The sequence below is a fragment of the Pseudomonas sp. 2,4-D genome (assembly GCF_030418155.1).
GTDB lineage: Bacteria > Pseudomonadota > Gammaproteobacteria > Pseudomonadales > Pseudomonadaceae > Aquipseudomonas > Aquipseudomonas alloputida.
On the sequence record NZ_JAUHUI010000035.1, the window covers coordinates 1 to 54801 of the forward strand.

At 65.3% G+C, this 54801-nt stretch carries 57 protein-coding genes and 2 pseudogenes (1 of these 59 only partly in view); 26 read left to right on the plus strand and 33 right to left on the minus strand.

The genetic code is table 11. The annotated features are described in order from the left end of the window. The 9 genes and pseudogenes from QYE47_RS20790 to merT all read right to left on the minus strand — a co-directional run. Nucleotides 1-2498, minus strand: a 2498-nt coding sequence (locus QYE47_RS20790) for a Tn3-like element IS1071 family transposase (protein WP_301159114.1), incomplete at its 3' end; no start/stop codon positions are given. Between the two features lie 145 nt (nucleotides 2499-2643). Beyond that, nucleotides 2644-5376, minus strand: a pseudogene (locus QYE47_RS20795) (Tn3 family transposase); the annotation flags it as partial. 2 nt (nucleotides 5377-5378) lie between these two features. Then, the gene (locus QYE47_RS20800) at nucleotides 5379-5939 is read right to left on the minus strand and encodes a recombinase family protein (RefSeq protein ID WP_003124096.1); all 561 of its coding nucleotides are present in this window, start codon (nucleotides 5937-5939) and stop codon (nucleotides 5379-5381) included. Nucleotides 5940-6069: 130 nt separating this feature from the next. Continuing rightward, on the minus strand, nucleotides 6070-7059 hold the full coding sequence (locus QYE47_RS20805) for a DUF3330 domain-containing protein (RefSeq protein ID WP_003132006.1): 990 nt from the start codon (nucleotides 7057-7059) through the stop codon (nucleotides 6070-6072). Then, nucleotides 7056-7292 carry a broad-spectrum mercury transporter MerE gene (merE, locus tag QYE47_RS20810; RefSeq protein ID WP_003132004.1) on the minus strand — a complete coding sequence of 79 codons (237 nt, stop codon included), beginning with the start codon at nucleotides 7290-7292 and terminating at the stop codon, nucleotides 7056-7058. The genes QYE47_RS20805 and merE overlap by 4 nt, the downstream gene beginning before the upstream one ends. Beyond that, the gene (gene merD / locus QYE47_RS20815) at nucleotides 7289-7654 is read right to left on the minus strand and encodes a mercury resistance co-regulator MerD (RefSeq protein WP_000995360.1); all 366 of its coding nucleotides are present in this window, start codon (nucleotides 7652-7654) and stop codon (nucleotides 7289-7291) included. Before merD ends, merE begins: the two co-directional genes overlap by 4 nt. Before the next feature lie 17 nt (nucleotides 7655-7671). Further along, entirely contained in the window at nucleotides 7672-9357 is a 1686-nt protein-coding gene (gene merA / locus QYE47_RS20820) for a mercury(II) reductase (RefSeq protein WP_003158917.1), read from the minus strand. Between the two features lie 71 nt (nucleotides 9358-9428). Continuing rightward, a complete protein-coding gene (merP, locus tag QYE47_RS20825) occupies nucleotides 9429-9704 on the minus strand; it encodes a mercury resistance system periplasmic binding protein MerP (RefSeq protein WP_003131987.1) in 276 nt (91 codons plus the stop codon). Nucleotides 9705-9716: 12 nt separating this feature from the next. Further along, nucleotides 9717-10067, minus strand: a complete 351-nt coding sequence (gene merT / locus QYE47_RS20830; RefSeq protein WP_003131974.1) for a mercuric ion transporter MerT — start codon at nucleotides 10065-10067, stop codon at nucleotides 9717-9719. Between the two features lie 71 nt (nucleotides 10068-10138). On the opposite strand from merT, the gene QYE47_RS20835 reads away from it, so the two are divergent. Continuing rightward, nucleotides 10139-10573: a mercury resistance transcriptional regulator MerR gene (locus QYE47_RS20835; protein WP_003131969.1), complete on the plus strand. Its 435-nt coding sequence runs from the start codon at nucleotides 10139-10141 to the stop codon at nucleotides 10571-10573. 112 nt (nucleotides 10574-10685) lie between these two features. On the opposite strand, the gene trfA is transcribed toward QYE47_RS20835, so the two are convergent. After that, nucleotides 10686-11906 (minus strand): plasmid replication initiator TrfA, encoded by a 1221-nt coding sequence (gene trfA / locus QYE47_RS20840; protein ID WP_011114072.1) that lies wholly within the window; start codon nucleotides 11904-11906, stop codon nucleotides 10686-10688. Nucleotides 11907-11952: 46 nt separating this feature from the next. Then, a complete protein-coding gene (locus tag QYE47_RS20845) occupies nucleotides 11953-12294 on the minus strand; it encodes a single-stranded DNA-binding protein (protein WP_000019167.1) in 342 nt (113 codons plus the stop codon). A 113-nt stretch (nucleotides 12295-12407) separates the two neighbouring features. Between QYE47_RS20845 and QYE47_RS20850 the strand changes: the two genes are divergently transcribed. The 18 genes from QYE47_RS20850 (at nucleotide 12408) to QYE47_RS20935 (ending at nucleotide 27280) form a co-directional block, all read left to right on the plus strand. Then, nucleotides 12408-12770 carry a transcriptional regulator gene (locus QYE47_RS20850; RefSeq protein WP_011114045.1) on the plus strand — a complete coding sequence of 121 codons (363 nt, stop codon included), beginning with the start codon at nucleotides 12408-12410 and terminating at the stop codon, nucleotides 12768-12770. A gap of 309 nt (nucleotides 12771-13079) precedes the next feature. Next, on the plus strand, nucleotides 13080-14042 hold the full coding sequence (gene trbB / locus QYE47_RS20855; RefSeq protein ID WP_000132020.1) for a P-type conjugative transfer ATPase TrbB: 963 nt from the start codon (nucleotides 13080-13082) through the stop codon (nucleotides 14040-14042). A gap of 16 nt (nucleotides 14043-14058) precedes the next feature. Next, nucleotides 14059-14523: a conjugal transfer system pilin TrbC gene (gene trbC / locus QYE47_RS20860; RefSeq protein ID WP_011114046.1), complete on the plus strand. Its 465-nt coding sequence runs from the start codon at nucleotides 14059-14061 to the stop codon at nucleotides 14521-14523. Between the two features lie 3 nt (nucleotides 14524-14526). Further along, a complete protein-coding gene (locus QYE47_RS20865; RefSeq protein ID WP_001207961.1) occupies nucleotides 14527-14838 on the plus strand; it encodes a conjugal transfer protein TrbD in 312 nt (103 codons plus the stop codon). Beyond that, nucleotides 14835-17393 (plus strand): VirB4 family type IV secretion/conjugal transfer ATPase, encoded by a 2559-nt coding sequence (locus QYE47_RS20870; protein ID WP_011114047.1) that lies wholly within the window; start codon nucleotides 14835-14837, stop codon nucleotides 17391-17393. The genes QYE47_RS20865 and QYE47_RS20870 overlap by 4 nt, the downstream gene beginning before the upstream one ends. Next, a complete protein-coding gene (locus tag QYE47_RS20875; RefSeq protein WP_011114048.1) occupies nucleotides 17390-18172 on the plus strand; it encodes a conjugal transfer protein TrbF in 783 nt (260 codons plus the stop codon). Before QYE47_RS20870 ends, QYE47_RS20875 begins: the two co-directional genes overlap by 4 nt. 17 nt (nucleotides 18173-18189) lie before the next feature. Then, the gene (gene trbG / locus QYE47_RS20880) at nucleotides 18190-19089 is read left to right on the plus strand and encodes a P-type conjugative transfer protein TrbG (protein WP_006122480.1); all 900 of its coding nucleotides are present in this window, start codon (nucleotides 18190-18192) and stop codon (nucleotides 19087-19089) included. 2 nt (nucleotides 19090-19091) lie between these two features. Next, entirely contained in the window at nucleotides 19092-19580 is a 489-nt protein-coding gene (locus QYE47_RS20885; protein WP_006122479.1) for a conjugal transfer protein TrbH, read from the plus strand. 4 nt (nucleotides 19581-19584) lie between these two features. Continuing rightward, complete coding sequence (locus QYE47_RS20890; protein ID WP_011114050.1) at nucleotides 19585-21006, plus strand: TrbI/VirB10 family protein; 1422 nt, start codon at nucleotides 19585-19587, stop codon at nucleotides 21004-21006. 20 nt (nucleotides 21007-21026) lie between these two features. Then, entirely contained in the window at nucleotides 21027-21791 is a 765-nt protein-coding gene (gene trbJ / locus QYE47_RS20895) for a P-type conjugative transfer protein TrbJ (RefSeq protein WP_010890135.1), read from the plus strand. 9 nt (nucleotides 21792-21800) lie between these two features. Beyond that, complete coding sequence (trbK, locus tag QYE47_RS20900) at nucleotides 21801-22028, plus strand: entry exclusion lipoprotein TrbK (RefSeq protein WP_000644148.1); 228 nt, start codon at nucleotides 21801-21803, stop codon at nucleotides 22026-22028. Between the two features lie 10 nt (nucleotides 22029-22038). Next, complete coding sequence (gene trbL / locus QYE47_RS20905) at nucleotides 22039-23757, plus strand: P-type conjugative transfer protein TrbL (RefSeq protein ID WP_011114051.1); 1719 nt, start codon at nucleotides 22039-22041, stop codon at nucleotides 23755-23757. A 17-nt stretch (nucleotides 23758-23774) separates the two neighbouring features. Next, entirely contained in the window at nucleotides 23775-24362 is a 588-nt protein-coding gene (locus QYE47_RS20910; RefSeq protein WP_010890138.1) for a TrbM/KikA/MpfK family conjugal transfer protein, read from the plus strand. 13 nt (nucleotides 24363-24375) lie between these two features. Then, complete coding sequence (locus tag QYE47_RS20915; protein ID WP_011114052.1) at nucleotides 24376-25011, plus strand: transglycosylase SLT domain-containing protein; 636 nt, start codon at nucleotides 24376-24378, stop codon at nucleotides 25009-25011. 28 nt (nucleotides 25012-25039) lie between these two features. Beyond that, the gene (locus QYE47_RS20920) at nucleotides 25040-25306 is read left to right on the plus strand and encodes a hypothetical protein (RefSeq protein WP_010890140.1); all 267 of its coding nucleotides are present in this window, start codon (nucleotides 25040-25042) and stop codon (nucleotides 25304-25306) included. Then, nucleotides 25306-26004 carry a TraX family protein gene (locus tag QYE47_RS20925; protein ID WP_011114053.1) on the plus strand — a complete coding sequence of 233 codons (699 nt, stop codon included), beginning with the start codon at nucleotides 25306-25308 and terminating at the stop codon, nucleotides 26002-26004. The genes QYE47_RS20920 and QYE47_RS20925 overlap by 1 nt, the downstream gene beginning before the upstream one ends. 15 nt (nucleotides 26005-26019) lie before the next feature. Beyond that, nucleotides 26020-26451 carry an OmpA family protein gene (locus tag QYE47_RS20930; RefSeq protein WP_001665065.1) on the plus strand — a complete coding sequence of 144 codons (432 nt, stop codon included), beginning with the start codon at nucleotides 26020-26022 and terminating at the stop codon, nucleotides 26449-26451. Between the two features lie 154 nt (nucleotides 26452-26605). After that, complete coding sequence (locus tag QYE47_RS20935; RefSeq protein WP_011178411.1) at nucleotides 26606-27280, plus strand: DNA methylase; 675 nt, start codon at nucleotides 26606-26608, stop codon at nucleotides 27278-27280. A gap of 1 nt (nucleotide 27281) precedes the next feature. Here QYE47_RS20935 and QYE47_RS20940 read toward each other — a convergent pair whose 3' ends face one another. The 8 genes from QYE47_RS20940 to traJ form a co-directional block, all read right to left on the minus strand. Continuing rightward, the gene (locus QYE47_RS20940) at nucleotides 27282-28133 is read right to left on the minus strand and encodes a recombinase family protein (protein WP_011296189.1); all 852 of its coding nucleotides are present in this window, start codon (nucleotides 28131-28133) and stop codon (nucleotides 27282-27284) included. A 488-nt stretch (nucleotides 28134-28621) separates the two neighbouring features. Further along, a complete protein-coding gene (locus QYE47_RS20945; protein WP_011114055.1) occupies nucleotides 28622-32968 on the minus strand; it encodes a zincin-like metallopeptidase domain-containing protein in 4347 nt (1448 codons plus the stop codon). A 3-nt stretch (nucleotides 32969-32971) separates the two neighbouring features. Then, nucleotides 32972-33361, minus strand: a complete 390-nt coding sequence (locus QYE47_RS20950) for a protein TraD (RefSeq protein WP_006122510.1) — start codon at nucleotides 33359-33361, stop codon at nucleotides 32972-32974. Between the two features lie 21 nt (nucleotides 33362-33382). Beyond that, complete coding sequence (locus QYE47_RS20955; RefSeq protein WP_011114056.1) at nucleotides 33383-35446, minus strand: DNA topoisomerase III; 2064 nt, start codon at nucleotides 35444-35446, stop codon at nucleotides 33383-33385. A gap of 11 nt (nucleotides 35447-35457) precedes the next feature. Beyond that, nucleotides 35458-35994 (minus strand): conjugative transfer signal peptidase TraF, encoded by a 537-nt coding sequence (gene traF, locus QYE47_RS20960; protein WP_006122512.1) that lies wholly within the window; start codon nucleotides 35992-35994, stop codon nucleotides 35458-35460. Further along, nucleotides 35991-37904 carry a type IV secretory system conjugative DNA transfer family protein gene (locus QYE47_RS20965; protein WP_000694765.1) on the minus strand — a complete coding sequence of 638 codons (1914 nt, stop codon included), beginning with the start codon at nucleotides 37902-37904 and terminating at the stop codon, nucleotides 35991-35993. The genes traF and QYE47_RS20965 overlap by 4 nt, the downstream gene beginning before the upstream one ends. After that, nucleotides 37901-40141: a TraI/MobA(P) family conjugative relaxase gene (gene traI, locus QYE47_RS20970; RefSeq protein ID WP_011114057.1), complete on the minus strand. Its 2241-nt coding sequence runs from the start codon at nucleotides 40139-40141 to the stop codon at nucleotides 37901-37903. The genes QYE47_RS20965 and traI overlap by 4 nt, the downstream gene beginning before the upstream one ends. 34 nt (nucleotides 40142-40175) lie before the next feature. Beyond that, on the minus strand, nucleotides 40176-40550 hold the full coding sequence (traJ, locus tag QYE47_RS20975) for a conjugal transfer transcriptional regulator TraJ (RefSeq protein ID WP_000426567.1): 375 nt from the start codon (nucleotides 40548-40550) through the stop codon (nucleotides 40176-40178). Nucleotides 40551-40923: 373 nt separating this feature from the next. Between traJ and QYE47_RS20980 the strand changes: the two genes are divergently transcribed. From QYE47_RS20980 to QYE47_RS20990, 3 genes are read left to right on the plus strand one after another with little or no spacing between them, the layout of a single operon-like run. After that, nucleotides 40924-41322 (plus strand): TraK family protein, encoded by a 399-nt coding sequence (locus QYE47_RS20980; protein ID WP_001127128.1) that lies wholly within the window; start codon nucleotides 40924-40926, stop codon nucleotides 41320-41322. Then, complete coding sequence (locus QYE47_RS20985) at nucleotides 41322-42047, plus strand: ArsA-related P-loop ATPase (protein WP_011114058.1); 726 nt, start codon at nucleotides 41322-41324, stop codon at nucleotides 42045-42047. Before QYE47_RS20980 ends, QYE47_RS20985 begins: the two co-directional genes overlap by 1 nt. After that, complete coding sequence (locus QYE47_RS20990; RefSeq protein ID WP_000718516.1) at nucleotides 42047-42487, plus strand: conjugal transfer protein TraM; 441 nt, start codon at nucleotides 42047-42049, stop codon at nucleotides 42485-42487. Before QYE47_RS20985 ends, QYE47_RS20990 begins: the two co-directional genes overlap by 1 nt. A gap of 202 nt (nucleotides 42488-42689) precedes the next feature. Here QYE47_RS20990 and kfrC read toward each other — a convergent pair whose 3' ends face one another. The 13 genes from kfrC to QYE47_RS21055 all read right to left on the minus strand — a co-directional run bounded on the left by kfrC (nucleotide 42690) and on the right by QYE47_RS21055 (nucleotide 50767). After that, nucleotides 42690-43343, minus strand: coding sequence for an IncP plasmid survival protein KfrC (kfrC, locus tag QYE47_RS20995; protein ID WP_000826922.1), 654 nt, complete (start codon nucleotides 43341-43343; stop codon nucleotides 42690-42692). A gap of 28 nt (nucleotides 43344-43371) precedes the next feature. After that, nucleotides 43372-43719, minus strand: a complete 348-nt coding sequence (kfrB, locus tag QYE47_RS21000) for an IncP plasmid survival protein KfrB (protein ID WP_000664557.1) — start codon at nucleotides 43717-43719, stop codon at nucleotides 43372-43374. Between the two features lie 170 nt (nucleotides 43720-43889). Next, on the minus strand, nucleotides 43890-44921 hold the full coding sequence (locus tag QYE47_RS21005) for a DNA-binding protein (protein WP_011114059.1): 1032 nt from the start codon (nucleotides 44919-44921) through the stop codon (nucleotides 43890-43892). Between the two features lie 178 nt (nucleotides 44922-45099). Continuing rightward, entirely contained in the window at nucleotides 45100-46149 is a 1050-nt protein-coding gene (locus QYE47_RS21010; protein WP_011114060.1) for a ParB/RepB/Spo0J family partition protein, read from the minus strand. Further along, complete coding sequence (locus QYE47_RS21015) at nucleotides 46146-46910, minus strand: ParA family protein (protein WP_011114061.1); 765 nt, start codon at nucleotides 46908-46910, stop codon at nucleotides 46146-46148. The genes QYE47_RS21010 and QYE47_RS21015 overlap by 4 nt, the downstream gene beginning before the upstream one ends. After that, nucleotides 46907-47215 (minus strand): transcriptional regulator KorA, encoded by a 309-nt coding sequence (locus tag QYE47_RS21020; protein WP_011114062.1) that lies wholly within the window; start codon nucleotides 47213-47215, stop codon nucleotides 46907-46909. The genes QYE47_RS21015 and QYE47_RS21020 overlap by 4 nt, the downstream gene beginning before the upstream one ends. A gap of 106 nt (nucleotides 47216-47321) precedes the next feature. Next, a complete protein-coding gene (locus QYE47_RS21025; RefSeq protein ID WP_301159115.1) occupies nucleotides 47322-47651 on the minus strand; it encodes a DUF2761 domain-containing protein in 330 nt (109 codons plus the stop codon). Between the two features lies 1 nt (nucleotide 47652). Next, nucleotides 47653-47979, minus strand: a complete 327-nt coding sequence (gene kleE / locus QYE47_RS21030) for a KleE stable inheritance protein (protein WP_011114065.1) — start codon at nucleotides 47977-47979, stop codon at nucleotides 47653-47655. 208 nt (nucleotides 47980-48187) lie between these two features. Then, complete coding sequence (gene kleA, locus QYE47_RS21035) at nucleotides 48188-48424, minus strand: stable inheritance protein KleA (protein WP_011114066.1); 237 nt, start codon at nucleotides 48422-48424, stop codon at nucleotides 48188-48190. Nucleotides 48425-48581: 157 nt separating this feature from the next. Further along, nucleotides 48582-48839 carry a transcriptional repressor KorC gene (gene korC, locus QYE47_RS21040; protein ID WP_011114067.1) on the minus strand — a complete coding sequence of 86 codons (258 nt, stop codon included), beginning with the start codon at nucleotides 48837-48839 and terminating at the stop codon, nucleotides 48582-48584. Nucleotides 48840-48855: 16 nt separating this feature from the next. Next, a complete protein-coding gene (locus QYE47_RS21045) occupies nucleotides 48856-50064 on the minus strand; it encodes a hypothetical protein (protein WP_011114068.1) in 1209 nt (402 codons plus the stop codon). A gap of 11 nt (nucleotides 50065-50075) precedes the next feature. Then, nucleotides 50076-50294 carry a hypothetical protein gene (locus QYE47_RS21050; protein WP_012478187.1) on the minus strand — a complete coding sequence of 73 codons (219 nt, stop codon included), beginning with the start codon at nucleotides 50292-50294 and terminating at the stop codon, nucleotides 50076-50078. Between the two features lie 44 nt (nucleotides 50295-50338). Then, a complete protein-coding gene (locus QYE47_RS21055) occupies nucleotides 50339-50767 on the minus strand; it encodes an antirestriction protein (protein WP_011114069.1) in 429 nt (142 codons plus the stop codon). A gap of 172 nt (nucleotides 50768-50939) precedes the next feature. On the opposite strand from QYE47_RS21055, the gene QYE47_RS21060 reads away from it, so the two are divergent. Both QYE47_RS21060 and QYE47_RS21065 read left to right on the plus strand, forming a co-directional pair. Next, nucleotides 50940-51203: a type II toxin-antitoxin system RelB/DinJ family antitoxin gene (locus QYE47_RS21060; protein ID WP_011114070.1), complete on the plus strand. Its 264-nt coding sequence runs from the start codon at nucleotides 50940-50942 to the stop codon at nucleotides 51201-51203. Continuing rightward, on the plus strand, nucleotides 51190-51471 hold the full coding sequence (locus QYE47_RS21065; protein WP_011114071.1) for a type II toxin-antitoxin system YafQ family toxin: 282 nt from the start codon (nucleotides 51190-51192) through the stop codon (nucleotides 51469-51471). The genes QYE47_RS21060 and QYE47_RS21065 overlap by 14 nt, the downstream gene beginning before the upstream one ends. 1049 nt (nucleotides 51472-52520) lie before the next feature. Here QYE47_RS21065 and QYE47_RS21070 read toward each other — a convergent pair. Then, nucleotides 52521-53102, minus strand: a pseudogene (locus QYE47_RS21070) (Tn3 family transposase); the annotation flags it as partial. Nucleotides 53103-53130: 28 nt separating this feature from the next. Between QYE47_RS21070 and istA the strand changes: the two are divergent. Both istA and istB read left to right on the plus strand, forming a co-directional pair. After that, the gene (istA, locus tag QYE47_RS21075; RefSeq protein WP_301159116.1) at nucleotides 53131-54675 is read left to right on the plus strand and encodes an IS21 family transposase; all 1545 of its coding nucleotides are present in this window, start codon (nucleotides 53131-53133) and stop codon (nucleotides 54673-54675) included. After that, nucleotides 54665-54801, plus strand: partial view of an IS21-like element helper ATPase IstB gene (istB, locus tag QYE47_RS21080; RefSeq protein ID WP_301159117.1) — the beginning only. It continues 706 nt past the right edge of the window; 137 of the gene's 843 nt are visible here — the first part of the coding sequence; the start codon lies at nucleotides 54665-54667; its stop codon lies beyond the right edge, outside the window. The genes istA and istB overlap by 11 nt, the downstream gene beginning before the upstream one ends.

Here is a 54801-nt window from a genome sequence, read left to right on the forward strand (position 1 = left end):
AATTGCACGCCAGCCTCATAGATTGGATCGCCCTGGGCGGCAGAACCGAACCGCGCAAGAGCTGCCACCGCACTGGCATGTCCGCTCATGACCGAGGCTGCCAGGTGCACCAGACTATCCCAATGCTTTTCGATCAAAGCGACGTCGACATTGGCTTCGCACACCGCAGCGATTTCTGCGGGCACTTTGGTGCCGCGTGGCACAAAGAGGTGGCGCTGTTTGAGTTCCTTCAACCGCGGGCAAAGATCAAAACCAAGCAAACGGGCATGTGACATGGCAAAGTCGGTGTAGCCATGGGTATCCACAGCAAGCTGGCTGGTCTCCAGCTTTTCTTGGCGGATGACACCTTCAATGGCCACGCCCGCCTGGCGCTCATTGAGCACAAAGGGCTGCGCATGGAAGATGCCCCACCGGTCTTTTACATGGGAGTAGATTCCAATGGAAGGTGTGTTGCGCCGAGGATCAAGCCGGGCTTGCCACACCCGTTTGGTGGTCTCCATGCTCATCATGTCAGAAGATGCCAAATCGGACCGCCCCCAGGTGGCGGCAATCGGGTGTCGCTGCATGAATTCCAGCACAGCCTGGCAGGCCTGGCTCAGACGCCGTTCGTCCCGCGCCCAGCGCATGGCCTGGCGAATGCTGGTGGCAGACAATTGCGGAATCATGCGCGCGCATTCGACCGCAGTCAGACTGGTGCCGTGGGCCATGATGCCGGCATAGACCATCAGCAGCTCGTCGGTAGAGCGCGGCTCACGTCCGAGCATGATCCAGCTAAAGCGCACCTGGGCGTCAACGGCCAGAATCACTTCCGGCAATTGAACCTCACCGATGCGGTGATCCAAAGCCGCGCGCAGCTTGGTCACTTCTGGGTCTTCGTCCTCTGCGGGCAATGGCGACAAATGGAGTTCATCATCCACGCGCAGTACGCCACTGCGGGCTGCAGCGGCCACCGCATCGACACCGGCAGTTACTCTGGCCAGCAAAGGCTTCAAGAAAGTGGCAGCCTTGCTGGGTAACGATAGACGGGCATAGTGTTTCTTGGACTCTGCCTGCCAACGCTCGTCCGTGAAGAACAAGCGCGCACGACCCCGAAAGCTCAGGCTGTGCTCAATCCAGACCGAGCCATTGCGCACCGCGCGGCGCAGGGCAAACAGGGTGGCCACCTCCAACGCCTGAAACGCCCGTTCCCGGTCTGGGCTGGAGATCGAAACCTGCCAGATCATTCCCAGACTTGGTGCCACCACTTCAACTGGCAGCTTTCTGGATCCTTTGAGATATAAAGCTTGCAGCTTGGCAAGGTACTCGATGGCAGGATGCTCGCCGGTGGCCTGCCAGGGCAGCTTTGCAATGGCGACGAGCAACGACCGCACGGGGCGAATTCCATCAATCAATCCCTCGCGGACCAGGGAGGCCCTGCTCGGTGGTTTGCGTTTCTGGGTTTCGGTGATCAAGGCTTCAAGACGGGCACGCAACTCAGCATCTGGCACCGCACCTTGCGCGCTCAAGGCAACAAGTTCGCCGAGCAGCGTTTTGTACATTGCGGCCCAATTGACGGTAGCGGGGACATCGGCGGCAGCCTGACGCCACAGATCGGCGATCCGGCGCTGCACCATAAGGATCAACTGGTCTGTGGTGGTGAACAGGCAATACCGAAGAAAGCATGCGACCTCCACGGTGCGCGCTGGCTCTTTGATCTTGGCTCCGGCTGAGGGCGGCCTGGAGACAAGTCGGCGCGCGTAGCGGCGCAAGATGAGATCGGGGATGTCTGCCAGGTGCTTATGAACGTCCAGCGTGTAAAGCAGGTCGATGCGCTCCAGTACCTCGCTGATTTGGCGGGTTGAGTGTTTCGCCGGTGCAGCCCATAGCCAACTCTGCTGGGTTTGTCCATCTGGGCGCAGCTCTGAAACTGAGGCTCGCCAGCGATCAAGTGTTGCTGGATCAACGCTGGCGGCGATGGCGGTGCCTGTTTCAACTTCAAGCTGGGCAAGTGCCGCCGCAATCAGTGTCCGAATTGCCCGCTCGTGCACGATCACCAGCTTGTTCTTGTACAGCCATTGACGCGCCCGCACGAGTAGCTGATCGCGGTCGGCGCAGCGCGCCACTTCGTCGCGCAGTTCACGTACCAGTGAGCGGCGCTGGTGCTCGCTCATCCACTGGAATCCAAGGACCGTGCAGGCTACTTGTTGGTGATCGAATAGCGTGCGCCCGCGTTCATACATGGCTCTCAGCGAGGCGACTTCTGGTGCTGCAATGCCAAGCTCGTTGCCAAGGTGGCGCCACAAGGCTACTGGAATTACCCGAAAGGCACCGAGCAAACGCCCACTCATGCGCAGGAAACCAATATGGAGCGCCAGACCAAGCTTGTGGGAATCACCTCGGCGTGCATTGATTGCGTCGCGCTCGGCACCATCGAAGGTGAAAAATGCCTTCATCTCGAAGTCGCTGATATCGCGGGGGAGCCCACGCATCCCCAAAAACGTTGTGTGCCAACCCTGCATCGTGAACCTCAAAAGTGGGAGGCCACCATACCCGTTTACAAAGCGAACAGGAAAGTCAATGAAATCAACGGTCTACCCAGACCACCCCCGCGCCAGTGCTAGCTTTGCGTACCGTCACTTATTGCACTGAAAACGAGGAGACCCCCCGGTAGCGCTGCTGCTCGAAACTGCGGTCGCGGATTTCACCCAGGCGGTTGAAAAACACTGCCCTGGCCAGCGCATTGCGCGCCTCGCCCTTGTTCAGGCCGGCATGCACGCGGCGGCGCAGTTCCACGCTTTGCAGCCAGTCCAGGATGAACAGCGTGCGCTCGATGCGGCCCAGCTCGCGGAGCGCCACGGCCAGGCCGTTCTGGCGTGGGTAGCTGCCGAGCTTTCGGAGCATCAGGGAGGCCGTCACCGTGCCCTGCTTGATCGAGGTGGCCAGCCGCAGGATTTCGTCCCAATGGGCGCGGACGTGCTTGATGTTGAGCGTGCCGCCGATCATGGGTTTCAGCGCGTCATAGGCGGCGTCGCCCTTCGGGATGTAGAGCTTGGTGTCGCCCAGGTCGCGGATGCGCGGCGCGAAGCGGAAGCCCAGGAGGTGCATCAGGGCGAAGACGTGATCGGTGAAGCCCGCCGTGTCGGTGTAATGCTCCTCGATCCGCAAGTCGGACTCGTGGTACAGCAGGCCGTCGAGCACGTAGGTCGAATCGCGCACGCCGACGTTCACGACCTTGGTGTGAAATGGCGCGTACTGGTCAGAAATGTGGGTGTAGAACGTCCGCCCTGGGCTGCTCCCGTATTTCGGGTTGATGTGGCCGGTGCTCTCGGCCTTGCTGCCGGTGCGGAAGTTCTGGCCGTCCGACGATGAGGTGGTGCCGTCGCCCCAGTGCTCGGCGAAGGGATGGCGGAACTGTGCGTTGACCAGATCGGCCAGCGCCGCCCCGTAGGTTTCGTCGCGGATGTGCCAGGCTTGCAGCCAAGCCAGCTTGGCGTAGGTCGTGCCGGGGCAAGACTCCGCCATCTTGGTCAGGCCCAGGTTGATCGCGTCGGCGAGGATCGTGGTCAGCAACAGGTTCTTGTCTTTGGCCGGGTCGCCCGATTTCAGATGCGCGAAATGCCGAGTGAAGCCCGTCCATTCGTCCACCTCCAGCAGCAGTTCGGTGATCTTGACGTGCGGCAGGATCATTGCCGTCTGGTCGATCAGCGCTTGGGCGGTGTCGGGTACCGCCGCGTCGAGCGGCGTGATCTTCAAGCCTGACTCGGTGATGATGGCGTCCGGCAGCTCGTTGGCCGTCGCCATACGGTTGACGGTGGCAAGCTGTGTTTCCAGCAGCGTCAGCCGGTCGTTCAGGTACCGGTTGCAGTCGGTGGCCACGGCCAGCGGCAATTCGCTGGCCTGCTTGAGGCTGGCGAATTTCGCGGGCGGCACCAGGTAGTCCTCGAAGTCCTTGAACTGGCGCGACCCCTGCACCCAGATGTCGCCGGAACGCAACGCGTTCTTCATCTCCGACAGCGCGCACAGTTCGTAGTAGCGCCGGTCGATGCCGGTGTCGGTCATGACCAGCTTCTGCCAGCGCGGCTTGATGAACTCGGTCGGCGCGTCGGCGGGCACCTTGCGGGCGTTGTCGCTGTTCATGCCGCGCAGCACCTCGATGGCGTCGAGCACGTCCTTCGCGGCGGGAGCGGCCCGCAGCTTGAGCACGGCAAGGAATTCCGGCGCGTAGCGGCGCAGCGTGGCGTAGCTTTCGCCGATGCGGTGCAGGAAATCGAAGTCCTCGGGCTGCGCAAGCTTCTGCGCTTCGGTGACGCTCTCGGCGAAGGCATCCCAGGACATGACGGCCTCGATGGCGGCGAACGGATCGCGGCCCGCCTGCTTGGCCTCGATCAGCGCCTGGCCGATGCGGCCGAACAACCGCACCTTGGCGTTGATCGCCTTGCCGGACGCCTGGAATTGCTGCTGATGCTTGTTCTTGGCGGCGTTGAACAGCTTGCCCAGGATGCGGTCGTGCAGGTCGATGATTTCGTCGGTGACGGTGGCCATGCCCTCGATGGCAAGCGCCACCAGGGTGGCATAGCGTCGCTGCGCCTCGAACTTGGCCAGGTCGGCGGGCGTCATCTGGCCACCCTCACGGGCGATCTTGAGCAGGCGGTTCTGGTGCACCGACCGCTCGATGCCAGAAGGCAGGTCGAGCGCCTGCCACGCTTTGAGGCGTTCGATGTGTTCCAGCATGTGCCGCGAATTCGGTTTGACGGGCGATTGGCGCAGCCAGGCCAGCCAGGTCGTTTTGCCGTTGTCCCGACGCTTGAGCAGATCGTCGAGGCGGCGGCGATGCGCGTCCGACAGCGGTTCGGCCAAGGCATCGTAGATGCGCCGGTTGGCGCGGGTGATTGCTTCGGCGCTCGCCCGCTCGACGGCGTTGAGGGCAGGCAGAATGACCGACTGCTGCCGCAGGTGCTCGATCAAGGTGCTGGCCAGCACGATGCCCTTGTCGGTCTGCAAGGCCATCTCGGTCAGCAACTGGACGGCCTGCCGGTAGTGGCCCATGGTAAAGGGCTGGAAGCCGAACACCGTTTGCAGTTCGACCAGGTGCTCGCGCCGGGTCTGCTCCCGCTGCCCGTATTCGTCCCAGCTTTCGACGCTGACCTTGAGCTGGTCGGCGACCAGTTTCAACAAGGGCGGAAACGGCGGCTCATCGACGCCCAGGATGACACCAGGAAAGCGCAGGTAACAGAGCTGCACGGCGAAGCCCAGCCGGTTGGCCGGGCCGCGCCGCTGCCGGATGATGGAGAGGTCGGTTTCGCTGAACGTGTAGTGACGGATCAACTCATCCTTGGTGTCCGGCAACGCCAGCAGGCTTTCGCGCTCGGCGGCGGACAGGATTGAACGACGTGGCATATTTACTGATCCGTTCTCAAGTATTGATACAGGGTTTCGCGACTGATTCCGAATTCACGAGCCAGCTTGGTCTTTTGCTCGCCAGCCTCGACACGTTGGCGCAGTTCGGCAATACGCTCAGACGACAGGGATTTCTTCCTGCCACGGTAGGCCCCGCGCTGCTTGGCGAGCGCGATGCCCTCGCGCTGCCGCTCGCGGATCAAGGCGCGTTCGAACTCGGCGAACGCGCCCATTACCGACAGCATCAGGTTCGCCATCGGCGAGTCCTCGCCGGTGAAGGTCAAATGCTCCTTAAGGAACTCGATGCGTACGCCGCGCTGGGTGAGGCCCTGCACCAGGCGGCGCAGGTCGTCGAGGTTGCGCGCCAGACGATCCATGCTGTGCACCACGACCGTGTCGCCTTCGCGCACGAAGGCGAGCAGCCGTTCCAGTTCGGGCCGCCGTGTGTCCTTGCCCGACGCCTTGTCGGTGAACACTTTATCCACCTGGATCTGTTCGAGCTGCCGTTCTGGGTTCTGGTCGAAGCTGCTGACGCGGACGTAACCGATGCGCTGACCGTGCAAGGTATCCTCCTGAGGGAAATGTGTCAGGAAGAAATCTATGACCCTTGACGGCGCATGTCAATCAATTCGGAAGGCAACTCTATTCTGACGATTTAGCGCCGGATGGTCTGACGCCAAGTTAGGGTATGCCTCAATCTGACGGTAGCGAGTCGCAGGCGTTCGGATCGGCATCGGTTTCGTTCCCTGTCTTGGCACGCGCTTCGAAGCGTTGATAACACTCCAACCCGCAGAAGTGCTCGACGTATTCCGCGCCTTCCGGGGTGAAGGCGGCATCGAGCGGGATTTCCTTGCAGCACACGCAGCAACTGGTGGTGGTCGAGTCACTTGCATTCATGGTGGCACCCCTCCATTGACTGACGAAGACGGCGAATGCCGCCGCCGGCATTGGCTTCGCGAACAGGAAGCCTTGTCCTGTGTCGCAGTCCGCTTGTCGCAATAGATCAAGACTCGCCGATGTTTCCACGCCTTCAGCCACCACATCCATGCCCAGCCCGTGCGCAAGCTGAATCACGGTGTGCACGATGGTTTGGTCGCGGCGGTCGTTGGCGAGCCCGGCGACAAACGATTGGTCGATCTTGAGCGTGCTGATTGGGCAGCACTTCAGATGTTGCAGACAGGAATACCCCGTCCCGAAGTCATCGGCGGCGAAGCGCACACCGATCTGCCGCAAGGCGTCCAGGGCGGGGAAGATCGCCGGATCACCAAACGCGACCGATTCGGTCAGCTCGATTTCGAGATACTCGGCGGGCAACTCGGCATCAGCCAGCACGCCCTTTACCCACCCGTCGAAGTCCGGTCCCACTTGGCTCGCCGAAACATTGACGGCCAGCCGGAACGGTCGCCATGCCAGCATTCGCCAGTCACGCATCTGGCGGCAGGCTTCGCCCAGCACCCAAGCGCCGATTTCAGGCATCAGGCCGGACGATTCGACCACGGGCAGGAACTGGCCCGGTGGCAATAGTCCAAGCGTCGGATGACGCCAGCGCAACAGGGCTTCCGCGCCGACAATCCCACCACTGCGCAGATCGACGACGGGCTGGTAGTGCAGTTCAAGCTGCCCGCGCTCGACCGCTTGGGCCAGTTCCGGCGTCGTCCATCCATCCGGCCGGAAAGCGCTCATTCTCTTTCCCTGAATGCCCGCAACGCCCGCGACAGGGACAGAAGGAACAGGCCGGTCAAACCGAGCGCCGCGATGACCCAATGCTCGCCGAGGAAAGCACCGGCGGTTGTGCCGGCCAGCACGACAGCGAGGATGGGCAGGTGGCAGGGGCAAGTCAGCACAGCCAGTCCGCCCCACAGGTAGCCGGTGATCGGTTTGTGCGTCTCGGACGGCAAGCGCTCGGGGTTGTTCATGGCAGACTCTCCGCGTGCTGTGCCGGCTCGGTCGGCAGGGTGGCCAACTGCACTTCCAGATCGGCCAACGCTTCGCGCCGACGCTCGACGAACTGACGCAGCAGGGCAAGCTGCGCGGCCGCTTCGTCGCCGTCCGCCGCATCCAGCGCCCGGCACAGCCGCGCCAGCGCGTCGAGGCCGATGCCCGCCTCGAAGGCCGCCCGCACGAAGCACAGCCGTTGCAAGGCGGCGTCATCGAACAAGCCGTAGCCGCCTGGTGTGCACGCCACCGGGCGCAGCAATCCGCGCAGCAGGTAGTCGCGCACGATATGCACGCTCACCCCGGCATCAAGAGCCAGCCGGGACACCGTGTAGGCGTTCATTGAACACCTCCTTTTTCTCACCCGGCGCAGCAGGAAAGCTGCTTCACATCCTTGTTGAAGGTCTGCGCCGCGAGCTTCAACCCCTCGACCATCGTCAGGTAGGGGAACAACTGGTCGGCCAGTTCCTGCACCGTCATGCGGTTGCGAATGGCCAGAGCCGCCGTCTGGATCAGTTCACCCGCTTCCGGCGCGACCGCCTGTACGCCGATCAGCCGATGGCTGCCTTCCTCGATAACCAACTTGATGAAGCCGCGTGTGTCGAAGTTGGCGAGCGCACGCGGCACGTTGTCCAAGGTCAAGGTGCGGCTGTCGGTCTCGATCCCGTCGTGGTGGGCTTCCGCCTCGCTGTAGCCCACGGTCGCCACTTGCGGATCGGTGAACACCACGGCCGGCATTGCGGTCAGGTCGAGCGCCGCATCGCCGCCGGTCATGTTGATCGCGGCACGGGTGCCGGCCGCTGCCGCCACATAGACGAACTGCGGCTGGTCGGTGCAGTCGCCGGCCGCGTAGATGTTCGGGTTGCTCGTGCGCATGCCTTGGTCGATGGCGATGGCACCTTGCGCATTGACAGTGACCCCCGCTGCGTCCAGCGCGAGGCTGCGCGTGTTCGGTGTCCGACCGGTGGCAACCAGCAGTTTGTCGGCGCGCAATTCACCGTGCGTGGTGGTCAGCACGAATTCACCGTCCATATGGGCGACCTGGCTGGCTTGCGTGTGCTCCAGCACCTCGATGCCCTCGGCACGGAAAGCGGCTGTCACCGCCTCGCCGATGGCCGGGTCTTCACGGAAGAACAAGGTATTGCGCGCCAGGACCGTGACCTTGCTGCCCAGCCGGGCAAAGGCTTGCGCCAGCTCCAGCGCCACCACCGACGAGCCGATTACGGCAAGGCGTTCGGGAATGGTGTCGCTCGCCAGGGCCTCGGTGGAAGTCCAGTAGGGTGACTCTTTCAAGCCCGGAATCGGCGGGACCGCCGGGCTGGCACCCGTGGCGACCAGGCAGCGGTCGAACATCACGACGCGCTCGCCACCCTCGTTCAAACGGACGGTAAGGCTCTGGTCGTCCTTGAAGCGCGCCTCACCGTGCACAACGGTGATGGCCGGATTACCGCCCAGGATGCCTTCGTACTTGGCGTGCCGCAGTTCGTCGACGCGGGCCTGCTGCTGGGCCAGCAGCTTACTGCGGTCAATCGTAGGCACAGTTGCCGCAATACCGCCATCGAACGGGCTTTCCCGGCGCAGATGGGCGATGTGGGCGGCGCGGATCATGATCTTGGACGGCACACAGCCGACATTGACGCAGGTGCCGCCGATGGTGCCGCGCTCGATCAGCGTGACCTGCGCGCCTTGCTCGACGGCTTTCAGCGCCGCCGCCATCGCGGCTCCACCGCTGCCAATGACCGCTACCTGCACCGGGGGCTCGTTGCCACTGTGCTTTTCGGCGGCGGCCATCCATCCCCGCACCTTGTCGAGCAGTCCGACGCGGTTGTCCGCCAGTGGCGCATCGGCTAGCGTTGCCTTGTAGCCCAGTCCGGCCACGGCGGCAGTCAGCGCGTCCGGCGATGTGCCCGGCACGATGGCGAGTTGCGCTGTGCCCTTCGGATAGGACACCAGCGCCGACTGCACGCCTGGCACTTTTTCCAGCGCTTCCTTGACGTGCGCCGCGCACGAGTCGCAAGTCATGCCGGTGATTTTTAGATGGGTCATGCAACAGATCCTTTATCGTTTGTGGCGCCAGACAATGACGTCCGTTGTGCTGCGGTGCCGTTTTCAGTGACTCACTGCTTGACGCTGGACGGATAGCCCGCGTCTGCGGTTGCCTTGGTCAGCTTCTGCACGCTGGTCTTGGCATCGTCGAAGGTGACGACCGCTTGGCGTGTCTCGAAAGTCACGTCAACTTTGCTGACGCCTTCGACCTTGGAAATCGCCTTCTTGACAGTGATCGGGCAGGCGGAGCAGGTCATGCCCGGTACGGACAGCGTGACGGTCTGGGTGGCGGCCCAGACGGGGGCAACAACGGCGGCGAGGGCGAGGGAGGCAAACAGTTTCTTCATGGTGAACTCCGATCAGTAGAAAAATGGCATGACGTAGGGAAATCCGAGCGCGACCAGAACCAGCGCGGCCACGATCCAGAAAATGAGCTTGTAAGTAGCTCGCACTTGGGGAATCGCGCAGACCTCACCCGGTTTGCAGGCCGCTGCCTGCCGGTAGATGCGCCGCCAGGCGAAGAACAACGCCACCAGCGCCACGCCGATAAAGATGGGGCGATAGGGTTCCAACACCGCCAAGTTGCCGATCCAAGCGCCGCTGAACCCCAAGGCGATCAGAACCAACGGCCCGAGGCAGCAAGCCGAGGCGAGGATGGCGGCAAGCCCTCCAGTGAAGAGCGCGCCGCGCCCGGTTTTTGGTTCAGACATGCGCTTGTCCTTTCGAATTGAAATTGGATAGCGTAACCTTACTTCCGTACTCATGTACGGAGTCAAGCGATATGGAAAACAATTTGGAGAACCTGACCATTGGCGTTTTCGCCAAGGCGGCCGGGGTCAATGTGGAGACCATCCGTTTCTATCAGCGCAAGGGCTTGTTGCTGGAGCCTGACAAGCCCTATGGCAGCATCCGCCGCTATGGCGAGGCGGATGTAACGCGGGTGCGCTTCGTGAAATCAGCCCAGCGGCTGGGCTTCAGCCTGGATGAGATCGCCGAGCTGCTGCGGCTGGAGGATGGCACCCATTGCGAGGAAGCCAGCAGTCTGGCCGAGCACAAGCTCAAGGACGTGCGCGAGAAAATGGCTGACCTGGCGCGCATGGAGGCCGTGCTGTCTGAGTTGGTGTGCGCCTGCCATGCGCGAAGGGGGAACGTTTCCTGCCCGCTGATCGCGTCACTACAGGGTGGAGCAAGCTTGGCAGGTTCGGCTATGCCTTAGCGTGCTTTATTTTCCGTTTTCTGAGACGACCCCTGCCTCGCCGGAAGTGGCGATGCTCGAGAAAAAAAGCCGCCTCGATCTCGGGCGGCTCCAGGGGAGGGCAGGGGGGCGATCACCGCTTGCAATGCACCAGGTCGTCGTTCACCCACGCACTTTCGACCAGGCCGTTTTCGCGCAGCTCGTCGCACGCTTCGCCTACCTGCTCGCGCCACTTCTTCGGCCGGGTGGAATCCGAGCCGCACATCAGCCGGAACGTCTCCAGCTTGAGCGGGTACGGCTCCTTGTGGGTGGCGAAGTAGTCGAACATGCGCCGCGCGGTGGGCGACAGCTTGCGGTACTTCTCCCACACGAATTTCGTGTAGTGGTCGCCGGCGAACAGCACCACGATTTCGGCGTCGATCTCGACCTGGCAGCGCGACGTGCGCTTGCCGCGATCCAGGACGCGGAAGCGCCGGATCAGCGACACCGATTCGAGCCGGCCGATGCGTTGGGATGAGAACTGCATGGCCGACGCCTGGAGCCGCGTCAGGCATTCCTCGGCCCTTGTGTAGTACCGACCGTTGATTGACCAGTCCAAGTCCTGGCAAAGCTCGTAGAACGTGAAGGAAACCGGCTCTCCGAGCGCGGTGCGCTTCGCGTACTCCAGCACCTGGGCGAATACCAGCTCGTCGTCGTCGGCGCGCAGCTCGATCCCGGTGTAGGTGATCTCCACGTCTTTGTTGACGTGGTAGATCGACTGGCCTTGCAGCGCGGCGCGCGGCACCTTCTTGTTGCGGACGGTGAAGATCGCCGACCGCCCGAAGTCGTTGGGCAGTGCCCGCATGTGATCCGGCCAGGGAGCCAGGTCGAACAGCGAGAGCTGCATGTCCTTGATCTGCTGCTTCGTGTGCTTGAGCAAGGCCGTCTGCTTGGCCTCGCTGACCTTCTCGGCCAGCTCACCGCCGGCCGTTCGCTTCTTGGTCGCCATCGCACTACTCCGTTTGTCCTGGGCCAGCGCGCCGATCTGCTCGGCCATCTTGTTCACGGCGGTGCGCGGTTCGGGCGGCAGGCCCATCGTGCGCGCAAGCTCGGCCGATTCCTGCGCCATGCGCTCGGATCGCTCGACGGCGGCACTTGCCGGCGTCGGTAGCTTCGGCGGCAAAGCCGCCTCGTTGTCGCCGGCCGTGGCCGGCAGCTCGAAGAGGGAACCGGCGGGGCGGAAGGCCCCGCCGGCGCTGCCCGAGTCCCTGCGAGCGGCGGCGGTACGGGCGGCAAGGTCGGTGGCGTCGGCTTCGCTAAGCCCGCCCTCGATGAGCTTGCGCCTGTATTCCTGCTCGTTGAACTCGTTCTGCATCTAATCTCCCTCCTAGCATACTGCCCGGCCGTGGCCGGGCCTGGCCTTACTGGCCGCCGCCTGGCGCTTTGGTGTCCAGGTATTCGATTTCCTCGGCGATGAAATCGAAGCCGTATTCGGTCTTGCCGTCCTTCTCGTACTTCGTCGGCTCGATGCGGCCCTGGACGAACACCTTGGAGCCTTTGCCCAGGTACTTGCCCGCGTTCTCGGCCAGGCCGCCGAACGACTTGATGCGGAAGAAGTCCGTCTGCTCCTGCTTCGCACCGGCTGCGTTGCGCCACACGCGATTGACAGCCAGGTCGAAAACGGCGCGGGCGCTGTTTTCGCTATGGCGAACGTCGGTATCGCGGGTAAGATTACCGATAAACTGGAACAGGTTGTGGCTCATTCGTCATGCTCCTTTCGCTAATGGAGTCGTCAGTTTAGCTAAACCTGCGTCCGTGGTCAAGAACTTTAGCGGCTAAAATTTTCTGCCGCCCGCACCGAGAAGGCATACGGGCCTTGTACAACTACATCTTCTTCACGAACGTGCTCCGGCTGCTCGATGAGCGGCACATGACGAAAAAGGAGCTATCGGACAGGTCGGGGGTTTCGATCTCCTTCCTGTCCGATCTCACTACTGGCAAAGCCAACCCCTCCCTAAAGGTGATGGAGGACATTGCGCAGGCCCTTGAAACTCCCCTGCCGCTCCTGCTTGAATCGACCGACCTGGACAAAGAAGCCCTTGACACCCTGGCCGGCGGCAAGGCACCCCGAAGCCTGCCGCCAGGCTTCGAGCGCGTGGCGGCCGTGCTGCCAGAACACCAGGCGTTCATCGTCAAGAAGTGGGGCGAAGCGACAAGGAAGAAACTTAGAGGGAGTTGACGCCAGGATGTGAGAAGGGAAGGGAAGCGGCGCGGAACTGAGCCACAAGAGCCAGCCAAGTTTTAGCCGCTAAAGCCCGCCGGGGTGGCTCAACCCCCGGACAACCCATAACGCAAACGCCACGGGTTCGGCGCGAGGGCGCACGGAGCATGCGCCGCGTTGTCGCCTCTTTCGCCCCTGCAATCCGCGATGCAACGTCGCGGCCGAAGTCACCCTTGTGCGCTTCGGTGTTGCGGTCGAAATTAGTTCGGTATATCGTATGAACCTGTGTAGAATGCGCGAAACGCAACGGCATACAGGGCATACGGAATGACCGACCAGAAACCAGAACACAACAGCATCAAGGAACGGGCGAAGAAGAAGCTCGAACGCGACATGGGGCCGGAGCTGCTGGCCGCCCTCAACGATCCCAAGACCGTTGAAATCATGCTCAACGCGGACGGCAAGCTCTGGCTCGAACGCCTGGGCGAGCCGATGAAGTGCATCGGCACGCTGCGCGTCGCGCAGGCGCAAGCCATCATCGAAACCATCGCGGGCTACCACGGCAAGGAAGTCACGCGCTCCAAGCCGATCCTGGAAGGCGAGCTGCCCCTTGATGGCAGTCGCTTCGCCGGCCAGCTCCCGCCGGTTGTGCCCGCACCCACCTTCGCCATTCGGAAGAAGGCCGTCGCCATCTTCACGCTCGATCAGTACGTCGAACGCGGAATCATGACCGCGCCGCAGCGCGAGGCATTGATTGCAGCGGTGCGCGCGCACCGGAACATCCTTGTGATCGGCGGCACCGGCTCGGGCAAGACCACGCTGGTGAACGCGATCATCAACGAGATGGTGATTCAAGACCCGACCGAGCGGGTTTTCATCATCGAGGACACCGGCGAAATCCAGTGCGCCGCCGAGAACTACGTCCAGTACCACACCAGCATCGACGTGAACATGACGGCGCTGCTGAAAACCACCCTCCGCATGCGCCCCGACCGAATCCTGGTCGGCGAGGTGCGCGGCCCCGAAGCCCTTGATCTGTTGATGGCCTGGAACACCGGGCACGAAGGAGGTGCTGCAACCCTGCACGCAAACAACGCCAAAGCTGGATTGGATCGGCTCGCCATGCTCATCAGCATGCACCCCGATTCCCCGAAACCCATTGAACCGCTTATCGGCGAGGCGGTTCACGTGGTTGTTCATATCGCCCGCGTCGAAGGCTCGCGGCGCATCCAGGAAATCTTGGAGGTTTCCGGGTTCGCCAACGGCCAGTACATCACCAAAACCCTCTGACTAGGAGTTACGACCAATGCAAGCAACCTTCCCGGCATTCCGCCTCAACCGCAACGCCCTGTTCTACATGGGCCTCTTCGCCCTCCTGGCGTTCTTCCTGCTGGCCCCCCAGCACGCATTCGCCTCCGAGGGCACCGGCGGCTCTCTGCCGTATGAGAGCTGGCTGACCAACCTCCGCAACTCCGTCACCGGCCCGGTGGCCTTCGCGCTGTCGATCATCGGCATCGTGGTCGCCGGCGGCATCCTGATCTTCGGCGGCGAACTCAACGGCTTCTTCCGCACGTTGATCTTCATCGTCCTGGTCATGGCCCTGCTGGTCGGCGCGCAGAACATGATGAGCACGTTCTTCGGCCGTGGCGCGGAAATCGCCGCCCTGACCGATGGCGCGCTGCACCAGGTCAAGGTCGCCGCGCTGGACGTGGCCGGCTTCCCCGGCGAAGCCGTCATGCGCTGGGCCGAGCGCGGCCACATCGCGGGGTAAGTCATGGCTCTGCGCGCGATCCCCATCCGTAGGGCCGGCAACCGAGAAAACCTGTTCATGGGCGGGGATCGTGAGCTGGTGATGTTCTCGGGCCTGCTGGCCGGCGCGCTGATTTTCAGCGCCCAAGAAGTGAGGGCAACGGTGTTCGGCATCGCCTTGTGGTTCGGCGCGCTCTTCGCGCTGCGCCTCATGGCGAAGGCCGATCCGAAGCTGCGACACGTGTACCTGCGGCACCGCCGGTACAAGCCGTACTACCCGGCTCGCAGCACGCCCTTCCGTGACAACACGCCGAGTCAAGGGAAGCAATACAAATGATCGAAGCAATCGCAATTGCCATTGCTGTGCTCGGTGCGGTTCTGTTGCTCATCCTCTTTGCCCGCATCCGGGCTGTCGATGCCGAGCTGAAGCTCAAGAAGCATCGCGCCAAGGATGCCGGCCTGGCCGATCTGCTCAATTACGCCGCCGTGGTCGATGACGGCGTGATCGTGGGCAAGAACGGCTCCTTTATGGCCGCCTGGCTGTACAAGGGTGATGACAACGCCAGCAGCACCGAGGAACAGCGGGAAATGGTGTCGTTCCGCATCAACCAGGCCCTGGCGGGCCTGGGGAACGGCTGGATGGTGCATGTCGATGCTGTGCGTCGGCCTGCGCCGAACTACTCGGAGCGGGGCGTGTCATCGTTCCCCGACTCCGTTTCCTTCGCCATTGACGAGGAACGCCGGCGCTTGTTCGAGGGCCTGGGCGCGATGTTCGAGGGCTACTTTGTCCTGACCGTCACGTGGTTCCCGCCAGTGCTGGCCCAGCGCAAGTTTGTCGAACTCATGTTCGATGACGATGCGGTGGCTCCCGACCATACGGCGCGCACTACGGGCCTGATTGCGCAGTTCAAGCGCGAGATCACCAGCCTGGAATCGCGCCTGTCCTCGGCGGTCAAGATGACGCGCCTGCGCGGCCAAAAAGTCGTGTCGGAAGAGGGCAGGGAAGTCACGCACGATGACTTCCTGAGCTGGTTGCAGTTCTGCGTGACGGGCCTCCATCACCCGGTCATGCTGCCCAGCAATCCGATGTACCTCGATGCGGTAATCGGCGGGCAAGAGCTGTGGGGCGGCGTCGTGCCCAAGATCGGGCGCAAGTTCATCCAGGTGGTCGCCATCGAAGGCTTCCCCTTGGAGTCAACGCCTGGGGTGCTCTCGGCCCTGGCCGAGCTGCCCAGCGAATACCGCTGGTCGAGCCGCTTCATCTTCATGGATCAGCACGAGTCCTTGAAGCACCTGGACAAGTTCCGCAAGAAGTGGAAGCAGAAGATTCGCGGCTTCTTCGATCAGGTGTTCAACACGAATACCGGCTCGATCAACCAGGACGCGGCCGCGATGGTCGGCGACGCCGAGGCGGCCATCGCCGAGGTCAACAGCGGCTTGGTGGCGGCCGGCTACTACACCAGCGTAGTCGTGCTGATGGACGAGGATCGGGAGCGCCTGGCGGCCTCCGCGCTCCTGGTCGAGAAGGCCGTCAACCGCCTGGCCTTCGCGGCCCGTATCGAGACGATCAACACGCTCGATGCGTACCTGGGCAGCTTGCCCGGCCACGGCGTCGAGAACGTGCGCCGGCCGCTCATCAACACGATGAACCTGGCCGACCTGCTGCCGACAAGCTCGATCTGGACGGGCAGCGCCACGGCTCCGTGCCCGATGTACCCGCCGCTGTCGCCGGCGCTCATGCACTGCGTGACGGTGGGCGCTACGCCGTTCCGCCTGAACCTGCACGTGCGCGACCTGGGCCACACCTTCATGTTCGGCCCGACCGGCGCAGGCAAATCGACGCACCTGGGCATCATCGCCGCGCAGCTCCGTCGCTACGCCGGCATGTCGATCTACGCCTTCGACAAGGGCATGTCGATGTACCCACTCGCGGCCGGCATCCGCGCGGCCACGAAGGGCAAGAGCGGCCTGCATTTCACGGTGGCCGCCGACGATGACCGCCTGGCGTTCTGCCCGCTCCAGTTCCTCGAAACGAAGGGGGATAGGGCCTGGGCGATGGAGTGGATCGACACCATCCTGGCGTTGAACGGCGTCAACACCACGCCGGCGCAGCGCAACGAGATCGGCAACGCGATCATGAGCATGCACGCCAGCGGCGCGCGCACGCTCTCCGAGTTCTCGGTGACGATTCAGGACGAGGCGATCCGCGAGGCCATCAAGCAGTACACGGTGGACGGCTCGATGGGCCACCTGCTCGACGCCGAAGAGGACGGCCTGTCGCTGTCCGACTTCACGGTGTTCGAGATCGAAGAGCTGATGAACCTGGGCGAGAAGTTCGCGCTGCCGGTGCTGCTCTACCTGTTCCGCCGCATCGAGCGCGCACTGAAAGGCCAGCCCTCCGTCATCATCCTGGACGAAGCCTGGTTGATGCTGGGCCACCCCGCGTTCCGCGCCAAGATCAGGGAATGGCTCAAGGTGCTGCGCAAGGCCAACTGCCTTGTGCTGATGGCGACGCAAAGCCTCTCCGACGCGGCCAACTCGGGCATCTTGGACGTGATCGTGGAATCGACCGCGACCAAGATTTTCCTGCCTAACGTCTACGCCAGGGATGAGGACACATCGGCGCTCTATCGCCGTATGGGCCTCAACGCGCGTCAGATCGAAATCCTGGCGACTGCCATTCCGAAGCGTCAGTACTACTACGTCTCGGAGAACGGCCGCCGTCTCTATGACCTTGCCCTGGGGCCGATGGCCCTGGCCTTCGTCGGTGCGTCCGACAAGGAATCGGTCGCCACCATCAAGAGCCTCGAAGCCAAGTTCGGCCACGAATGGGTGCATGAGTGGCTGGCCGGCCGTGGGCTGAATCTCAACGACTACCTGGAGGCCGCATGAGCATCGCCGACACCCTCAAGGGCTTGATCTTCAAGAAGCCCGCCAACTCCGCCGAGCCGCGCGATCCGCGCCGCTCGAAGGAACCGCTCGCCGGCGGCCGCCGTGCGGGCGAGGCCGAGAACCCCTACCTGGCCGCGCGCCGCACCTGGAACGATCACGTGGGCAGCGTCGTCTCGCAGCGCCAAACCTGGCAGGTGATAGGCATCCTGTCGCTGTTGATCGCGCTGGCCGGCGTGGGTGGCGTGATCCACATCGGCAGCCAGTCGAAGTTCATCCCCTACGTGGTCGAGGTGGACAAGCTGGGCCAGACGGTGGCCGCCGGCCCGGTGCAGGCCGCAGGGAAGGCCGATCCGCGTGTCATCCACGCCGCCGTTGCGGACTGGATGAGCTGCGCGCGCATGGTGTCGCCTGACGTGGCCTTGCAGCGCAAGTGCGTGTTCAAGGCGTACTCGATGCTCGCCCCCAACGATCCGGCGACGCCAAAGATGAACGAGTGGTTGAACGGCACGCCCGATTCCAGCCCGTTCAAGCGCGCCGAGAAGGAAATGGTCAGCGTCGAGATCAAGACCGTCATCCCGCAAACGCCCGACACCTGGCAAGTCGAGTGGGTGGAAACCACGCGCGACCGCCAAGGCACGCTGAAAGGTCAGCCCGTCACCTGGCGCGCGCTCGTGACTACCTACATCGCCGAGGTCACGCCCAACACCACCGATGAGCAACTGCGGAACAACCCGTTGAGCATCTACGTGCGTGATTACTCCTGGTCCCGCATCCAATGAATTCGAGGTCATCCACCATGAAGAAAACCCTCTCCGCTTTGATCGTGGGCGCTGCTGTGGCGGTGCCCTCCCTGGCTCTGGCCGCCCCTGGCGACGACATTGCCGACAAGTATTTCAACAAGACCAACCCGACGCTGACCGCTCAAGAGCGCGCGGCGCTCGCCATCGCCAAACGGTGGGAAGCGGGGTCGGCGACCGGCATCAAGCCGGTGGCCGGCTCGGGCGGTGCCATCAAGTTCGTGTACGGCGCGCAGCAGCCGAGCATCGTTTGCGCGGTGCTCCAGGTGTGCGACGTGGCCTTGCAGCCCGGCGAACAAGTGAACTCGATCAACCTGGGCGACACGGCCAGGTGGACGGTGGAACCGGCCATCACCGGCAGCGGCGCGACCGAGGTTCAGCACCTCATCATCAAGCCGATGGACGTGGGCCTCGAAACCAGCCTGGTTGTGACCACGAACCGCCGCAGCTACCACTTCCGCCTGCGCTCGCATCGCACCGAGTACATGCCGCAAGTCTCGTTCACGTACCCCGAGGAAGCGCAAGCCAAGTGGGACGCGATCCAGCGCCGCGAGAAGCAGGAACGCACCGACAACACCCTGCCGGCGACGGGCGAGTACCTGGGCGATCTCTCGTTCGACTATGAGCTGTCCGGGTCGGCGAGCTGGAAGCCTGTGCGCGTCTACAACGATGGCCGCAAGACCATCATCGAAATGCCCGGCACGATGCAGCAGACCGAAGCGCCGACGCTCCTGGTCGTGCGCAAAGAGGGCGGCTTGTTCACCGACGACGAAACGGTGCTGGTCAATTACCGCGTGCAGGGCAATCGCTACATCGTGGACACGGTGTTTGACCGCGCGATCCTGATTGCCGGTGTTGGCAGTAGCCAAGACCGCGTGACCATCAGCCGGAGGAAGTGACCATGCGCAAGATCGTCTCTCTCGCGCTGCTCGCCCTCGCCCTGGGCCTCGGCGGCTGCGCAACCACCAGCCAGTACGGCAACTTCGTCCAGTCGGCCGCGCTCGATCAGCAGAAGCTCGCCACCGACGCGGTGCAGCAGCTCGCCACGCTGTACGCGCCGGCGCGCACGCGCCTGGAGCTGCAACAGCCGACGCCCGATCCGTTCGGCCAGGCGCTCGTCAAGTCGCTGCGCGACAAGGGCTATGCCCTCCTGGAGTACGCCCCGGCCGGCGCTTCCACGCAGGCCCCGGCCTCGGCGGCATCGCAGGCGAGCGCACCGGCCACCACGGCCGCGTCGGGCGGCCTGCCGTTGCGCTACGTGCTCGACCAGGCTGGCGACTCGAACCTGTACCGCCTGACCTTGATGGTCGGCAATCAATCCATCACCCGCCCTTACCTGGCGCAAAACGGCACGTTCGCGCCGGCCGGGTACTGGGTGCGCAAGGAGTGACGCCATGACAGAAAACGCCGATCAGATGGCACCTGACGCTTCGCCTGGCGAAGTGTCCAAGAAGGCGGGCGTCCGTCGCGTCAACAACATGCCCATGTACATCCTCGGCGGCGTCCTGCTGTCGTTCGTGCTGGTCATGGCCCTGGTCGCGGCGGATCGCGCGGCCAAGCAGAACGCGCCGGCGGACGGCCCCAAGGAGAAGGCCGGCAACACGTCGATGTTCGCCAAGGAGATCGCAGGCGACAAGACCGGCGGCTTGATCGAGCCGGCAAGCCCGCTCAAGGTGCCCGACATGCCGACCGGCCCGGCGTCGGCTCCGCTGGAGATCGCGCGGCCGTCCAACCCGGACGCGCCGCCGGCCCCGCCGGCCAACCCCGGCAACCCGGGCCAGCCGGTGAACGACGACGAGGCCCAGCGCATCCGCATGGCGAAGATGCAGATGTTCGGCGAAGCCGTGAAGGCCAAGACCACCGTGCGCGTGGATGCCCCGCGTAGCAACGGCTCCGCGCCGGGTGGCCCGAGCACCTACACCGGCACGCCGCAGACGCGCGATGAAATGCTGAACCGCATCGCAGCGGTGCAGCAGCAAATCGACGCGCAGCGCAGCAACGATCCGACCGCCGCCTATCAAGCACGCCTGGCGCAGATTCGCGGCATGGGCGTCGGTGGTGGCGGCGCGGCTCCGGCCGCCGGCGGCATGGGCGCGGGCGGTGCGCCGCAGCTCCTGCAAACCTCGACCAGCGGCGGCGGGCGCAACAGCATGGCGCAGTTCGGCCAAGGTGGGCAGGGCGACCGCTGGAAGCTGGATTCGCAGCCGGAAGCGCCGCGCACACCGTTCGAGCTGCGCGCGGGCTTCGTCGTGCCGGCCACGCTCATTTCGGGCATCAACTCCGATCTGCCGGGCCAAATCATGGCCCAGGTCGCGCAGGACGTGTACGACACACCGACCGGCAAGCACCTGTTGATCCCGCAGGGATCGCGCCTCGTCGGCTCGTATTCGAGCGACGTGGCCTACGGCCAAGCGCGCGTGCTGGTTGCGTGGCAACGCATCGTGTTCCCCGATGGCAAGGCGATGGACATTGGCGCGATGCCAGGCGCGGACAGCGCGGGATACGCGGGCTTCCACGACCAGGTGAACAACCACTATGTGCGCCTGTTCGGCTCGGCCTTCCTCATGTCCGGCGTGACAGCAGGCATCACCTACAGCCAACGCCAGAACCAGGCCACAAACACCTATGGCGCACCGAGCGCCAGCAGTGCCCTAAGCGAAGCCCTCGGCCAGCAGCTCGGCCAGGTTACGGCGCAACTCATCGCCAAGAACCTGAGCATTTCGCCGACGCTGGAAATTCGGCCGGGGTATCGCTTCAACGTCGTGGTCACGAAGGACATGACGTTTTCCAAGCCGTACCGTTCCTTCGATTACTAACGCCATAGGAGAAAAGCACCATGAAGCCGAAGTTTTTAGCCGCTAAATTGGCCCTCGTCATTGCTGTTTCGAGCACGCTGGCGGTCACACCTGTGCAGGCTGGCATCCCCGTCATCGACGGCACCAACCTGTCGCAGAACATCATGACGGCCATCGAATCGGTGGCCCAGACGCTCAAGCAAATTGAGCAGTACAGCACCCAGCTCCAGCAGTATCAAAACCAACTCCAGAACACGATGGCCCCGGCCGCGTATATCTGGGATCAGGCGCAATCGACCATCAACGGGTTGATGAACGCGGTCAACACGCTGGATTACTACAAGACCCAACTCGGCAGCCTGGACAGCTACATCGGCAAGTTCCAGGACGTGAACTACTACAAGAACTCGCCGTGCTTTACGGCGGCAGGGTGCTCCGACGCGGAACGCGCAGCACTTCGGAATGTGGCCCAGCTCGCGAGCGAGTCGCAGAAGAAGGCCAACGATGCCTTGTTCAAGGGCCTCGATAGGCAGCAAACGAATCTCACGGCCGATGCAGCGACGTTGCAGCGTCTTCAATCGGCAGCGCAGGGCGCGCAGGGCCAAATGCAGGCCATCGGCTACGCCAACCAGCTCGCCAGCCAGCAGGCCAACCAGCTCTTGCAGATTCGTGGCCTGCTGATCGCGCAGCAGAACGCGATGGCAACCAAGATGCAGGCCGACGCCGACAAGGAAGCCCAGCAGGCGGCAGCGGCCGCACAACTGCGCCAGGGCAGCTACCGGGCCAGCCCGGCGCGCACCTGGTAAGGGGGATTCATGAAAGCAATCAAGGCTCTGTCCTTGGCCTCGGCCGCCCTCGTGGCGGCCTTGGTCGCCGGCTGCGACAACAAGCCGGCCACGGCCCCCATGCCGGAAGTGAACGACGAGAACTGCAAGCCCGAGAACATCGCCAAGATCGAGGACAAGGGCGTCCAGCAGGCTTTTTCGTCGCTGTGCTTGCGTCGTGGTGGGGATTTCAAGCCCAGCCCGAAACGCGAATGGTGAGGTGCTGACGATGAGAATGCCAGCCAATCTAAAAACCCTCGCCCTGCCGCTGTTCGTCTGGCTGGCGTTCTTCGCGGTCGATGCCCACGCGGCCATCGACAACGCCGGCGTGTTCGATAGCGTGCTGGATCGCTACCAGGCCGCCGCGAGCGGCTGGGCCGGTGTCATCACCACGGCCGCAACCTGGCTCTTCTGGACGCTGGTTGTGATCTCGATGGTCTGGACGTTCGGCATGATGGCCTTGCGCAAGGCCGACATTGGCGAGTTCTTCGCGGAGTTCGTCCGCTTCACGATCTTTACCGGCTTCTTCTGGTGGGCGCTAACCAACGGCCCTAACTTCGCCTCGTCCATCTATGCGTCGTTGCGGCAGCTCGCCGGCAACGCGACGGGCCTGGGCAATGCTCTGTCGCCCTCGGGCATCGTGGACGTGGGCTTTGCGATCTTCGACAAGGTGATGGATCAGTCCTCGGTGTGGTCGCCGGTGGACAGCATGGCCGGCATCCTCATGGCCGTGGCGATCCTGGTCATCCTGGCCCTGGTCGGTGTGAATATGCTTCTGCTGCTCGCGTCGGGCTGGGTGCTCGCCTACGGCGGCGTGTTCTTCCTCGGCTTCGGTGGTTCGCGCTGGACTTCCGACATGGCGATCAACTACTACAAGGTCGTCCTGGGCGTGGCCGCGCAGCTCTTCGCAATGGTGCTCCTGGTGGGCATCGGCAAGACCTTCCTCGATGACTACTACTCGCGCATGAGCGCCGGCATCAGCCTCAAGGAAATGGGCGTGATGCTGATCGTCGTCATCATCCTCTTGGCGTTGGTCAACAAGATTCCGCCGCTCATCGCCGGGATCATCACCGGCGCGAGCGTGGGCGGTGCCGGCATCGGCCAGTTCGGTGCAGGTGCTGCGTTGGGTGCCGCAGGCATGGCAGCAGCAGCGGCCGCGACCGGCGGCGCCGCTCTGGCCGCCGGCGCAGCCTCGGCCGCCGGTGGTGCCTCTGCCGTCATGGCCGCCTTCTCGAAGGCCAATGAGAACGTGTCGGCAGGCACGGACGTTATGTCGGCCTTCTCGGGCGGCGGCAGCTCGGGCGGCGGTGCGGGCGGCGGCGGCGACGCCGGCACCGGCAGCACGCCCTTCGCTCAGGCTGCGGGCTTTAGCGGCAGCTCCGGCGGTGGCTCTTCGTCGGGTGGCGGCAGCCCCTCGACCGGCAGCAGCTCGGGCAGCTCGAAGGGCGGCGATAAGGGCGGCGGCAAAGCCGACGCCGGCGGCCAGGGCAGCAGCTCGACGGCCAGCACCGGCAGCAGTGCCGACAAGGCCGCCAAGAACGAACCCAAGCCCGCCGGCGGGGCAGGGCAAGGGCAGCAGGCCGCACCGGGCAGCACCGGCCCCGGCTTGCTCGCATCGGCCGCATCGGCCCTCGGCACGGCCGGCCGCATCGCCGCCGACGCCGGCGCGAACTTGGCGAAGGGAACCGCCGATGTTGCCAAGGCCAAAGCCGCGAGCCTGCGCGAAGCCGCAGCCGAGCGGATCGCCGACACCACTGGCGGAAAGATCGCCGCCGCGATCAAGGCGCAAGGAAGCGGCACGGCCGAGAACATCGACGTGCCCGACCAGCAGCCCGCGCCGAGCTTCGGCGACAACAGCCTGGCAGGCGGCCCTGCCGATGCCGATCCCGAGTCCGAAGTAGCTGCGTTCGCCAACCGCGAGCAAGGCCGCGACGGCACAACTGCGTAACCAAGGAGAGTCCAACCATGAAGAAGAAACTGTTTGCCCTGGCCGCCCTCGTGGCAGCCCTCGGATCGACCGCCGGCACGGCCAGCGCGCAAGACGTGCTGACCGGCGACACGCGCCTGGCCTGCGAGGCGATCCTGTGCCTGTCGTCGGGCACGCGCCCGAGCGAATGCACGCCGTCGCTGTCGCGGTACTTCAACATCACGAAGCGCAAGCTGTCGGACACGATCCGCGCCCGCCTGAACTTCCTCCAGCTTTGCCCGGTGGCGAGCCAGACGCCGGAAATGCAGTCGCTCGTGTCGGCGATCTCGCGCGGCGCTGGCCGGTGCGACGCGCAGTCGCTGAACTCGACGTTGGTGATGTGGACGGGCGGCTACGACGATGGGCGCACGTACATCAGCAACCAGTTGCCTGACTACTGCGGGGCCTACACCGGCCACGCCTACACCGACTTCGCCAGCAGCGGCACGCTGCCGCGCTATGTCGGGACGCCAGAGCGGGGCGGGTATTGGGTCGAAGCGCGCGACTATGACCGCGCCTTGGCCGAGTACAACGAACGCATCCGGCGCGAGGACGAAGAGCGCCGCCGTCAGTCCTGGCTGAACTGAGGGAGGGGAGGGCATGCCGTTCTTCGCCGATCTGCCGCCGCAGCTCCAGGAGCGCGTCGTCTGCTCGATCTCGGCCGCCGTCAAGTACGAGGTGCCGGTCAACATCGTGTTGGCCGTCGCCGAGAAAGAGGGCGGCAAGCCGGGCCAGTGGGTGCGCAACTCGAATGGCACGCATGACGTTGGCCCGATGCAGTTCAACACCGCGTACCTGGGCGACCTGGCCCGATACGGCATCACGGCGAACGATGTGGCGGCTGCCGGCTGCTACTCGTTCGACCTGGCCGCCTGGCGGCTGCGGATGCACATCCGCAACGACAAGGGCGACCTCTGGACGAAGGCGGCGAACTACCACTCGCGCACGCCGCAGTACAACGCGGTGTACCGGGCCGACTTGATGCGCAAGGCGTCGAAGTGGGCCGATTGGCTCGAAGCTCGGTTCGTCACGCTTGACGTGACGAAGGCCGGGGCCACGCCCTCGACGCCCAGCCAGCCCGCGACGGTGGCCCAGCGGGCGACGCCGGCGGCCAGGCCGGCACCAGCACCCCAGCAGGCCGCCCCAGCGGCCGCAGCAGCTCGCAGCGTGTCGGTGGCCGGCTACGTGCCCCGCACGGTGTCTTTCAACACTTCACGCGAGGGGTCGGCCGAGTAGGCCGGCTCTTCCGATTTAGCGGCTAAACATGGACAAATTCCACGCCTTCATGATGCGGTACACGCTGGGCGTCGGCCGGTTGCTTCAAGCCTATTGCAAGTGGGCGGAAGGGCAGGCCAAGAACCAGCTCGATTTGCTTCTGCTGGGCCTCGGCCCGATCTTCGCCTTGGGCCTTCTGCTGTGGGCGCTGCCGGCGTGGATCGGCAAGCCCATCGCCTTCGTGCTCTCACTGCCAGCGCTCTACATCATCTTCCTGGTGCTGCGCGCCTACGCGATTCGCGGGGGCCGGCGCTGATGAAGGCCCTGCGGATTCCTGATGGAACCGTCGAAGCGTTGAAGTGGCTCGCACTGGTTCTCATGACCGGCGATCACGTCAACAAGTACCTGTTCAACGCGACGCTGCCGGTGCTGTTCGAGGCCGGCCGCGTGGCGCTCCCCCTTTTCGTGTTCGTCCTGGCCTACAACCTGGCCCGGCCGGGCACGCTCGAACGCGGCGTGTACGGCCGCACCATGTCGCGCCTGGCGATGTTCGGCGCGCTGGCCTCCGTGCCCTTCGTGGCCCTCGGCGGCCTGTACGCCGGTTGGTGGCCGCTCAACGTGATGTTCACGCTGCTGGTCGTCACGGCCACGGCTTACCTGGTCGAACGTGGCGGCAAGCTGCACCTGGCGGCCGCCGGCGTGGTGTTCCTGGTCGGCGGCAGCTCGGTCGAATATTGGTGGCCGGCCGTGGCTTTCGGCCTGGCGGTGTGGTCGTACACGCGCCGGCCGAGCTGGGCCGCCGCGGCGGTCGCGGTGCTGGCCTGCGCGGCCCTGTGGTTCGTCAATCGCAACCTGTGGGCCTTGGCAGCCCTGCCGGTGCTCTTCCTGGCCTCGCGGGTGGATGTGCGCGTGCCGCGCCTGCGCTGGGCCTTCTACGCCTATTACCCGCTGCACCTGGCCTCGCTCTGGTTGATCCGCATCCCCATGAGCAAGGCCGGCTACCTGTTCTTCTGATTGGAGTCCTGCCCCATGCGAAAACCCGTTCTTCTGGCCCTCTCTCTGGCGTTCCTGGTCAGCGCGCAAAGCGCACTGGCCGCCGGCGACGCCGGCAACTTCGGCACGCCGATCAAGTCCGGCGTATCGGTGTCCTTCCCCGACAGCAGCGCGACATTCCAGCCGACGCCAGAGGCCCTGGAGCTGCTGGCCGACGCTAGGAATGCGGCGATCATCTACATCAGCGGGCGCACCAGCACACTACGGCCCAGCGCGGCCGATGAGGCCCTTGCACTACGCCGTGCGCTCTCGGCCAGGTCGTACTTGGTGGCGCGCGGCGTCTCGCCGCTCAAGATCATGGTGAACTTCGCATCGGCCGCCGATTTCGTGGCAGACAACTCGACGGCCGAGGGCCGGCGCGAGAACCAGCGCGTGGACATTGAGGTGGTCTACATCCCCACCTACTGAGCGATCCGGCATCGCCATTCCTGGCGGTGCTGCAGGTCGCTCCAGCAGCTTCGCATCGTCGGCTCTGACGATGCAGGCCCGGCCGGCTTCCCTTGACAGCATCGCCATTTCTGACGATGCTGGCCAAGTCCCGATTTACTCCAGGAAGAAGGCCATGAGATACCCCGGCGGCAAGGGCGGTGCCGGCGTCTACCAGACGATCATCAACAACATCCCGCCTCACGACACGTACATCGAAACGCACCTGGGCGGCGGCAACATCCTGGAGCGCAAGCGGCCCGCTGCCCGCAGCGTCGGCATCGACGTTGATCCCGAGGTGATCGAGGTCTGGCAGCAGCTCGACGTGCCCGGCCTGGAGCTGCACCACGGCGACGCCGTGGCCTGGCTGGAGTCCCACCAGTTCACCGGCTCCGAGTTCGTCTACGCCGATCCGCCCTACGTGATGGACAGCCGGCGCGGCGGCAAGCTATACCGCCACGAATACGACGACGCCGACCACGTGCGGCTGCTCGACGTGCTGGCCGGCTTGCCGTGCGCGGTGATGGTGTCGGGCTACAGCTCAACGATCTATGACAGCTCTCCCTTGGCGTCATGGAGAACCATCGACTTCAACGCGATGACGCGCGGCGGCATCGCTATCGAACGGCTGTGGATGAACTACCCCGAGCCGGCCGAGCTGCACGATCTGCGCTACCTCGGCAGCAACTTCCGCGAGCGCGAGCGCATCAAGCGGAAGAAAGCCCGCTGGCAAGCGAAGCTCGCCAAGCTCGATCCGCTGGAGCGGGCGGCGATCATGGAATGCCTGCGCGAGCTGGAGGCGGCCGAGTAGGTCACGCCTGCGCCTGGTTGTGCAGCGCCCATACGCGCTTGACCTGGCTTTCACTGCACCCGGCCAGCCTGGCCGTCTCTGGAATGCTGTGGCCTGCGCTGCGCAGCGCCACGATGCGTTCATGCACCTTTGTGTTGGCCTTGCGGCCGGTGTAGCGGCCGGCGTCCTTCGCCAGCTCGACGCCCTGCCGCTGCCGCTCGCGGCGATCCTCGTAGTCGTCGCGGGCCATCTGCAACGCCAGCTTCAAAAGCATGTCCTGGATCGACTCCAGCACCACCTTTGCCACGCCCTTCGCCTCGGCGGCCAGGTCGGATAGATCGACCACGCCAGGGACAGCCAGGCGCGCGCCCTGGGCGCGGATCGAGGCCACGAGGCGTTCGGCCTCGGGCAGCGGCAGGCGGCTGATGCGGTCGATCTTCTCCGCAACGACGACTTCACCGGGTTGCAGGTCGCCGATCATGCGCAGCAGCTCGGCGCGATCGGCGCGAGCGCCCGAAGCCTTCTCGCGGTAGATGCCGGCGACGTAGAAGCCGGCGGCCCTGGTGCTCTCCACGATGGCGGCCTGCCTGGTCAAGTCCTGCTCGTCGGTGCTGACGCGCAAGTAGATGCGCGCGACCTTGAAAGCGACGCCGGCGGCCTGGTGCTCGGTCGGCGTCCGCATGATGCGGTCGGCACCTTCGACCAGGCCATCGCCGCCGACGCGCAGCGGTGGCGTCTTGGCGAGCGCCTGGCGCGCTGCGCGTGACTGGCGCGGCATGGCCGCAATCTGTGTTTCCTGGGCGGTGCGCGGCGTGATGATCGCGCTGCGCTTCGCCTTGGTCTTGCCTGGGAAGTAGCCGTTGCGGCTGGTCATGGGTTCCTCCGGTCATTTTGGGTATACGCAAAGTGTCCGGTCATGCTACCCCCGGCCAAAAAGGCCGTCATGCGATTTATCTTGGCCGGGTCGTTATTGGCGGGTCTAAATGGCCGCTCCGTGGATCTCATCGCCAGAAATGGCGATGCGAGATCCAGGGCAGGGCGGCCGCCATCGTCAGACCTGGCGATGGTCGACGCCGGCGCGCATCGTCGGATGTGGCGATGCGAGCTCGAGGTCGGTGGCCACCGCCGGCGACCTGGTGCCATCGTCGGCAATGGCGATGCTGCAGCTCGACGTGCGCGGCCTGGTCGTCTCGGCATCGTCGGATGCGGCGATGCTCGAGCGAGGCGAAAAAAAACCGCCTCGGGGTGTCCGAGGCGGCAAGTCTGCATGCGGTTCAGGGAGGAAGAAACCGCGCCGGCGATCAGGGAGGAAAACCGCGCGGCCTGATGTGCAGCTCGGCCACTTTAGCCGGATTTTTCGACTTATCCGATGCGAGCGGCCCGCCGTGGGCGCTGCTCGATCTGCTGTTGCTTTTTCTCGACGTGCTTCTGCTCCTGGTGCTGCTGCTCGTCGCGCTGCACCTGGCTGATGGCCGCGCCGATCTGCCGCTTCACGCCCTCGATGCCCAGCTCGCTCTTGTGCGCCAAGTCGTTGAAGTCGGTGTGCTGCTTCATCGTGGACAGCGCCGCGATCTGCGCGCCGCTCAACATCGACGCCTTGAGCTTGGCCGCCTCGTCGCCGGCCAGCTCGACCTTGCCGGCGGCGGCGTCGGCAAGGCGCTGCTCGGCGCGCAGGTGGGTCTTGAAGCTGTCGGGCGTGATGGCGGGCAAGTCGCGCGGGTAGGTGTTCTCGGCCGGCGCGAAGATCGGGAAGATCGCCTTGCCGCCCACGGCCTGGGCGGCCGCCTCGGCCTTCTCCCGGCCGGGGTTGTTGCCGTGGGTCATGACCAGGTGCCGGTCGTCGTCGCCGGCGATGATGATCGGCTTGTCCGGGAACTTGGCGTGCAGCGCCTTCGCCACGGCCTCAAGGTTGCCGCTGTCGAAGGCGGCGACCGTGGCGTGGCCCACGGCCTCGGCCACCTGGGCCGCCGTGGCGTAGCCCTCCGAGATCACCAGCGCCGGCGCGGCCGCCAGGGCGTCCATGCCGCCGACCGGGTGGAAGCATCCTTCCTTCTTCGAGTCCTTGGCGAACCGCTTAGTGCCGTCCTCCTGGATGTATTGCATCGTCCATTGCTTGCCCTCTGCGTCGAAGGCCGGGATGTAGGTCTTCTGGCCTTCGCGGTCGGTCATCACGCCGGCCTGCGCCTGGATGCCTTTGGCTTGCAGGTAGGGCGTCGGCTGCTCGATGGGCACGAGGTCGGCCATCTGCCGACCGACGCGCTGCGCGGTGGCCTCCTGGGCCTTGTCCTGCTCGACGGCTCGCTGTGCCAGCTTCTCGGCCGCCTCGGCCTGGAGCTTGGCCTTCTCCTGGTCGCTCAAGGCGTAGCCCTTGCTCTTCCAGGTAATGTCCGTGCCGGTCTTGTTGTTGATGATCCGCCCGGCCGGGTGCCCGTCCAGGTGGCCCACGTAGAAGCCATCGAGCGCGCCCTTCTTGCCGCCCTCGACCGGCACGCGGTGCCGCTTGCCATCCATGATCGGGTGATCGCCCTGGGCGTTGCTGCCGGTGAACAGGCCGGCGCTGCGCATGGCCTCGGCGAACTCTTCCCTTGGCGTCATCGCTGGCCCTTGCTGGGCCTGCACGTTCTCGGGCTTCCAGCGTTCGAGCTTCGCCGCGTCGGCGCGCGGGCCGACATACCAGGACTTCGCGGCCTTGTCCCAAAGCGCGCCGGCGGCCTTGGCCGCGTTGCGCTGCTCGTAGGGCACGGCCAGGTACTGGCGGGCCTGCTGGGCCTGCTGCGCGGGCTTCTGCGCCTCGCCCTGGGCTTCGGGTGCCGGCTGGGCCGAACGCGGCTCTACGGCCGCTGTAGCGGCTCCCTGCGCCCATTTGGCGAAGGGAGCGGCATCGGTGCCCGGCGGCACGTACCAGGACTGTTGCTGCCGATCCCAACGCGCCCCGAGGCTCTTGGCCTCGTCCTTCTCCTTGTACGGCACGTTGATGTACTGCCGTTCGGGCTTCTCGGCCTGCGGCTGCGCCTGCTGCCGCTCGCGTTCCTGGCGCTCCAGCTCGGCCGCGCGGCGCTGCGCGTCGCTGTCGTTGAGCATGGCCGACGCCTCGGCGGTCTTGCGTGCCTCTTTAGCGGCTGAAATGTCCTCTTCGGTCGCGTTGGGGTCGCGCCGTACACGCTCTTCCTGCACGCGGGCCAGCTTGGCGGCGCGCTCGTGCTGGTTGTCGGTGCCCAGCGCATCGACCAGGTGCAGGCGCTCGGTCAGAGCCTCGGCCTGGCCCTCGGTGCGGGTGCCGGCGACGAAGGCAAAGGCGTCCTCGCCGAACTGCGCATCGGCCTTGCGCGCGTAGACCTGGAACGCCTGCGGCTCGATGCCGGCCTGGGCGGCATCGACGGTCTGGCCGTCCTGCTCGGCCACGCCGACGATGCGCAGCTCTCCGCTCCAGTCGGGCGGCAGCTCAACGCCAAGGTGTTGACGGGTCGCGTCGGCGAACGCCTGGCCGTCGATCTCGCCGGCGGCGAGCTGCCGGCGCGCGGCGGCGGCCTGCTCGATGCCCTGCACCGCGTCGGCAGGATGGGCGGCCAGCAGGGCGGCCGCCTGGTCGTTGGTCGGTGGGGTCATGTTCGCCTCCTGGTCTGCGACGGCCGCTTGCTGCTGGGTCAGCGCCGGCAGGGCCATCAACTGGTCGGGCGCGTAGTTGTTCAGCTCGTCCAGGCTGCGAACCTGGTGGGGTTCACCGTCCTGGTCGTGGAACGCAAAGATGCGCTGGCCGTCGCTCCACCTGGCTTCGGCGTCGATGCTCGACACGATCTGTTCGCCGTGCTGCTGGAGCTGCTGCGCGAGGTGGAGCTGTTCGGCCATGTTGGCGAACTCTTGCGCCAAGCCCTTGCGCTCCAGGTAGGCGTTGTCGGTGTCGGTGTGGCTCGGGTCGATGCCGAACACCGGCGACAGCCGGTCATGCGCGACCGCGTAGAACTGCTCGGGATCGGTGCCGGTGATGCTGCCCACGGTTTCGAGGCCACGGCTGCGCAAGGCGTCTTCCAGGGTGTCGCCCTGGAATGCCTGGTAGTGGCTGAAAGACACGTCCGGGTTGTCCAGGACTTCGGCAATGTCCACGGCCAGGGCCTGGGCCACGGCTTCGTCCTGGGCCTGGCTCTGCTGCTGGTCTTGCTCCTGAACCTGCTTCTGCTCGAAGGCCAGCACGTAGTCGTGAATCTTCTCGGCATCGGCGGCCGCGCGGAACACCTCCAGCGGCTCGTCTTGCAGCGCCTTGATCCACGAACCCACATAGGCGGCGTGCTGGCCCGGATCGTGGCCGATGCCCAGCTCGTCGCCGACGATCATGGAAGCGATTTCGGCGCGCAGCTCTTCCTTGGCGTACCCCTCGCTCCCGAACGGGTGCGCCAGGTCGCGGTCAAGGCGCGAAGCGTGGCCCGTCCAGTGGCCCAGCTCGTGCAGCGCGGTCGCGTAGTAGCGGTCGGAGCTGGGGAACTGGCCGCGCTCCGGCAGGGTGATGCTGTCGGTCGAAGGGCGGTAGAACGCCCGATCACCGGCGGCGTGGGTGATCGTCGCGCCCGAGGCTTTCAGGATGTGCTCGGCGCGCTCGACGGCGTTCCAAGTCTGTTCCTTCTTCGGCTGGAGCGGCGGCAGGCCGTCGATCTGCTCGCCGTTGAACACGGTCGCAAAGAACACGCGCGGCCGCTCCAGCATGACGGTTTCCTTGACCGGCTGGCCCTTCGCATCGAGGACGGGCCGGCCGCTGTCGTCCAGCTTGTCTTGCTCTTCGCTGAACTTCCAGTATTGAACCGGCGTGCCTTTCTCGCCCTTGCGAACCTGCGCGCCCACGGCGGCGGCCTGCTTGTAGGTCATCCAGCGCGCATCGCTGCGGCCCTGGGCCATCAGGTGGATGGCGTTGATCCCTTTGTACCGCTTGCCGGTGGTCGGGTTCATCGGCAGGTAGGCGTTGGGTTCGCCCGGCTCCCACGGCTTTTGCCACGGTGCGGTGCCGGCCTTGAGCTGCTCGATCAGCTTTTCGGCCACGACTTCGTGAAACGGCTTCTTCGGCTCCATGTTCTCGTCCCTTCGGAATAGCTCGTTGAACTGAGGGAAGTTCTGCTGTGTCCGGGAACGGTCGCGCAGGCCCTGGGCGACCATGCACACGATGTTGTGCAGGTCGTCGGCCTGCATGGGCCGCACGCGGGCGATGCAGGTTTCCGTGAATGACTGTTGGCCGCGCTGCTGCACCTGGTCGGCGACCTGGTGCTGGCTCGGCTCGATGCCCTCGCAGTGCAGGGCAAACACTTCCTCGGCGCGCACGTCCAGGGACTGGCCGGCATAGCGCCGGTTCACGTCATCCCATAGCGGCTTGAGGGTGGGTTCGTTGCGGGCGGCCGCCAGGCCGTCCAGCAAGGCGCGCTTCTCGCCCGGCGCGAAGGTGTTGGCCCCGTAGTGGCCTAGCACCTCGTGCCGCAGCGTCATCAGTAGGTCGCCGGCGCTCTCGACGTTCTGCAAGGGCACGTCCACGCGGCCACGGTAGGCGCGGCCGGCGTGCAGCGTCTCCTTGGGCACGTAGCCGCCCTTCATGTCGGCCGGCACCTCGGCCGCTCGCGGCCCGTACAGCTCGGCCGCGTCCTCGCGGAACTTGTAGGCCAGCTCCAGCGCGCCGGGGTAGTCGCGGACGAAAGCCCGCGTCACCCCTTGCGCCTCGGCTTTCGTGATCGGCATGGGTCAGCCCTCCGACGCCTTGCGCGCGGCGGCCTGGGCAACCGTCTCGCCGGGCCGCAGGTCGTACAGCTCGCGGGCGTTCGTGGTGGTGATGAACGGCGGGATGTCGGCGCTCGGGCCTTCGTCGTCCAGGAATGCCGGCTCCAGCGCGCCATCGACTTCCACCAGGTCGTCGCCGCTCGCGGCGGCGTCCTGCTCGGACAGCGCGTCCTCCACGAACGCGCCCACGCGCTCGGCTTCGTCGGGGTCGAACTCGACCTGGAAGCCGGGCGTCAGCGCGTCGGCCATCTTCTCGCGCACGGCCTCGCGGCCGGCGGCGTCGTCGTCAACCGGCGGCAGGACGGCCAGCGGCTCGTCGTGGGCGGCGGTGTTGGTGGTGGTTTGCTCGTTCATGGTCGATCTCCTTCGCTGTGGTCATTCGGATGCCGGGCCGTTGCGGCCCTTGCTGTAGTCGGGCCGACCCTTGAGGTCGGGGTAGGTCTGCTTGCATGTGGGGAAGTTGCTGCAACCCCACCAGAATTGCCCCTTCTTCTTGCTCGGCCGGCGCGACAAGCCGCTGCCGCAGGCCATGCACTTGTGAAGGGATGACACCGGCGCGGCTTCCTTGCCGCCGGCGATGGTCACGGCTCCGCTGTTGGCCTTCGCCACCTGGTCGCGGATGAACGTCTCTTGCTTCGTGATGAAGGCGTCCAGGGCGGCCGTGCCCTGCTCGACGCCTTTCAGCATCCGCTCGTAGAGCGCGGTCAGCACCGGGCTTTTCACAACCTCGGGCAGCGCGTCGATGACGCTGCGGCCGAGGGTCGTGCTGATGATCTGCTTGCCTTTGACGGCCAGGAACTCGCGCCGCTTCAACTCGGAAATGATCGACGCACGGGTGGCCGACGTGCCGATGCCGTCGCCCTCGCGCAGCATCTTCTTGTGCTCGGCATCGCTGACGAACTTGTGGATGTTCTCCATCGCGCGGATCAGCGTGCCCTCGGTAAAGCGCGCTGGCGGCTTCGTCTTGGCGTCCTTGCGGGTGGCGTCCGTGCAGGTCACGGCGTCGCCCTGGGCCATCGACGGCAGGGCCTGCGTGCCGCTGTCGTCGTCCTCGTCCTTCTCGCCTTCCTCGTCGGCCTGGCTGTACACGTCACGCCAGCCGTTGCGCGTGACTACCTTGCCGCTCGCGGCGAAGTTCTCGCCCGCGATCTCGACGCCCACGGTGGTCTGCATGTACTCGTGCAGCGGGTAGAACTGCGCCAGGTAGGCGCGCACGATCAGGTCGTAGATGTTGCGCTCGCGCTCGCTGAGGGCGGCCTTGCTGCCCTTCTGCATGGTCGGCACGATGCCGTGGTGCGCGGTGATCTTCGAGTCGTCCCACGTCTTGGACTTGATACGCGGATCGGCACCATCGACCAGGCCGGCCAGTTCGGGGTTGACGTGCTTGATCGCCTCCAGCACGCGCGGCGCGTCGGCGTGCTGCGACTCCGGCAGGTAGGCGCAGTCGGTGCGCGGGTACGAGGTCAGCTTGTGCGTCTCGTAGAGCGCCTGGCAGGTGTTCAGCACGTCCTCGGCGCTGTAGCCGAACTTGGCCGAGGCCAGTGCCGTAATGTCGGACAGGGCGAAGGCCAGCGGCTGGTTCTGCTTCTTGGCCTCCTGTTTGTACGCGGCGATGGTGCCCGGCTGGCCCTTGACGGCGGCCACCAGGGCGTCGGCGACGGCGGTATCGACAAGGCGGCCTTCGCTGTCCAGACCGGCTTGATCCTCCTTCGCCTTCCATGCGGCGGCGAAGCTGCCGCCGGCGTGCTGCACCACCGCCCGGATGGTGTGGTACGGCACGGCCTTGAATGCCTCGATCTCGCGGTCGCGGGCGACCACGAGGGCCAGCGTCGGCGTCTGCACGCGGCCCACGGTCAGCAGGGCGCGCGAGCCGCCGCGCTGCGCGCGCAGCGTGTACGCGCGGCTGAGGTTCATGCCGATCAGCCAGTCGGCGCGCTGCCGCCCGCGTGCAGCGTCGGCCCAGCCTGCATAGGTGGTGTTCTCCTTCAACGCGGCCAGGCCGCGCTTGACGGAAACGGAGTCCTGCGCGCTCACCCAAAAGCGGCGCACCGGCTTGCTGTTGCGGAAGTGCTCCAGCACTTCGTCAACCAGCAACTGGCCTTCGCGGTCGGGGTCGCCGGCGTTGACGATCTCCTTGGCCTCCTTGAGCAGCTTGCCGATCACGGCGAGCTGCTTCTTCGCGTCGTCCTTGGGCTTGAGAATCCAGCTCTCGGGGATGATGGGCAGCTCATCGACGCGCCAGACCTTCTTGCCGGACTGGCCGCGCGGCACGTCATCGGGCGTGTACTCGTCGGGGTCGGCCTGTTCGAGCATGTGCCCGAAGCACCAGGTCACTTTGTCGGTGCCGCACTCGATGAAGCCGTCGCCCTTGCCGGTCGCGCCCAGCTCGCCGGCGATGGCCTTGGCGACGGACGGCTTTTCTGCGATGAAAAGGCGCATGGTGTGTCTCCCTACCAGGTGATGACCGGACGGATCACGGTCTTGATTTGCGAACGATTGATCGGGCCGAAGTAGCGGCCGTCGAAGGATGTGGCGCTCACGTCCGACATAAGCAGCACCTCGGAATTGCCGAGCGTGTAGCTGTTGGACTGATAGCGCGGCAGCGGCCGACCGGCCTTGTCGGCCTTGATCGGCGCGCTGAGGGGCAGCAGCTCGCCGTTGACGCGCACGCCGTCATCGGCGACGGCGACGGCATCGTCTTTAGCGGCTAAAACGCGCTTCATCATGTAGCCGTAGCCGCCCTGGCAGAAGCCGGCCCCGATGTAGCCCCTCTCCTTGGCGTCATCGAACACGCCGAGCTGCGGCGGGCAGAAGAGGACGTAGGCCCCCTTCTCCACCGGCGCGCTGCTCGTCCAGTACAGGCCGACCGGAATGCTCTTGGTGGTGTTCACGCGGGCACCGGCGGCATAGCCGCCGGCGGCCAGCAGCAGGGCGGCCACGCCCGCGATGACGACGCCTGCCGCGATGCGTTTCAGGATGCGGCTCATATCGTGATGCCCTCCCCTTCCGTCTCGGCCTGTGCGACGGCGCGCAGGCGGTCGCTGACCTTGGGCGCAGGGATCGCGGCGCGTGCCGAGAACACTGGGTCTTTGAAGTACAGGGGTTGCTTGCCGTAGATCGCCGGGTAGCCCGCGACGTAGATCACCATGTCGCCGGCTTCTTCGATCTCGCCCTGGGCGTTCTTCTTTGGCCCCGGCATGCGCAGGCATTCGTCGGGCGTCAGCAAGGGCCGCTGCACTTCCTGGTAAGTGCGCGACACCTGGCCCAGCATCGCCGCCGTGCGGCGGCCGCTGGTCGTGATCTGCTCCTTCACCACGGTGGTCTGCCCGGTGAGGCGGGACAGGTGTTCGGCCGTCTCGACGCGGTTGGGCGGGTAGGCGTTCTGCACGTGGCAGTTCGACGTGATGCTTTCGTCGTGGCCGTAGCCCGTCTCGCGGCTCTTGAGCTGGTTAATGTCCTGGCAGATGAGGTAGCACTTGATGCCGTAGCCGGCCACGAAGGCCAGCGACTCTTGCATGATCTCCAGCTTCCCGAGGCTCGGGAACTCGTCCAGCATCATCAAGAGCCGGTGCTTGTAGTGCGCCACCGGCCGGCCGCCCTCGAAGTCCATCTTGTCGGCCAGCAGGCGCACGATCATGTTCACCATGACGCGCACCAGCGGCCGCAGGCGGGCCTTATCGTTGGGCTGGGTGACAATGTAGAGGCTTACCGGGTCGTCCTCGTGCATCAACTGCTTGATGCGGAAGTCCGACCGGCTGACGTTGCGGGCCACCACGGGGTCGCGGTACAGGGCCAGGTACGACTTGGCCGTGGACAGCACCGATCCGGCTTCTTCCTCGGGCCGATCCATCATGTCGCGGGCCGCCGAGCCGATGGCGTGATGGTTCTGGCCGTCTACGTGCCCGTAGGTCGCCATTTCCATCCAAAGCTCGCCAATGTCCCGGTTCGGGTCGGCCAGCATCGCATCGACGGACGGCAGCGTGGCGGTGCCGCCATCGTCCTTGGCCTTGTACAGCGCGTGCAGGATCACGCCGACCAGGAGCGCGAAGGCGGTCTTCTGCCAGTGCGAGTCCAGGCCCTTGCCGTCCGGGTCAACGATCAGCGTGGCAAGGTTCTGCACGTCACCCACCTCGTATTCGGTGCCGAGGCGGATTTCGTCCAGCGGATTCCAGCAGACGCCGCCCGAGGTGCTGGCCGGCTCGAAGCGCAGCACCTTGTTCTTGGCGTGCTTCTGCCGCCAGCCGGCGGTCAAGGCCCACAACTCGCCCTTCAAGTCGGTGATGACGCTGCTCGCGCCCCACGACAGCAGCGTGGGCACCACCAGGCCGACGCCCTTGCCCGAGCGCGTGGGCGCGTAGGTCAGCACGTGCTCGGGGCCGCTGTGCCGCAGGTAGAAGAAATTGCCGTCCTTGTCCTGCCAGCCGCCCACGTACACGCCGGTAGCCGTGGGTGCGGCCTTGCCGGTGACGATCTCCAGGACGTTGCGCTCGCGTGGCAGCAGGCCGGCCGCCTGAATGTCCTTCTTCTCGGCCCAGCGGGCCGAGCCGTGCAGGTACTCGTTCGCCTTCGAGCTGTTGGACGTGACGACCTTCGCCACGGCCACGCCCAGCAGGCCCACGGTCGAAACCAGCATCCCCATGCTGCCGGCCTTCATGATCTCGTCCGGGTACTGGCTGTACCACTTGTACGTCCAGTGCAGGATCGACCAGGGCGCGTACACGTGGCCCACGTTGGGGCCGAGGGTCGCGTGATAGGCGAACGTGTGGGCGAAGAACTGCGTCGCGGCCTGGAGGCCGCCGACCATCGAGGCCGCGCCCAGCACCGGCAGCAGCTTGCTCGGCTTCGGTTTGGCGGTTCGGACTTGCGGCCCTACCGCGTTGTTCATCTTGATCTTCATCTACTCCTTCCTTTCGACGTTTTGATGGAGCCTTTCGCGGTGATCGAGACGGCATCGCCGACCGCGATGCGCGTCAAGCGCCGGGCCGTGGCCTGGTCGATGGGCATAACCATGACCTCATCACCTCGTTTCAAGAGGGCCAGCGCCTGGCCCTCGATAGTCCTGGTGCCCTGGAACGTGAGCGCACCATCACCGGCAGTATATCGGGAATGCTTCGGTATATCGAAACCTTTTAGGCGCTTTGCCTCGCGTTCGGCGATGTACTTGTCGGCGGCGGCGACGCCCGGCGGCGTCTGGCCTACTCCTGTTCCTGGCCGAGAAATTCCCCGTCGCAGTGCGTGATCTGGTTGGGTTCCTTGCTGCTCCACGTGACGAGGAACATCACGCGGCAATAGCACTTCACTTCCGCCGGCGATGCGAACCACACCGAGTTCGGACAGTGCTCGCAAACGGTGCTGGCTTTGGGGCGGCGGTTTTCTTCCAAGGCGTCCAACGTCGGGCTTCCGGTGGACGGTGGCGGCGTGAAGGCCGGCGTCGGCGCGGTCGCCTCGGCCGGCGGCTGGCCGGCCGTCGCCTGCTCGGGCGACGGCTGCGGCTCCGGTAGCGTGCTGGTCGGCAGCGGGCCGCTGTCCAGGGCCGCCAGCGCCGCGTCCAGTTCGTCCTCGATGCTCTGGTCTTTCGGTTCGCTCATGGGTGTTCTCCTTGTTCAAAAGCGCCTGCCGCCGGCTCTCAAGAGCCGGATCGGTGAAGGTGATGGGTAGCTGGGAATCGACGGCGGCGCGGATCATCTGCGCCTTGAACTCCACCGTGCCGTTGACGGTGATGCGGTTGCCGTAGCGTTGCATCGCCAGGCGCAGGGCTTCTTGCAGCCCTTCGCGCGTGGCCTCGCGGGAGACTTGCAGGCGGTCACCGTCATCGCGCACGGCGCTCATGCCGGCGCGGAAGATGATCGTCCCCTTCTTCGTGATGTTGTCCACCGCCGGCGCGTGGCCGGGCTTCGCCTGGCCCTCGCCCCGGATGGTGTTGCCCTTGAGGCCCTGGGCCGCCTCGCGGGCGCGCAGGGCGGCCAGGGCGTCGGCGCCGCCGTGCTGCGCCTCCTTCTTGAGCCAGTCGGCCCACGTGCGCCGGCTGTGCTCGGCGTAGAGGGCCGTGCGCTCCTGCTGGAACTGCTTGTTGATCGCCTGGAGTTCGCTGCGCAGGGCCTTGCTCGCCTGGGCGTACAGCAGCTTCTTGTTCGCGCGGCCCTCGCCGACCACCTTAATCGTGGCGCGGCGCAGGCGGTTCGACCTCTTGGCCGCCTCGATCAGCCGATCCTTGCGATGCCGGGCGCGCTCCAGGGCCTGGGCGCGCGCCGTGGTCAAGCTCTGCTGCTCGGCCTTGTACTTCGCGTACAGCTCCACGGTGTTGACGCGAAGGCGGATGGGGTCTTTGCGGTACTGCCGCTTCGCGGTGGTTTGCGCCTGCCGTTCGGGCGAAGCCTCGAACGGGCCAAGCCGCGCCTCCAGGCTCGGCTTGGAAAGGTCGCGGGCTACTGTGCTCGCCTTCACCATCGTTCCGTCGCCGGCCTCGAACACGAGGCCATTGGCGCGGACGCGCAGCTCCATTCCGTTGTCCCGCATGACCTGGTGCAGTTCCTGCCAGGACTGCGCGCCCTTGATCTCGTCCAGGCACTCGCGCTTGATCCAGCCGACCAGGCTTTCAACGCCGGCATGCCGCTCCATGTCGGCGGCCCGGCCCTCCGCGCCGCGCTTGCGCGGCTCGTGGTTGTCGCGCTCCAGGCCGTAGTCGCGCTCCAGGGCCGTGCAGAGTTCCGCCAGCGCCCGGTGCGGGTAGTACGGCTCGTGCATCGTGTGCCGCGTCGGGTGAATCTTGTTGATGGCGATGTGGATGTGCAGGTTGTCGGTGTCGTTGTGGACGGCACTGATTCGCTGATGCTCGCCATAACCCAGCCCGACGCAGATGCGTTCCTCAATCGCGCGCAAGGTGTCGGCGCTGGGCTGCTCGCCGGCCCGGAAGCTGACGATCAGGTGGTAGGTCTTGTCGCCCTTCGCGCGGGTGTTCGTGTGCTGGGTCGCCAGCACCTCCGTGATGGCGTCCTGGATGGAACCGGCTTCGCAGTTCGTCGCCTGCACGTGGCCCAGCCGGTGGTCTTTGCTTTGGGCGTCGGTGATGTAGTTCGCCAGGCCCGCGAAGTCGCTCTTGCCAAGCGAGCGCATCGGCACGTGCTTGGCGATCATGGCCGCCCCTCCGGCTTTTTAGCCGCTAAAGAAGTCAAGGCTCGGCCCTCGGCTGAACCACGGCCTTCATGATCCGGCTCATTTCGTCCTGGGTGGCCTCGATCCGGCCCAGCAGGGCCAGGATGGTCGCCTCGCCGAACTGGAGCGTTCGCACGTCATCGGTCAGCCAGAGCTTGAGCAGGCCGCCAAGGCGGCCAAGGTCGCCGTTGACGCGCACCAGCTCGCGCACGTGCTGGTAGTCCATGACGCCCTTGATCTGGTAGCCCTGGCCCACGTCGCGCAGATAGCGCGCCACGCTGACGCCCGCCCTCTTGGCGTTCGCCTCGATCTCGTCTTTCTCTTCGGGGAACACCGGCACCCGCAGGTGCTGCCGCCGCCGGCGGCCGTGTTCCTTTTCGTCGTTCTCCATGCCTCGCCTCGTCTCTCATGCCGGCGGTAGCCGGCTGCCTCGCAGAGCAGGATGACCCGTTGAGCGCCCCCGGCGCGAATAAGGGACAGTGAAGATAGATAACCGGCTCGCCGGTTAGCTAACTTCACACATCCTGCCCGCCTTACGGCGTTAATAACACCAAGGAAAGTCTACACCAGCCATTACGATTTATCCGCAACTATCGCGCTATCAGGCCGCAAAAGCAGCAACGGATATAGCGAAAACCGCCACAATGGCCCATAATGCCGCTATCGAAGCGTGCCAATGCACGCCGATAGCGGACTTTTTGCGTTTCCGTAGCGCCGCTTAGTAGCGTTACATTTGCGATGAGAGGATTAGATGGACGAACACGATGCCAAAGACCTACCCCGAAGAGCTGGCTGAATGGGTGAAGGGACGGGAAGCCAAGAAGCCGCGCCAGGACAAGCACGTGGTCGCGTTCCTGGCCGTTAAGAGCGACGTTCAAGCGGCGCTCGATGCGGGCTATGCGATGAAAACGATCTGGGAGCACATGAAGGAAACCGGCCGGCTGCGCTGTCGGTACGAAACCTTCACCCAGCACGTGAAGCGGTACATCAAGGCCGCGCCGGTAGCTTCCCCGCCGCCTCCCGCCACTCCCCCGGACAGCCAGCCCAAGGGCGCGAAGCCCGAGCCGAAGGCCGCCCCGCCGGCCTCGGAATCCAAGAGTGAGCCGCCCAAGATCGGCGGCTTCACGTTTGATGCGACTCCAAAGAAAGAGGATTTACTGTAATGGCGAAAATTCACATGGTTCTGCAAGGCAAGGGCGGCGTCGGCAAGTCGATGATCGCGGCCACCATCGCGCAGTACAAAGCCGGCAAGGGACAGAAGCCGCTTTGCATCGACACCGATCCGGTGAACGCGACGTTCGAGGGCTACAAAGCCCTCAACGTGCGCCGGCTCAACATCATGGACGGCGACGAGATCAACACCCGGAATTTCGACGCCCTGGTCGAGATGATCGCGTCGGCCGAGGGCGACGTCATCATCGACAACGGGGCCAGCTCGTTCGTGCCGCTGTCGCACTACCTCATCAGCAACCAGGTGCCGGCGCTGCTCCAGGACATGGGCCACGAACTCGTGGTGCATACGGTCGTCACCGGCGGCCAGGCCCTGGTGGACACGGTGAGCGGCTTCGCCCAGCTCGCCAGCCAGTTCCCGGCCGAATGCCTGTTCGTGGTCTGGCTGAACCCGTATTGGGGGCCAATCGAGCACGAGGGCAAGGGGTTCGAGCAGTTGAAGGCGTACACGACCAACAAGGGCCGTGTGTCCGCCATCATCCAGATTCCGGCGCTGAAAGAGGAAACCTACGGCCGCGACTTCGCCGAAATGCTCCAGGATCGGCGCACCTTCGATGAGGCCCTGGCCGATTCGGCGCTCACGATCATGACGCGGCAGCGGCTCAAGATCGTGAAAACCCAGCTCTTCGCCCAGCTCGAAAACGCGGCGGTGCTCTGATGGCGGCCGACGACAAGATCGAGGAGCTGATACGGGAGATCGCGGCCAAGCACGGCATCGCCGTGGGCCGCGACGATCCGATCTTGATCCTCCAGACCATCAACATGAAGCTGATGCAGGACAGCGCATCGGCCCAGCAGGAAATCTTGGACGCCTTCAAGTCGGAACTGGAGTCCATCGCCCACCGATGGGGTGATGACGCCAAGGGAAAGGCGGAAAGGACGCTCAACGCGGCGTTGGCGGCCAGCAAGGACGCCATGACGCGGGGAATGCAGGAGGGCGCGAAGGCGGCCGCCGAGGCCGTGCGGCGTGAGGTTGAGGCGGTGACGGCGCAGCTCGTCGCGCCGATCCGCGAGGCGCGGCGCGTCGCCATGATGAACATGGTCGCGGCCGGCATGGCGGTCGTGGCCGCCGGCCTGGCCCTGTGGGCCTCGCTGTAGATGGCGATGCGGGATCTCATCGTCAGAACTGGCGATGGTCGACCGCGCCGGCGGCATCGCCAGGTTCGGCGATGCTGGCCAGCTCCCGGCATCGTCGCTTGTGACGATGCTGCAGGATGATTCCACCAGGCCCTCGGCGGGCCTCCCTCGCCAGAAATGGCGATGCTCGAGAAAAAAGCCCGGCGACCGCCGGGCTTCGTTTTTATGCGGGCCTGGCTGACAGGCCCAAGGACTGCGATCTCCCTGGCCGCTCCTGGGCCTGGGATTGCTTGCGCTCCTGCTCCTGCTTGCGCATCAGCAGCTCATGCCGGCGGGCGGCCTCGCGCATGGCATCCCAATCGGAAGCCAGCTCGGGGTTCTCGGCGCGCATCTTGCGCGTCGCCAGCTCTTCGATCTTCGGCGAGTGCAGGCCCATGCCTTCCTTGATCTCGCGGACGGCCTCCAGGCGCGCGTGAAGCGTCTGCAAGCGGGCCTGCTGCTGCGCCTGCTGGTTCTGCCAGGCTCGCTTAGAGCCGGGCAAGGAAAGCCGGCCAGGCGCGGACGCCTGGGTCTGCTGCAAACGGGCCTGCTGCCGGTCGATCAGGTTTTCTAGCCTGTCCTCGATGTGCTCCACCTGGTCGTGCTTGGCCTGCACGTAGAGCGCCAGGGTTTCGGGGTAGGACTGCTCGACCGGGGCCGCCTCTAGGGTGGCCTGCTGCTCGATCTCGGCCGCCTGGGCGGCCTCCAGCAAGTCGGCTCCGGTGTCCTCGCGCGAAGCGCCGAAGGCGGCACCGCCGAGGGTGGCCGGCGCGCTGACGCGGGCCGGCTTGGTGGCGCGGCTCTCGGTGCCGCTGCCGGGGATGGTGAGTCGTTTCAAGGGCGTGCCTCCTTTTTAGCCGCTAAAGCTACATGGAGCGCCCCCGCGTCAGTTTCGGGGCCTCTGCGGCGACTGCCGCCTTGCCCTGGGCGTTGTAGCTGATGCTCTTTGCGCTCCCAATTTCAGGTACTTTATCGAAATCTGACCGAGCGTGCATGACAAAGTTCTTGCCGATCTGCTGGTACACGTTGGTGGCGTCGGCATGAACGATCACGCCGGCGTGGGTCTGCTTCTTGTCGGCCGCTTGGGCCGTGTACAGGTTGTAGATGCCGGGCTTCAACGCGCCCGCCTTGTCTACTTTCTGATTCGTCCAAGCGCCGTCCTTTTCGGCCTGAACGATGCGTTGACCGTTCATGACCAAGAGGCGTTCTTTCATCGGGCACTCCTATGGTTGCCGTAGTTCTCAAAAGGGTGATGGTGGCCCCATGCAAGCCGCGCTCCAACAAAAAAGCCGACCTCGGCAAAGCGAGGCCGGCTCTTCCCAGCGGCCGGGTTGTGCGTTTTGTCAGGGTTCCAGGGTAATTTTAAGGAAAACCAACCGATTTATCAGGTCTTTTTGCGTCCGCCGCTGGTCGGATCGGCCGCCCGGCCTTGCGCCATGACGGTTTCCAGGGCCTCCAGCCGGCCGCGAAGCCCGGCCGCTTCCTCGCGGGCCTGGGCAGCGTCGCGCTTCGCCTGGTCGCGCTCGCCCTGGGCGGCGGTCAGCCGCTCGGCCTGGCGGTGTGCCTCGGCCGCCATCGCCTTGCGCTGCTCCTGGTGGGCCTGCTCGGCCGCCTCGGCCTTGGCCTGCACCTTCACCAGCTCCGCGCGCACCTGGTCGCGCTCGGCGGCGGCCGCCTCGGTGGCCTTCCGCTGCTCGGCCTGAGCGGCGCGCGCCTGGTCGGTCGCCTGGTTCGCCCGCTCCAGGTCGGCACGCAGCTCGCCGGCGCGGCGCTCGATCTCGGCGGTACGGCTGTTCGCGGCCGCGAGGTCGGCCCGCAGGGCCTCCACCTGGTCGGCGCTGGCCGTGGCCCTCTCCTGGGCCTTGTCGCGCTCTGCGCGCGCCTGGCGGGCTTCCTGATGGGCGTGATCCAGCTCCGTGCGCAGCTCGCCGGCCCTGGCCTCGGCCGTGGCCGCGCGCTCGCTGGTCGCCGCGAGCTTGCCGCGCAGCTCGTCGGCCTCGCCCTTGGCGGCCGCCTCGACGGCCTCCAGGGCCGCGATGCGGGCCTTGGCCTCGTCCAGCTCGCCGGTGAGCTGGTCGGCCAGCTCTGCGGCTTCCTGGCGCGCTGCTTCCGTCTCCTGGCGCACGGCCTCCAGCGCCTCGCGCTCGGCGGCCAGGCGGTTGTTCGCCATTTCCAGCGCCACGGCCCACAAGTCGCCGCCCAGCTCGGCCAGCTTGTCAGTGATCGCCTGCGGTGCCGGCTCGCGGATCGGGGCGGCCTGGCTGGCCTTGCGTGCGCGCCACTCGTTCATCGCCTCGCTGATGGTGGTGAAGCTGCCGCTGCCGAGCTGCTTGCGCACGTTCGCCAGCGTGGGGTTCTGGCCGGCCGCGTCCAGTTCGTCGGCCACCGCAAATATCTGCTCCTTCGAGATCGCCATGTCGGGCCTCCTTTGGCCGGTTGTATGTTGTAGCGTGAAGCATACTACAACATACAACACTACGCAAGCGGTTTAGCTGAACTTTTTTTAGCGGCTAAAACGCGGGCAAAAAAAGCCCCGCTCGATGGCGGGGCGATGGGTGGGGGTCGGTGGTCGGCGATGCCCGGCGCTGGGCGTGTCAGCCCTCCAGCAGCGCGACAAGCTGCACGGTGCCAAGGTCGGCCTCGAACTCCTGGCCGTCATCCTCGTATTTGAGCCAGGCCCAGCCCTCGGCCGGGGGCCGGCGGTTGAGGATCAGCCGTGCCGGCCGGTCGTCGTGCTTGACCTGGATGATGGCCTTCTTGAGCTTGTCGGGGTCGGCCTCCTTCGGCTCCTTCTTCCCCTTGGCGTCATCATCCTGCGGCCCCTGCTCGCCGTCGCCGGCCTCGGCGTCGGTCTTGCCGGTCAGCGCATCGACGGTGTTGGGATCACGGTCGCCGTCCTCGTGACTGCGCTTGTCCTCCAGGAACTCGCGCAGCAGCTTCACCGAGCCGCGCGTCAGCTCCTGGCTGTCGTCGGCCAGCCAGGCGGCCACCTCGTCGGGGTTCTTCTTGTAGGCCGTCACCAGCTCGTTGATGACAGTCACGTCCTTGCCCCGGCCGCTATTGAACGCCTCGGCAATGGGTTCGGGCAAGTCCAGCAGCGTGACGTGCTGCGTGACGAAGGCCGGCGACTTGCCGATCTCCTTGGCGATCTCGCCCTTCTTCTTGCCCTTCGCCAGCTCGCGGCCGATGAAGTCGGCGATCTCACGCGCCGTCAGCTCGTTGCGTTGCAGGTTCTCGATAACCTGGTCGGCCTCGTTGTAGTCGTTGTCGATGAAGGCCGGGATCGTGGTCTTGTGCGCCCACTTCGAGCCGCGATAGCGCCGCGCGCCGTGGTTGATGAGGTAGCGCCCCGGTGCGTCCGGGTTCTCGCGCACGCTGATGGGCGACTTCACGCCGCGCGCTTTGATCGTCTCGCCGATCTCCGCGATGCTCTCCGGCGAGAAGCCGGGGTTGTCGGCCGTGCGCGGCTGGTGCGGGTCTTCGTCGATCAGGTCAAGCGGCAGCTCCTGCGGGCCTGCGCCGCCGGCGTTGGCCGCCGGCTGCTCGTTCAGCAGGCCGGCCAGGTCGCCCAGCCCGTCCAGGCCCAGCCCGGACGATTGCGGCTTGTCCTGCTCCTTCTTCTTGGCGTTGGTCTTGGCGCTCATTGCGCGATCTCCATCTTCGTGAACACGTAATCCGCCAGCGCACGCACCTCCTGGGTGGCCTTCCGCGCGGCGGTCTTCTTGATCTTCCACACCGGCATCTGCTCGCCCAGCGCCTCGGCGATGCTGTCACGCGCGCCGATGCTGAACGGCAAGATGAGCTGCGGGTATGCCTGCTGCAACGTCGCCAGGTTGTTGACGTGGCGCGGCTTCCGCGCGTCCACCTTGTTCGGCACCATGCCGAGGAAGCGCAGCTTGGGGTTCTGCTTGCGCAGGTTGCTGATGACCGCGACCATCTTCTTCATGCCCTGCAAGCTGTACGCCTCCATTTCGATGGGCGACAGCATGTAGTCGGCCGTCAGCACGGCCGCCGTCATGGCGACGCCAAGGGAGGGGGCCGTGTCGATCAGGCACACGTCGAAGAACTCGCCCAGCGCGGCCACACTGGCCCGCAGCGCGGCGGCCGCCTGGGAAAGCTCCATCTTGTCCAGGTTCGCCAGGTTGGCGTCTGCCGCGATCAGCGCCAGGCCGTCATCCTCCCGGTCAGCGAACCAGGCGCGCAGCTCGTCGCCGCCGGCGGTGAACATGCGACTGGCGGGATAGCCCGAGTCGTGGCCGGCCAGCGTCCAGCTCGCATTGCCCTGGGTGTCCAGGTCGATCACTGCAACCCGAAGGCCGCGCTCCTGGAAGTCGAACGCCAGGTGGCAGGTTGCGAACGTCTTGCCTTGACCGCCTTTCTGAATTGCCGTGACCAGTGTTTTCATGAGTTGGGTTCCTGTTTCCTCTTTCCCTTGGCGTCGGCTTCCCAACGCTTGACGATGAACGCTTGATGCTCCGGCAGTACCGCCGTCACCCGCTCGAAGCCCTGCGGGAGCACTTCCCCCGCCACTGCCCACACGCGGCTGACCGCTTGCGATACCGCCCCCTTGGTCAGCCCCAGCGAGGCCACAAACTCGGCCTGGGGCCTTCCATCGACCAGCACGCCGCGCGCTATGTCGATGGTCTGTTGCCCGATCTCCAGGCCCTTGATCGCCGCCTGGAATTGGGCTTCGGTTAGCCGTTTCTTCATGGAGAACACCCATATAAACTCCACACCCGGTTGTTGAACAAAAGGCGGTGCCAGCCGCCGACCATGTGCAGAAGTTTAGCTAAACTCGCCGCCCGCGTCAAGCGTTTTAGCGGCTAAAAATGGGCGCGTGATCTTCTTTCTTGGCGTTCAACCTGGCCGCGTCAGCGGCACTCATGAAGAACGTCATCAGCGGGCCGACCGTGCGGCTCGAACCGTTGGCAAAGCACACGTCGAACTGACCGCCGGCGGTGTGCGGATCGACGCCTTCCACCAGTCGCCAGTGGTCAAGGCCCCATTCCTCGGATTGCGCGCTGTACCAATAGGCCGGCGCATCGCCGTTCAAGTCGCTGGCCGCGTACTCGCGCACCAGGACGGCCACCCGGCCGGTGTTCGGCTCCACGAATCCCGGCGGGTAGGGTAGGGTCTGTTTTTTCATGTCAAAGCCCCTTCGGCTTGTAGATCGAAACGAAGTAGGTGATCGCGGTCAGCACCGCGAAGTACGCCAGGAACGACCAACCGGCATACACGCCAGGCGTGTTCCAGTGGTAGAGCATCCGCACGAACTGGAAGAAGGTGGCAATCGACAGCACCCACTTGAGGATCGGCCAGACCAGCACGGTCGCCACCCATACGAACTTGACCAGGCCGGCCAGCAGGCCAGCACCGGGGGCCTTGTTGGGGGCAGCAGACGCGGCGGCAGGCTCCACCGGCGCGGGCGCGGCGGGCTGCTCGATCTCCTTGGGGAACTTGATGATGTTGGACATAGCTTGACCCTCCACGCGCTTACGTGTTGAATGCTGGGTGCTCCCACTCGGAAGCATGGTTACGGTGTGCCAGCACCAGGCCAAGCGCCCCGGATCACTCCGGGGCGTTCCTCCACCTGGGGCCGCCCTTGATCTTGCCTCGGCTCACGCAATACTCCTTCTTGGCGTCCTCGATAGGCCCGGCCGTTGCCGACCGGGCCATGTGCTCTTACCAGCCGGCCCGGCGCTTGGCCTGCTCGACGGCTTCCATCGACCAATGGCCCTTGGCCTGCCCCTCCAGGGAGCATCCGGCGAAGTACGCCTTGCCGCGCAGTTCCTCGGCTTTGCACACCAGCTCGGCCGCCTCGGCCATCATGGCCGCGATCTCGTCACGGCGGGCCGGGAAGTCGGTCGCTGCCGCGCCCTCCAGCTCGTCAATCCAGGGCATAATCTTGTTGTCGCTCATCGGACTTTCTCCGGTAGTTGACCTGGGCAATGTGCCCGGCCTTCAAGTGCTATATTAGGGCAAAATGCCCTAACCTGTCAAGCACTTTAGCTAAACTTTTTTCGCTTTACCGGAATCCGAAGGCTAAACTTTAGCCGCTAAAACCTTTCCCTTGGCGTCAATCCTCTTTCCAGATCACGCCCAGCCCGGCCTGGTCGCACAGGATCGCCCATGCCGCATAGGGAATCGGGGTGTCCTCGCCGATCCAGCGGCGGATCGTGCGGTCGCCCTTCGCGCCCAGCCCCAGCGCCTTCGCGGCCTTGCTGCCGCTGAACCCGGCCAGGCGCAGCACCTCTCGGACTTCCTCGCCGGTCGGTTGCGCCCAGCGTTCGGCCGGCTTCAAGCACTCCAGCCGGATATTGGCGTCGTTCGTCATTCGTTCGTTCTCCTGGTCAAGTGATAAGCCGCAACTGGTCGAAGCCGTAGATCGACTGGATGCAGCTCGGGTCTGAATCGACCACGCGCCGGCCTGCGCGATTGGTCTTGTACGTTACCGGCCTGTCGTCGTGCGCCCACACCTGGCGGGTGTCGGGATGCACCTTCACGATGATGATGCGCTTGCCGATGTAGCGGTCGAAAACCGGGTGATGGACGCTCACGATCTCGCACCGCTGGCCGGGCTTGAACTCCACCAGGTCGGCCGGGCCTCCATCGCCATTCCTGGCGATGCTGCAGGTTGCCGCGCTCGCTCGCGGCATCGTTGTTTCCGGCGATACAGGCCCGCCCTCGCCCGGCTCGGCATCGTCGGCTTTGACGATGCTGCAGGTCATCGTCGTTTCTGGCGATGCGGGATCTCGCTCCGGGCCTGCGCCGGTGATTTTTCCCTTGGCGTCCAACCCGGCGGCCCTGGCCGCCTTGATCCTGGTCGCGGCCTCGGCCGCCCAGCGCCTGGCGATGAAGGCCCGATGCGAGGGCAGCACCACATCGACCAGGACGAACCCCGGCGGCACCAGGACGGTCGCCGGTGCGCGCCGCGCCGGCGGCTCCAAGCCGGCCAGCCAAGCGGGCAGGGGAGCATCGGCCAGGCGGTCGCGGTAGCTGGCCTCGACCATCACCGGGCGCTTCTTCTCGGCTCGCTGCGCAGCCAGGATGCCGCGCGCAACCTCGTCCACCGTCATGCAGCCCTGCGCCGTGTCGAAGTGCGAGCGGTAGCCCGTTTCGGAGATAAACGGCCTGTCCAGGTCGATGACGTGGAACTGGAAGTGGGCACCCAGCGGCCCGCCGTAGCCGGCCTCGTACTCCACCAGGGCGCGCATGTCGCCATCCGCGACCAGGAACTGGCCGCGCTGGCCCCACAAGGGCACGTCGCCAGGCACCGCCGCGCAATGGCGCTCGATGACCTGGCCGGGCGCGTCGTGGTCGGCCATGCTGCCCACGTGCGTTCCGCCGTTCATCTTCCAGATGACGGCCTCGTATCGGTCGCTGGCCGCCTCGGCGGCCGCACCGTCACCGCGCATGATCGCCGCGTCGATCTCCACCACGGCCGCCACGGCGGCGGCCAGCAGCTCGTCGCGGTCGGTGGGCAGCTCGGCCAGCAGCTCGGCCGCCGGCGCGTTCCAGTCCTGGCCCGGCTGGGCCGGCGTCTTGCGTTTCTTCGCCATCGGCCGGCCCCTCAAGTGTCAGCACGCCGCCACGCGATCACGTCGCGGGCTTCGTAGCCGTGGCGCTTGCAGTCGTCGCAGAATCCCGAGCTGAACCCCTTGTGGTTCGTGCCGATCCATGCGGCCGGCTTGCCGCATTCGTGGCCGTAGGTGCCCGGCTCGGCGTTGTGGCACTTGCCGTCCGTCGCGTAGCTGTTCGTCGGTGCCTGGGGAGCGTTGTTCCTGGTCATGGTCGCCTCCTGGAAGCCCCGGCCGAAGCCGGGGCCGCCCCTCATCAGTCAATAGCCCGGTAGATCGCGGCCGCCTCGGCGTGGCTGGCTGCGAAGCCGCGCAGGAAGTGATAGCGGTCGATCAGGGCATCGCCGGCGTCCGTGTCGGCGGCCTCGGCCGCGAGCTGACCCAGCGCGAACAGGGTTGCGACAATGCCGGCGGCGTCGGCCGACAACTCGCCTCGGAAGCCGTTGCCGTCCACCTCGATCTCCAGGCGGTCGGCCAGGTCGGGGGCCATGTAAAAACCGCCGTCCGACAAGGTGTAGTAGTGCCAATACGCGCCGCTGTAGCGTTCGCAGAGCCGGCGAAGCCAGGCATACACCAGGGCCTCGCCGCGCATCATCAGACGCGGGCCGAAGTAGGCGGGCAGGAAGTCGAGGCGCTGGGCCTCGGCGACCAGGGAAGCGGTAACGGGTTGCTCTTGGGTGTTCATCGGACTTTCTCCGGTAGTTGACCTGGGCGAAATGCCCGGCCTTCAAGTGCTATATTAGGGCAAAATGTCCTAATCGTCAAGCACTTTAGCTAAACGTTTTAGCCGCTAAACCTTGCCCTTTCCCTTGGCGTGCATTACAATGTAATTCACGAACCCAACCGGAGAACCAATCATGGCTGCAAACCAGCTCGTACAAACGCGCATCGACGGCGCGATCAAGGAAGAAGCGGCGGCCGTCCTGGCCGCGATGGGCCTTACCGTGTCCGACGCGGTGCGGCTGCTGCTCACGAAGGTGGCCCAGGACAAGGCGCTGCCCTTCGAGCCGCTGATTCCGAACGCCACCACCATCGAGGCGATGAAGGAAGCCCGCAAGGGCAAGCTGCCGCGCTTCGCCACCGTCAACGATCTGATGGCCGATCTGCATGCGGCAGATTGAGCGCACCGGCCAGTTCAAGCGCGACTACAAGCGCGAGGCGAAAGGGCAGCACCGGGCCACGCTCGACGCCGACCTGGTGCCCGTCCTGGTCGCGCTCGCCGACGACCAGCCGCTGGAACCTCGGCACCGCGACCACGCGCTGACCGGGGACTGGAAGGATCACCGGGATTGCCACGTCAAGCCCGACCTGGTGCTGATCTACCAGAAGCCCGACGCCGACACGCTGCGCCTGGTGCGCCTCGGCTCTCACTCCGAACTCGGCTTGTGATCGGCGCGGGCCTGGCCCCGCGTCTCACGTTTCATTGACACTTGAGGGGCGCTTTCCGCGCCACCGGCCGAGCTGGCCGACCCCCTTCCTTGGCGTAAAACCTGCGGCGGTGGAGCTGCTGCGATGCTTGAGGATCGCGCGGCCGGTCGAACCGCGGCGACCTGGTTGGGGAGTGTGAGGGGGCTTTGCCCCCTCGCAAGCTCTCGAACTTACTGCCTTCCGCCAGGCGCTTGCGCCTGGCTCTCCTAAGCCGTAGCGCCGAAGGCGCTCCATTGTGGGGTGAGGCCGCAAGGCGGCCGAGGGGCGTAGCCCCTGGGGGGATGGGAGGCCGCTTGCGGCCGGGTGGGATCGAGAAGGGGGGTTTCCCCCCTTCGGCGGCCGGTCATGCTGCGCGGTAGCTTGGGCCGTGTTGCCGTTTTTTTCGCCAGCCTCTGGTTAAAACTACCTGGTTATATAAAAAGGTTATAAAGACGGTTAAAAACCTGGTTAGCATGACCGAAAAACGCGCGTAAACCGTTGTCACGCCAAGGAAAAGCGCGAAGAGGCCGCCCCTCAAGTGTCAATGGATAAGCCCCCCATGTGTCAATACGCTGCCCCTCAAGTGTCAAGAACCGCGCCCCTCAAGTGTCAGTAGGGCCGCCCCTCAAGTGTCAATACCGGGGCAGGGTTCCTAACAGGGTTATCCACAACTTCGGTGGATAACTCCATGCCGATCAGGCACTTAGGCCGCCTCGGCGGCCGCCTGGACGGCTCGACCAGGCCGAAATCGGCCGCTGCCCCCCAAGTGTCAACATCGCGCCGGCCCCGCTGCCCCTCAAGTGTCAACGTCAGGGCTGCGCCGGCCGGCCTCGGCCGACTTGTCCCGAAACTGTCCACAACGGCCGCGCCGGTGGGGCAGGGCAGGGAGGGGTCTCCTCGTTTTCAGTGCAATAAGTGACGGTACGAAAAGCTAGCACTGGCGCGGAGGTGGTGTTGGTAGATCGTTGATTTCATTGACTTTCCTGTTCACTTTCAAATCTGCGATTCGTGGCGTCAAACCGTGGTCGGTTTCATCCATTGGTGCCAGTTATCGATGCATTTGGCCGCGAAGGCAGGATTTGGTCAGCATAGCGGTCAACCGGGAAGCGAAACACACCCCGCAAGTTGATGCTCTCCAGCCTGGTGGGCGCAATCTTCCCGATCAGTTCCGGTGGAATGACCTGGCGGCGGTTCGACCAGCGATCCAGGACCGCCTGCATCTGTGAGGTATTCCACGCCATCACGATGTTGGCCATCAGGCTCAACGCATCGGCCACAGCCTGCATTTCATCGACACGTTTGGCCTGCGCCGGGCTGATCCGGCCGGTATAAATGGCGCGCTTGAGGGCGTTAACAGCCTCGCCCCGATTGAGCACCCGGCGCAACTCGTTCCTGAAAGCGTCCTTGACAAAGTAGTCAGCCAAAAACGCCGTACGCAGCAACCGCCCCAATTGCACGCCAGCCTCATAGATTGGATCGCCCTGGGCGGCAGAACCGAACCGCGCAAGAGCTGCCACCGCACTGGCTGTTGAATCACGAGCAAAACTGAGCCAGTAAAGGGCGGTAGTCACGTCCAATTTTGAGCCACGTTATTCACATACCCTGCTGCTTTTTTCAGCAGTGGGGTCAGGAGTGATCAACGTGAGCACATTGAGCAAATTGCGCCGCATGGTCCTGAGGGACCACCTGAGCGTGCGCGAAGCCAGCCGAAGGCTGGGCATCTCCCGCAACACAGCCCGCAAGTGGCTGGACGAGGACGAGATGACCGAGCCACGCTACCCCCAGCGCGCCAAGGCGCCTAGCGTGCTGGACCCCTACAAGGATCAACTGAGCACCTGGCTCAAGGCCGACAGCCACCGCAACAAACGCGAGCGTCGAGGCATCAAGGCCATGTTTCGGGCGCTGCAGGCCATGGGCTACCCCGGCAGCCGCGGTCCCGTGTACGAGTTCGCCAAACGCTGGCAGGAAGAGCAGGCCAGCGGCCCCCACCGACCGGGCTTTGTGCCCATGAGTTTCGAACTGGGCGAAGCCTTCCAGTTCGACTGGAGCTGTGAGTACGTCTTTGTCGGCGGCTTGCGCAAGCGGCTGGAGGTCTCCCACACCAAGCTGGCGGCCAGCCGGGTGTTCATGCTCACCGCCTACTTCAGCCAGTCCCACGAGATGCTCTTTGACGCCCATGCAAGGGCGTTTGCCGCCTTCGGTGGCGTGCCGCGCAGGGGGATCTACGACAACATGAAGACCGCCGTCGATCAGATCGGCAGCGGCAAGCAGCGCAAGGTCAACCTGCGCTTTGAGGCGATGACAGGCCACTACCTGTTCGAGCCGGAGTTTTGCAATCGGGCCGCCGGCTGGGAGAAGGGCATCGTCGAGAAGAACGTGCAGGATCGCCGCCGCGGCATCTGGCGCGAGGCGGCCGAACGACGCTGGCCCGATCTGGCCACGCTCAACGCCTGGCTGCACCAGGCCTGCCTGGACGCCTGGCACGAGTTGCGCCACCCCGAGTGGCCCGAACTGTCGCTGGCCGATGTCTGGCAGCAGGAGCACTTGCAGCTCATGCCCAACCCACGGCCTTTTGACGGCTACGTCGAGCTGGTGGCCAGGGTCAGCGCCACCTCGCTGATCCACTTCCAGCGCAACCGCTACAGCGTGCCCTGCGAGTGGGCCCATGCCAGTGTCAGCATCCGGGCCTATCCGGATCGCCTGGTGGTCATCGGCCCGGGACCTCAGGGGCAGCCTGAGGCGGTGACGCTGGTGCGCAGCTTCGAGCGTGAGCAGACCATCTACGACTGGCGCCACTACATCACCTTGCTCGAACGCAAGCCCGGTGCCCTGCGCAATGGCGCTCCGTTCAAGACCATGCCCCCAGCCTTGCAGCAGCTGCAGGCCCACCTGTTGCGCCATGCAGGCGGTGATCGTGTCATGGCCCAGGTGCTCACCGCCATCACCTTGCACGGGCTCGACGATGTGCTGGTGGCCATTGAGGTGGCCTTGCAATCGGGTCGCATCAGCGCCGATCACGTGCTCAATGTGCTGGCGCGCCTGAAGGAACCCTGCCCACCGGTATCCCTCTCCGAAGAATCCCCGCCGGCCCTGGCGCTGATGGAGCCACCGCGCGCCGATGTCACCCGCTATGACCGCCTGCGACAGGGGGCCAGCACCACCGGAGAGAACAGCCATGTCCAATGACATCGCCGCCGCCCTCAAGGGCCTGAGCCTTCACGGCATGGCCAGCGCCTGGCCCGAACTGCTGGGCTTGGCGCGCCTCAAGGCCATGGACCACGAAGCCCTGGTGCACCAGCTGATCAAGGCTGA

Excerpts from the sequence above, each read along its gene's own strand:
- QYE47_RS20805 (WP_003132006.1), bottom strand. The coding sequence starts at position 7,059 with ATGAGCGCTTTCCGGCCGGATGGATGGACGACGCCGGAACTGGCCCAA.
- merE (WP_003132004.1), bottom strand. The coding sequence starts at position 7,292 with ATGAACAACCCCGAGCGCTTGCCGTCCGAGACGCACAAACCGATCACC.
- merD (WP_000995360.1), bottom strand. The coding sequence starts at position 7,654 with ATGAACGCCTACACGGTGTCCCGGCTGGCTCTTGATGCCGGGGTGAGC.
- merA (WP_003158917.1), bottom strand. The coding sequence starts at position 9,357 with ATGACCCATCTAAAAATCACCGGCATGACTTGCGACTCGTGCGCGGCG.
- merP (WP_003131987.1), bottom strand. The coding sequence starts at position 9,704 with ATGAAGAAACTGTTTGCCTCCCTCGCCCTCGCCGCCGTTGTTGCCCCC.
- merT (WP_003131974.1), bottom strand. The coding sequence starts at position 10,067 with ATGTCTGAACCAAAAACCGGGCGCGGCGCGCTCTTCACTGGAGGGCTT.
- QYE47_RS20835 (WP_003131969.1), top strand. The coding sequence starts at position 10,139 with ATGGAAAACAATTTGGAGAACCTGACCATTGGCGTTTTCGCCAAGGCG.
- trfA (WP_011114072.1), bottom strand. The coding sequence starts at position 11,906 with ATGCAGAACGAGTTCAACGAGCAGGAATACAGGCGCAAGCTCATCGAG.
- QYE47_RS20845 (WP_000019167.1), bottom strand. The coding sequence starts at position 12,294 with ATGAGCCACAACCTGTTCCAGTTTATCGGTAATCTTACCCGCGATACC.
- trbB (WP_000132020.1), top strand. The coding sequence starts at position 13,080 with ATGACCGACCAGAAACCAGAACACAACAGCATCAAGGAACGGGCGAAG.
- trbC (WP_011114046.1), top strand. The coding sequence starts at position 14,059 with ATGCAAGCAACCTTCCCGGCATTCCGCCTCAACCGCAACGCCCTGTTC.
- QYE47_RS20865 (WP_001207961.1), top strand. The coding sequence starts at position 14,527 with ATGGCTCTGCGCGCGATCCCCATCCGTAGGGCCGGCAACCGAGAAAAC.
- QYE47_RS20870 (WP_011114047.1), top strand. The coding sequence starts at position 14,835 with ATGATCGAAGCAATCGCAATTGCCATTGCTGTGCTCGGTGCGGTTCTG.
- QYE47_RS20875 (WP_011114048.1), top strand. The coding sequence starts at position 17,390 with ATGAGCATCGCCGACACCCTCAAGGGCTTGATCTTCAAGAAGCCCGCC.
- trbG (WP_006122480.1), top strand. The coding sequence starts at position 18,190 with ATGAAGAAAACCCTCTCCGCTTTGATCGTGGGCGCTGCTGTGGCGGTG.
- QYE47_RS20885 (WP_006122479.1), top strand. The coding sequence starts at position 19,092 with ATGCGCAAGATCGTCTCTCTCGCGCTGCTCGCCCTCGCCCTGGGCCTC.
- QYE47_RS20890 (WP_011114050.1), top strand. The coding sequence starts at position 19,585 with ATGACAGAAAACGCCGATCAGATGGCACCTGACGCTTCGCCTGGCGAA.
- trbJ (WP_010890135.1), top strand. The coding sequence starts at position 21,027 with ATGAAGCCGAAGTTTTTAGCCGCTAAATTGGCCCTCGTCATTGCTGTT.
- trbK (WP_000644148.1), top strand. The coding sequence starts at position 21,801 with ATGAAAGCAATCAAGGCTCTGTCCTTGGCCTCGGCCGCCCTCGTGGCG.
- trbL (WP_011114051.1), top strand. The coding sequence starts at position 22,039 with ATGAGAATGCCAGCCAATCTAAAAACCCTCGCCCTGCCGCTGTTCGTC.
- QYE47_RS20910 (WP_010890138.1), top strand. The coding sequence starts at position 23,775 with ATGAAGAAGAAACTGTTTGCCCTGGCCGCCCTCGTGGCAGCCCTCGGA.
- QYE47_RS20915 (WP_011114052.1), top strand. The coding sequence starts at position 24,376 with ATGCCGTTCTTCGCCGATCTGCCGCCGCAGCTCCAGGAGCGCGTCGTC.
- QYE47_RS20920 (WP_010890140.1), top strand. The coding sequence starts at position 25,040 with ATGGACAAATTCCACGCCTTCATGATGCGGTACACGCTGGGCGTCGGC.
- QYE47_RS20925 (WP_011114053.1), top strand. The coding sequence starts at position 25,306 with ATGAAGGCCCTGCGGATTCCTGATGGAACCGTCGAAGCGTTGAAGTGG.
- QYE47_RS20930 (WP_001665065.1), top strand. The coding sequence starts at position 26,020 with ATGCGAAAACCCGTTCTTCTGGCCCTCTCTCTGGCGTTCCTGGTCAGC.
- QYE47_RS20935 (WP_011178411.1), top strand. The coding sequence starts at position 26,606 with ATGAGATACCCCGGCGGCAAGGGCGGTGCCGGCGTCTACCAGACGATC.
- QYE47_RS20940 (WP_011296189.1), bottom strand. The coding sequence starts at position 28,133 with ATGACCAGCCGCAACGGCTACTTCCCAGGCAAGACCAAGGCGAAGCGC.
- QYE47_RS20945 (WP_011114055.1), bottom strand. The coding sequence starts at position 32,968 with ATGCCGATCACGAAAGCCGAGGCGCAAGGGGTGACGCGGGCTTTCGTC.
- QYE47_RS20950 (WP_006122510.1), bottom strand. The coding sequence starts at position 33,361 with ATGAACGAGCAAACCACCACCAACACCGCCGCCCACGACGAGCCGCTG.
- QYE47_RS20955 (WP_011114056.1), bottom strand. The coding sequence starts at position 35,446 with ATGCGCCTTTTCATCGCAGAAAAGCCGTCCGTCGCCAAGGCCATCGCC.
- traF (WP_006122512.1), bottom strand. The coding sequence starts at position 35,994 with ATGAGCCGCATCCTGAAACGCATCGCGGCAGGCGTCGTCATCGCGGGC.
- QYE47_RS20965 (WP_000694765.1), bottom strand. The coding sequence starts at position 37,904 with ATGAAGATCAAGATGAACAACGCGGTAGGGCCGCAAGTCCGAACCGCC.
- traI (WP_011114057.1), bottom strand. The coding sequence starts at position 40,141 with ATGATCGCCAAGCACGTGCCGATGCGCTCGCTTGGCAAGAGCGACTTC.
- traJ (WP_000426567.1), bottom strand. The coding sequence starts at position 40,550 with ATGGAGAACGACGAAAAGGAACACGGCCGCCGGCGGCGGCAGCACCTG.
- QYE47_RS20980 (WP_001127128.1), top strand. The coding sequence starts at position 40,924 with ATGCCAAAGACCTACCCCGAAGAGCTGGCTGAATGGGTGAAGGGACGG.
- QYE47_RS20985 (WP_011114058.1), top strand. The coding sequence starts at position 41,322 with ATGGCGAAAATTCACATGGTTCTGCAAGGCAAGGGCGGCGTCGGCAAG.
- QYE47_RS20990 (WP_000718516.1), top strand. The coding sequence starts at position 42,047 with ATGGCGGCCGACGACAAGATCGAGGAGCTGATACGGGAGATCGCGGCC.
- kfrB (WP_000664557.1), bottom strand. The coding sequence starts at position 43,719 with ATGAAAGAACGCCTCTTGGTCATGAACGGTCAACGCATCGTTCAGGCC.
- QYE47_RS21005 (WP_011114059.1), bottom strand. The coding sequence starts at position 44,921 with ATGGCGATCTCGAAGGAGCAGATATTTGCGGTGGCCGACGAACTGGAC.
- QYE47_RS21010 (WP_011114060.1), bottom strand. The coding sequence starts at position 46,149 with ATGAGCGCCAAGACCAACGCCAAGAAGAAGGAGCAGGACAAGCCGCAA.
- QYE47_RS21015 (WP_011114061.1), bottom strand. The coding sequence starts at position 46,910 with ATGAAAACACTGGTCACGGCAATTCAGAAAGGCGGTCAAGGCAAGACG.
- QYE47_RS21020 (WP_011114062.1), bottom strand. The coding sequence starts at position 47,215 with ATGAAGAAACGGCTAACCGAAGCCCAATTCCAGGCGGCGATCAAGGGC.
- QYE47_RS21025 (WP_301159115.1), bottom strand. The coding sequence starts at position 47,651 with ATGAAAAAACAGACCCTACCCTACCCGCCGGGATTCGTGGAGCCGAAC.
- kleE (WP_011114065.1), bottom strand. The coding sequence starts at position 47,979 with ATGTCCAACATCATCAAGTTCCCCAAGGAGATCGAGCAGCCCGCCGCG.
- kleA (WP_011114066.1), bottom strand. The coding sequence starts at position 48,424 with ATGAGCGACAACAAGATTATGCCCTGGATTGACGAGCTGGAGGGCGCG.
- korC (WP_011114067.1), bottom strand. The coding sequence starts at position 48,839 with ATGACGAACGACGCCAATATCCGGCTGGAGTGCTTGAAGCCGGCCGAA.
- QYE47_RS21045 (WP_011114068.1), bottom strand. The coding sequence starts at position 50,064 with ATGGCGAAGAAACGCAAGACGCCGGCCCAGCCGGGCCAGGACTGGAAC.
- QYE47_RS21050 (WP_012478187.1), bottom strand. The coding sequence starts at position 50,294 with ATGACCAGGAACAACGCTCCCCAGGCACCGACGAACAGCTACGCGACG.
- QYE47_RS21055 (WP_011114069.1), bottom strand. The coding sequence starts at position 50,767 with ATGAACACCCAAGAGCAACCCGTTACCGCTTCCCTGGTCGCCGAGGCC.
- QYE47_RS21060 (WP_011114070.1), top strand. The coding sequence starts at position 50,940 with ATGGCTGCAAACCAGCTCGTACAAACGCGCATCGACGGCGCGATCAAG.
- QYE47_RS21065 (WP_011114071.1), top strand. The coding sequence starts at position 51,190 with ATGCGGCAGATTGAGCGCACCGGCCAGTTCAAGCGCGACTACAAGCGC.